The organism is Hymenobacter baengnokdamensis (assembly GCF_008728635.1).
GTDB classification, from domain to species: Bacteria; Bacteroidota; Bacteroidia; order Cytophagales; family Hymenobacteraceae; genus Hymenobacter; species Hymenobacter baengnokdamensis.
In genome coordinates this window covers 3,495,925-3,551,758 of sequence record NZ_CP044285.1, presented here as the reverse complement: position 1 = coordinate 3,551,758, position 55,834 = coordinate 3,495,925, and the positions used below count along the sequence as shown (strand labels likewise).

General features: G+C 60.2%; 53 protein-coding genes (2 of these 53 running past the window's edge). 25 read left to right on the top strand and 28 right to left on the bottom strand.

The annotated features are described in order from the left end of the window. The 8 genes from F6X24_RS15210 to F6X24_RS15175 all read right to left on the bottom strand — a co-directional run. On the bottom strand, positions 1–451 hold the start of the coding sequence (locus F6X24_RS15210) for a beta-ketoacyl-ACP synthase III (RefSeq protein WP_151088832.1). 542 nt of this gene lie to the left of the window's left edge; 451 of the gene's 993 nt are visible here — the first part of the coding sequence; the start codon lies at positions 449–451; its stop codon lies off the left edge, out of view. 58 nt (positions 452–509) lie between these two features. Further along, positions 510–1,451 (bottom strand): phosphate acyltransferase PlsX, encoded by a 942-nt coding sequence (gene plsX, locus F6X24_RS15205; protein ID WP_151088831.1) that lies wholly within the window; start codon positions 1,449–1,451, stop codon positions 510–512. 122 nt (positions 1,452–1,573) lie between these two features. Further along, positions 1,574–1,807 carry a 50S ribosomal protein L32 gene (rpmF, locus tag F6X24_RS15200; protein ID WP_151088830.1) on the bottom strand — a complete coding sequence of 78 codons (234 nt, stop codon included), beginning with the start codon at positions 1,805–1,807 and terminating at the stop codon, positions 1,574–1,576. A gap of 59 nt (positions 1,808–1,866) precedes the next feature. Next, positions 1,867–2,427 carry a YceD family protein gene (locus F6X24_RS15195; RefSeq protein ID WP_229725137.1) on the bottom strand — a complete coding sequence of 187 codons (561 nt, stop codon included), beginning with the start codon at positions 2,425–2,427 and terminating at the stop codon, positions 1,867–1,869. A 54-nt stretch (positions 2,428–2,481) separates the two neighbouring features. Next, a complete protein-coding gene (locus F6X24_RS15190; RefSeq protein ID WP_151088829.1) occupies positions 2,482–2,853 on the bottom strand; it encodes a helix-turn-helix domain-containing protein in 372 nt (123 codons plus the stop codon). Positions 2,854–2,855: 2 nt separating this feature from the next. Continuing rightward, positions 2,856–3,164: a type II toxin-antitoxin system HigB family toxin gene (locus F6X24_RS15185; protein WP_151088828.1), complete on the bottom strand. Its 309-nt coding sequence runs from the start codon at positions 3,162–3,164 to the stop codon at positions 2,856–2,858. Positions 3,165–3,240: 76 nt separating this feature from the next. Next, positions 3,241–4,278, bottom strand: a complete 1,038-nt coding sequence (pdxA, locus tag F6X24_RS15180) for a 4-hydroxythreonine-4-phosphate dehydrogenase PdxA (protein ID WP_151088827.1) — start codon at positions 4,276–4,278, stop codon at positions 3,241–3,243. Between the two features lie 212 nt (positions 4,279–4,490). Next, positions 4,491–5,948 carry a leucyl aminopeptidase family protein gene (locus tag F6X24_RS15175; protein ID WP_151088826.1) on the bottom strand — a complete coding sequence of 486 codons (1,458 nt, stop codon included), beginning with the start codon at positions 5,946–5,948 and terminating at the stop codon, positions 4,491–4,493. Positions 5,949–6,068: 120 nt separating this feature from the next. Here F6X24_RS15175 and F6X24_RS15170 point away from each other — a divergent pair, with 120 nt between their 5' ends. Next, positions 6,069–7,730, top strand: a complete 1,662-nt coding sequence (locus F6X24_RS15170; protein WP_229725135.1) for a M1 family metallopeptidase — start codon at positions 6,069–6,071, stop codon at positions 7,728–7,730. Here F6X24_RS15170 and F6X24_RS15165 read toward each other — a convergent pair. Further along, positions 7,727–8,428 carry a hypothetical protein gene (locus F6X24_RS15165; protein ID WP_151088825.1) on the bottom strand — a complete coding sequence of 234 codons (702 nt, stop codon included), beginning with the start codon at positions 8,426–8,428 and terminating at the stop codon, positions 7,727–7,729. The two genes, F6X24_RS15170 and F6X24_RS15165, sit on opposite strands and share 4 nt — an antisense overlap. Before the next feature lie 301 nt (positions 8,429–8,729). Here F6X24_RS15165 and rsmA point away from each other — a divergent pair, with 301 nt between their 5' ends. The 7 genes from rsmA to F6X24_RS15130 all read left to right on the top strand — a co-directional run bounded on the left by rsmA (position 8,730) and on the right by F6X24_RS15130 (position 15,520). Continuing rightward, a complete protein-coding gene (gene rsmA, locus F6X24_RS15160; RefSeq protein WP_151088824.1) occupies positions 8,730–9,521 on the top strand; it encodes a 16S rRNA (adenine(1518)-N(6)/adenine(1519)-N(6))-dimethyltransferase RsmA in 792 nt (263 codons plus the stop codon). Between the two features lie 27 nt (positions 9,522–9,548). Further along, positions 9,549–10,151 (top strand): hypothetical protein, encoded by a 603-nt coding sequence (locus tag F6X24_RS15155; protein WP_151088823.1) that lies wholly within the window; start codon positions 9,549–9,551, stop codon positions 10,149–10,151. A gap of 12 nt (positions 10,152–10,163) precedes the next feature. Then, positions 10,164–11,099, top strand: a complete 936-nt coding sequence (locus F6X24_RS15150) for an NAD(P)-dependent oxidoreductase (protein ID WP_151088822.1) — start codon at positions 10,164–10,166, stop codon at positions 11,097–11,099. Between the two features lie 147 nt (positions 11,100–11,246). Next, positions 11,247–11,720, top strand: coding sequence for a transcription elongation factor GreA (gene greA, locus F6X24_RS15145; protein ID WP_151088821.1), 474 nt, complete (start codon positions 11,247–11,249; stop codon positions 11,718–11,720). A gap of 312 nt (positions 11,721–12,032) precedes the next feature. Continuing rightward, complete coding sequence (locus F6X24_RS19350; RefSeq protein ID WP_151088820.1) at positions 12,033–12,866, top strand: nuclease A inhibitor family protein; 834 nt, start codon at positions 12,033–12,035, stop codon at positions 12,864–12,866. A 67-nt stretch (positions 12,867–12,933) separates the two neighbouring features. Continuing rightward, entirely contained in the window at positions 12,934–14,577 is a 1,644-nt protein-coding gene (locus F6X24_RS15135) for a M28 family peptidase (protein ID WP_151088819.1), read from the top strand. A 100-nt stretch (positions 14,578–14,677) separates the two neighbouring features. Beyond that, entirely contained in the window at positions 14,678–15,520 is an 843-nt protein-coding gene (locus tag F6X24_RS15130) for an alpha/beta hydrolase (RefSeq protein ID WP_151088818.1), read from the top strand. Here F6X24_RS15130 and F6X24_RS15125 read toward each other — a convergent pair. The 3 genes from F6X24_RS15125 to F6X24_RS15115 form a co-directional block, all read right to left on the bottom strand. Then, the gene (locus F6X24_RS15125) at positions 15,517–16,968 is read right to left on the bottom strand and encodes a DNA/RNA non-specific endonuclease (RefSeq protein ID WP_151088817.1); all 1,452 of its coding nucleotides are present in this window, start codon (positions 16,966–16,968) and stop codon (positions 15,517–15,519) included. The two genes, F6X24_RS15130 and F6X24_RS15125, sit on opposite strands and share 4 nt — an antisense overlap. 153 nt (positions 16,969–17,121) lie before the next feature. Beyond that, positions 17,122–18,141: an aldo/keto reductase gene (locus F6X24_RS15120; protein WP_151088816.1), complete on the bottom strand. Its 1,020-nt coding sequence runs from the start codon at positions 18,139–18,141 to the stop codon at positions 17,122–17,124. Between the two features lie 141 nt (positions 18,142–18,282). Continuing rightward, positions 18,283–19,593 (bottom strand): hypothetical protein, encoded by a 1,311-nt coding sequence (locus tag F6X24_RS15115; RefSeq protein ID WP_151088815.1) that lies wholly within the window; start codon positions 19,591–19,593, stop codon positions 18,283–18,285. 166 nt (positions 19,594–19,759) lie between these two features. On the opposite strand from F6X24_RS15115, the gene F6X24_RS15110 reads away from it, so the two are divergent. Continuing rightward, positions 19,760–21,526, top strand: coding sequence for a DUF885 domain-containing protein (locus F6X24_RS15110; protein ID WP_151088814.1), 1,767 nt, complete (start codon positions 19,760–19,762; stop codon positions 21,524–21,526). A gap of 135 nt (positions 21,527–21,661) precedes the next feature. Beyond that, the gene (locus F6X24_RS15105; RefSeq protein WP_151088813.1) at positions 21,662–22,429 is read left to right on the top strand and encodes a YdcF family protein; all 768 of its coding nucleotides are present in this window, start codon (positions 21,662–21,664) and stop codon (positions 22,427–22,429) included. A gap of 21 nt (positions 22,430–22,450) precedes the next feature. Here F6X24_RS15105 and F6X24_RS15100 read toward each other — a convergent pair whose 3' ends face one another. Then, on the bottom strand, positions 22,451–23,851 hold the full coding sequence (locus F6X24_RS15100) for an NAD-dependent succinate-semialdehyde dehydrogenase (RefSeq protein ID WP_151088812.1): 1,401 nt from the start codon (positions 23,849–23,851) through the stop codon (positions 22,451–22,453). A 238-nt stretch (positions 23,852–24,089) separates the two neighbouring features. Here F6X24_RS15100 and F6X24_RS15095 point away from each other — a divergent pair, with 238 nt between their 5' ends. The 3 genes from F6X24_RS15095 to F6X24_RS15085 all read left to right on the top strand — a co-directional run bounded on the left by F6X24_RS15095 (position 24,090) and on the right by F6X24_RS15085 (position 26,230). Continuing rightward, positions 24,090–24,650, top strand: coding sequence for an RNA polymerase sigma factor (locus F6X24_RS15095; RefSeq protein WP_229725134.1), 561 nt, complete (start codon positions 24,090–24,092; stop codon positions 24,648–24,650). 14 nt (positions 24,651–24,664) lie between these two features. After that, positions 24,665–25,546, top strand: a complete 882-nt coding sequence (locus F6X24_RS15090) for an anti-sigma factor (protein WP_151088811.1) — start codon at positions 24,665–24,667, stop codon at positions 25,544–25,546. A gap of 132 nt (positions 25,547–25,678) precedes the next feature. Then, positions 25,679–26,230 carry a heme NO-binding domain-containing protein gene (locus F6X24_RS15085; protein WP_151088810.1) on the top strand — a complete coding sequence of 184 codons (552 nt, stop codon included), beginning with the start codon at positions 25,679–25,681 and terminating at the stop codon, positions 26,228–26,230. Between the two features lie 127 nt (positions 26,231–26,357). Here the strand turns inward: F6X24_RS15085 and xseB are convergent, their stop codons facing one another. Beyond that, positions 26,358–26,654, bottom strand: coding sequence for an exodeoxyribonuclease VII small subunit (gene xseB / locus F6X24_RS15080; protein ID WP_229725133.1), 297 nt, complete (start codon positions 26,652–26,654; stop codon positions 26,358–26,360). Positions 26,655–26,755: 101 nt separating this feature from the next. Beyond that, positions 26,756–28,153, bottom strand: a complete 1,398-nt coding sequence (xseA, locus tag F6X24_RS15075) for an exodeoxyribonuclease VII large subunit (protein WP_191906344.1) — start codon at positions 28,151–28,153, stop codon at positions 26,756–26,758. Between the two features lie 210 nt (positions 28,154–28,363). On the opposite strand from xseA, the gene F6X24_RS15070 reads away from it, so the two are divergent. From F6X24_RS15070 to F6X24_RS15055, 4 genes are all read left to right on the top strand, one after another. After that, on the top strand, positions 28,364–30,418 hold the full coding sequence (locus tag F6X24_RS15070; protein WP_151088807.1) for a M13 family metallopeptidase: 2,055 nt from the start codon (positions 28,364–28,366) through the stop codon (positions 30,416–30,418). Positions 30,419–30,640: 222 nt separating this feature from the next. After that, a complete protein-coding gene (locus F6X24_RS15065) occupies positions 30,641–32,701 on the top strand; it encodes a M13 family metallopeptidase (RefSeq protein ID WP_151088806.1) in 2,061 nt (686 codons plus the stop codon). A 498-nt stretch (positions 32,702–33,199) separates the two neighbouring features. Then, complete coding sequence (locus F6X24_RS15060; RefSeq protein ID WP_191906343.1) at positions 33,200–34,360, top strand: zinc dependent phospholipase C family protein; 1,161 nt, start codon at positions 33,200–33,202, stop codon at positions 34,358–34,360. 10 nt (positions 34,361–34,370) lie between these two features. Further along, a complete protein-coding gene (locus F6X24_RS15055) occupies positions 34,371–35,114 on the top strand; it encodes a peptidylprolyl isomerase (RefSeq protein WP_151088804.1) in 744 nt (247 codons plus the stop codon). 69 nt (positions 35,115–35,183) lie between these two features. Here the strand turns inward: F6X24_RS15055 and F6X24_RS15050 are convergent, their stop codons facing one another. Both F6X24_RS15050 and F6X24_RS15045 read right to left on the bottom strand, forming a co-directional pair. Next, complete coding sequence (locus tag F6X24_RS15050; RefSeq protein ID WP_151088803.1) at positions 35,184–36,494, bottom strand: metal-dependent hydrolase family protein; 1,311 nt, start codon at positions 36,492–36,494, stop codon at positions 35,184–35,186. Positions 36,495–36,566: 72 nt separating this feature from the next. After that, complete coding sequence (locus tag F6X24_RS15045; RefSeq protein WP_151088802.1) at positions 36,567–37,121, bottom strand: CinA family protein; 555 nt, start codon at positions 37,119–37,121, stop codon at positions 36,567–36,569. A 184-nt stretch (positions 37,122–37,305) separates the two neighbouring features. Between F6X24_RS15045 and F6X24_RS15040 the strand changes: the two genes are divergently transcribed. The 3 genes from F6X24_RS15040 (at position 37,306) to F6X24_RS15030 (ending at position 39,116) form a co-directional block, all read left to right on the top strand. Then, positions 37,306–37,560: an acyl-CoA-binding protein gene (locus F6X24_RS15040; protein WP_151088801.1), complete on the top strand. Its 255-nt coding sequence runs from the start codon at positions 37,306–37,308 to the stop codon at positions 37,558–37,560. Positions 37,561–37,658: 98 nt separating this feature from the next. After that, positions 37,659–38,705, top strand: coding sequence for a hypothetical protein (locus F6X24_RS15035; RefSeq protein WP_151088800.1), 1,047 nt, complete (start codon positions 37,659–37,661; stop codon positions 38,703–38,705). A gap of 48 nt (positions 38,706–38,753) precedes the next feature. After that, entirely contained in the window at positions 38,754–39,116 is a 363-nt protein-coding gene (locus F6X24_RS15030; RefSeq protein WP_151088799.1) for a hypothetical protein, read from the top strand. Between the two features lie 87 nt (positions 39,117–39,203). Here the strand turns inward: F6X24_RS15030 and F6X24_RS15025 are convergent, their stop codons facing one another. Both F6X24_RS15025 and F6X24_RS15020 read right to left on the bottom strand, forming a co-directional pair. Continuing rightward, on the bottom strand, positions 39,204–39,431 hold the full coding sequence (locus F6X24_RS15025) for a CDGSH iron-sulfur domain-containing protein (RefSeq protein WP_151088798.1): 228 nt from the start codon (positions 39,429–39,431) through the stop codon (positions 39,204–39,206). A 141-nt stretch (positions 39,432–39,572) separates the two neighbouring features. Further along, on the bottom strand, positions 39,573–40,097 hold the full coding sequence (locus F6X24_RS15020) for a GNAT family N-acetyltransferase (protein ID WP_151088797.1): 525 nt from the start codon (positions 40,095–40,097) through the stop codon (positions 39,573–39,575). A gap of 144 nt (positions 40,098–40,241) precedes the next feature. Here F6X24_RS15020 and F6X24_RS15015 point away from each other — a divergent pair, with 144 nt between their 5' ends. Then, positions 40,242–40,718 carry a hypothetical protein gene (locus F6X24_RS15015; RefSeq protein ID WP_151088796.1) on the top strand — a complete coding sequence of 159 codons (477 nt, stop codon included), beginning with the start codon at positions 40,242–40,244 and terminating at the stop codon, positions 40,716–40,718. A 14-nt stretch (positions 40,719–40,732) separates the two neighbouring features. Here the strand turns inward: F6X24_RS15015 and F6X24_RS15010 are convergent, their stop codons facing one another. Further along, on the bottom strand, positions 40,733–41,185 hold the full coding sequence (locus F6X24_RS15010; RefSeq protein WP_151088795.1) for a hypothetical protein: 453 nt from the start codon (positions 41,183–41,185) through the stop codon (positions 40,733–40,735). Between the two features lie 77 nt (positions 41,186–41,262). On the opposite strand from F6X24_RS15010, the gene F6X24_RS15005 reads away from it, so the two are divergent. Beyond that, complete coding sequence (locus tag F6X24_RS15005) at positions 41,263–41,886, top strand: deoxynucleoside kinase (RefSeq protein ID WP_151088794.1); 624 nt, start codon at positions 41,263–41,265, stop codon at positions 41,884–41,886. Here F6X24_RS15005 and F6X24_RS15000 read toward each other — a convergent pair. From F6X24_RS15000 to F6X24_RS14975, 6 genes are all read right to left on the bottom strand, one after another. After that, positions 41,883–42,554, bottom strand: a complete 672-nt coding sequence (locus tag F6X24_RS15000; protein ID WP_151088793.1) for a DUF2461 domain-containing protein — start codon at positions 42,552–42,554, stop codon at positions 41,883–41,885. The two genes, F6X24_RS15005 and F6X24_RS15000, sit on opposite strands and share 4 nt — an antisense overlap. A gap of 52 nt (positions 42,555–42,606) precedes the next feature. Beyond that, complete coding sequence (locus tag F6X24_RS14995; protein WP_151088792.1) at positions 42,607–43,431, bottom strand: MOSC domain-containing protein; 825 nt, start codon at positions 43,429–43,431, stop codon at positions 42,607–42,609. 102 nt (positions 43,432–43,533) lie between these two features. Next, positions 43,534–44,523: a YitT family protein gene (locus F6X24_RS14990; protein ID WP_151088791.1), complete on the bottom strand. Its 990-nt coding sequence runs from the start codon at positions 44,521–44,523 to the stop codon at positions 43,534–43,536. A gap of 40 nt (positions 44,524–44,563) precedes the next feature. Continuing rightward, positions 44,564–46,255 carry a S8 family peptidase gene (locus F6X24_RS14985; RefSeq protein WP_229725132.1) on the bottom strand — a complete coding sequence of 564 codons (1,692 nt, stop codon included), beginning with the start codon at positions 46,253–46,255 and terminating at the stop codon, positions 44,564–44,566. 106 nt (positions 46,256–46,361) lie between these two features. Further along, positions 46,362–46,949, bottom strand: coding sequence for a hypothetical protein (locus tag F6X24_RS14980; RefSeq protein ID WP_151088790.1), 588 nt, complete (start codon positions 46,947–46,949; stop codon positions 46,362–46,364). 136 nt (positions 46,950–47,085) lie between these two features. Then, a complete protein-coding gene (locus tag F6X24_RS14975) occupies positions 47,086–50,595 on the bottom strand; it encodes a UvrD-helicase domain-containing protein (protein ID WP_151088789.1) in 3,510 nt (1,169 codons plus the stop codon). Positions 50,596–50,618: 23 nt separating this feature from the next. Here F6X24_RS14975 and F6X24_RS14970 point away from each other — a divergent pair, with 23 nt between their 5' ends. Then, positions 50,619–51,080 carry a hypothetical protein gene (locus tag F6X24_RS14970; protein WP_151088788.1) on the top strand — a complete coding sequence of 154 codons (462 nt, stop codon included), beginning with the start codon at positions 50,619–50,621 and terminating at the stop codon, positions 51,078–51,080. Between the two features lie 3 nt (positions 51,081–51,083). On the opposite strand, the gene F6X24_RS14965 is transcribed toward F6X24_RS14970, so the two are convergent. After that, entirely contained in the window at positions 51,084–51,503 is a 420-nt protein-coding gene (locus F6X24_RS14965; protein WP_151088787.1) for an acyl-CoA thioesterase, read from the bottom strand. 155 nt (positions 51,504–51,658) lie between these two features. Between F6X24_RS14965 and F6X24_RS14960 the strand changes: the two genes are divergently transcribed. Together F6X24_RS14960 and F6X24_RS14955 are read left to right on the top strand one after the other, a co-directional pair. After that, positions 51,659–51,856: a cold-shock protein gene (locus tag F6X24_RS14960; protein WP_151088786.1), complete on the top strand. Its 198-nt coding sequence runs from the start codon at positions 51,659–51,661 to the stop codon at positions 51,854–51,856. Between the two features lie 656 nt (positions 51,857–52,512). After that, complete coding sequence (locus F6X24_RS14955) at positions 52,513–54,537, top strand: DEAD/DEAH box helicase (RefSeq protein ID WP_151088785.1); 2,025 nt, start codon at positions 52,513–52,515, stop codon at positions 54,535–54,537. Positions 54,538–54,681: 144 nt separating this feature from the next. On the opposite strand, the gene lysS is transcribed toward F6X24_RS14955, so the two are convergent. Continuing rightward, on the bottom strand, positions 54,682–55,834 hold the 3' portion of the coding sequence (gene lysS / locus F6X24_RS14950) for a lysine--tRNA ligase (protein WP_151088784.1). 398 nt of this gene lie beyond the right edge of the window; 1,153 of the gene's 1,551 nt are visible here — the last part of the coding sequence; its start codon lies beyond the right edge, outside the window; it ends in the stop codon at positions 54,682–54,684.

Sequence of the window (55,834 nt, the reverse complement as noted above, 5' to 3'; positions counted from 1 at the left end):
AGTCCACGATGGCCGACATTTTATCGGCCCCGACCACGATAACTTTCTTGTACATACCGCCCTGGATAAACTGGGCCCCGGTGGCCAACGCATACAAAAAGCCCGAGCAGGCGGCATTCATATCGTAGCTGAAGGCTTTATTGATGCCTGCCCCGGCCGAAATAATGTTGGCTGTGGCCGGAAACAGCATATCGGGCGTCACGGTGGCGCAGATAAGCAGGTCAATCTCCTCGGGGCGGGTGTTGGTCTTTTCGAGCAGCTGCTTCACCGCCTTAATCCCCATTACCGACGAGCCCTGGTCTTTCCCTTTTAAAAGCCGGCGCTCCTTAATGCCGGTTCGCGAGGTAATCCATTCGTCGGTGGTATCGACCAGTTGCTCGAGCTCCTGGTTGGTGAGCACGTAGTCGGGCACGTAGCCTCCGACTCCGGTAATGGCGGCGGTAATCTTCATGAGCGCAAAGGTGCGGCCCCAACCTCAACTGTCCAGCCCTAAGCCAGACCGGTCAAGGCTAGGATTTGAAATTGTCTTTAATCTTATCGACGATGCCCGACTGCGCCATCTGGTAGCCTTGCATAAGCATATTGCAAATAGCCAACGGCGTGCTCACCCCGTGGCCAATAATGGCATTGTCGTTGATGCCCAGAATGGGCGAGCCGCCAATGGTTTCGTAGTTAACCTTCTCAAAGAACTCATCGTTCAGGTTGCGCGCCACCATAATGTCGTACATCGACTCGGCCATTTTGAGCATCACGTTGCCCACGTAGCCGTCGCACACAATCACGTCGGCCTTGTCGTTGAACAAGTCGCGGCCCTCAATATTGCCGATAAAATGTACGTGGGGGTTTACCTTAAACAGCTGGTGGGCCGCCTGCGTAGTCACGGTGCCCTTGCCTTCTTCCTCGCCCAGGCTCATGAGGCCCACCTTGGGGTGGGCAATGCCCAGCACGTACTGCGCGTACAGCGAACCCAACTCGCCAAACTGCTCCAGCATTTCGGGCTTGCAGTCGGCGTTGGCGCCTACATCGACCAGAATACCGTAGCCGCCGGCCAGCTTGGGTACAAAGTTAGCGATGGCCGGGCGCAGCACGCCGGGCACGGCTTTTACCGTAAACATGGCTCCCACGAGCATCGCTCCGGTATTGCCGGCCGAGCAAAAAGCGTCTACCTGGCCGCTGTGCAGCATCCGGTAGCCCACGGCAATGCTGCTGTCCTGCTTTTGCTGGAAAGCTTTGGTGGGATGCTCGCCCATCTCGATAACCTGGGAGGCGTGCACCACTTCCAGGGCGGCGGCACCGGGGCCATATGTCTGGAGCAGCGGCTGTACTTCCGCATCGGAACCGATGAGTAGTATCTGGGCTTTGCCGGCCAGGCGCTGGGCAGCCAGCACGGCACCGGCCACGGCAACCTGGGGGGCAAAGTCGCCGCCCATAGCGTCGAGGGCAATTTTCATGAACGCGGATAAAGTAGAGAGTCAGCCATAGAGCGCAAAGGCGCGAAACCAAACCGGGCCGGACTGCGCATCTCAAAAGAGCAGTCCGGCCCGATGGTACCGCGAAATAACAACGCTTTCGGCTATTCTTCGTCCGAGCCCGTGTTGCCGGCTGCTGCCGGAGCCGCTACCGAGGTGTAATTCTTGATAGCCAGCTGGCCATTGTGGTACAAATCACCATCTACCACGTAGGCTTTGTGACGCAGGTGCAACTCACCCGTATTTGGGCAGATGGTCACGGCCTTAGGGGTCAGCTTGTAGTGGCTGCGGCGTTTGTCGCGGGTGGCGGTGGAGGTCCGGCGCTTAGGATGTGCCATGGTCTTGGTAAGGGGAAATTAAGAGTTAGGAATTAGGAGTGATGAATTAGTACAGGGTCCTAATTCAGGTTTTTGAGGGCGGCCCAACGGGGGTCGTCGGGCTCGTCGTCAGGATTCTCACCAGCGGGCCGGGTCGAAAAAATAAGCTTGGTGGCGGCATCGGGGTCGTCGTCGGCCTCGTTCTGGAAGCGCGGGTGCAGCTTCTTCATGGGCAACGCCAGCCCGATGTAGTCATATAGGTGTTGCGATATGTTTAGCGTCTGCGTCTCGGGTGTCACTTGCAGCACGTCGTCGTCCAGCTCCTTGGGCTCGTCGCCGTAGCGCACCAGCAGCTGATTCTCAATATCCAGCGGCTGGTCATACTCATCGAGGCTGCGGTCGCAGGTGAGGCGCACGGTGCCGGTGATGTGCGAGTCGATGGTAATTACGCGCTCGGTTTTGTCGAGCGTTACCTCGGCGTGCAGGTTGCCGTCGGCAATAAATTCGCCCTTGGGGTCGAACTCCTCGAAGAAGGCGCGACCGAGCTCAAACGCAAACTGGTGCGTCTTAAGCGAAAGCCTGGCGATAGGCAAATCAAATTGCGGGTCCTTTTTCACAGTAAGCCGAATAACGGGGGGCAAAGGTAAGGCTTTTTCCTGGCTTTATCAAGCTAAAGCGGGGCTATTGCTTCAGCTTCAGGCGGTTTTTAAGATAAACTCGGGGCTGATATCGAGCCGCTCGTAGAGCTTCTTGGCCAGGTCCATGGTTACGCGGCGCTTGCCGCTTAGTATCTGGGAGAGGCGGCCGGCCGGTACTTCGAGCAGTTGAGCCAGGTCTTTCTGCTTGAGCTGACGCTGCTGGCGCTTCAGCTCAATCATGGCGGGCAGGGTGGTGGGCTTAGGAAGAGCAAAGGGAGCACCTTCGACCCTGATTTCGTATGACTGAATAGCTTCTGCTAAAATGCGGGCGGGGCCTTGTAAATCCGGATTAGCGTCAATATCCTGCGCTAATAGCTCGTCGAGTTGACGGAATGCTTCGCGGTATTCCTGAGACGTATTAATTAACATAGCTATAATTTGCTGTAATCGATGGTTGCTGCATTTATCTTGTCATACGCTTGGTGTGTGCCGACGAATTTTACGAACACCGTGCGAGTAGAAAATACAATGGCCGCGATGAGCCGGTAGCGATTGCCCCAAATATTGAAGACGTAGCGAAAGTTACCAACGTAGTCTACCGAATTAGAAAATAGTCGTACGTCTGCCAGATTACGCCACTCGGCTAAGCTAACTTCCTGATACCAATCTTTTAATGCCGAGGCGGCATCAGGATGTTGTTTGCCAAATTCGCGTAAAATGGGCCAACTCAATATTACCATAGGCAACAAGACAGGAACGCGGCCGTTGCCAGCCGAGTTTCAAAAGTAGAAAGAAAATTTCGTTTTTAGAAAAATTCTACCGGATTGAGCGGGGGTCGGCCGCGTTGAGCTGCCGGGCGCGTACTACATCGCAGGCCAGGTATACGGCCGCCCGAAACGATGAGGCATCGGCCACAAACTTGCCGGCGATGCCGTAGGCCGTGCCGTGGTCGGGGGAGGTACGCACGACCGACAAGCCGGCCGTGAAGTTGACGCCCCGCTCGAAGGCCATGAGCTTGAAGGGAATCAGGCCCTGGTCGTGGTAGAGCGAGAGCGTAGCATCGAACTGCCGGAACTGGCCGGTGCCGAAGTAGCCGTCGGCCGGGTAAGGGCCGAACACGAGGTGGCCGTCGTGCTCAAACTGCCGGATGACGGGCGTCACCACGTCGGCTTCCTCGCGGCCCAGCAGGCCGTTTTCGCCGGCGTGCGGGTTGAGGCCCAGCACGGCAATTTTGGGCTTGAGAATACCGAAATCCTGCTGCAGCGACTTCAGCAAAAGCTTGATTTTGGTGCGCAGCAGGTCGCTGGTTAGGCGCGTCGATACATCTCTGAGGGCGATGTGGCCGGTGGCCGTGGCCACGCGCAGCTGCTGGTCCTCATCAACCAAGAACATGAGGTTGTCGGCGGCGCCGAAGTAGCTGGCCAGAAACTCGGTATGGCCGGGAAAGCGAAAGTCGTCGCTTTGGGTATTCTCCTTGCTGATGGGCGCCGTTACGAGGGCGTCGAGCAGGCCGGCCTTGAGGTCGCGGGCGGCGCAGAGCAGGCTTTCGCGGGCGGCCTGGCCGCTGGCGGGCGAAGGCTGGCCGGGCGTGAGGTGAAAGTCCTCGTCCCAGCACGTAACGGCATTGAGGCGGCCGGGCGCAATGTCGGCGGCGTCGCGCAGCTGCCGAAAGGTGAGTGGCTCAGCGTTTTTCTCGACCGGAAAATCGTCGAAAAGCGTGGTGGCGGTACCGTACACCACGGGCGTGCATTGCTGGAGCAGCCGCTCGTCGCGCAGCGTTTTATAAATGACTTCGGGGCCGATGCCGGCGAGGTCGCCCACGGAAAAGCCGAGGCGGGGAAGGTGTTTGGGCATGATGAATAAAGGTGCTCCGAATCGTCTGTCATGCTGAGCTTGCCGAAGCATCTCGCCCGCATCGTCGAACGATTGAGGTTAGTGCTGCACGCGGGATGCTTCGGCAAGCTCGACATGACAGACGGTTTAGTGAACTACCGGCTTATTAAACGGGCTGCTTGGTCAGAGACTGCAAGCCTACACGAAGGAAACCCATTTTTTTGTACGGCTTATTACGCAAGCTGCCTGGTCAGAAACTCATAGAGCAGGCGCACGCCGGTGCCGGTGCCGCCCTTGCCCCGATACGAGTCGGGCGCGGTGAGGAAGGCCGGGCCGGCAATATCGAGGTGCAGCCAGGGCGTGCCTTCGATGAAGCGCTCCAGGAACTTGGCGGCCGAGATGTGGCCGGCTTCAGCTTTGCCGAGGTTACTCAGGTCGGCAATATCGGATTTCATGTGGTCGGCGTAGTCGTCCCAGAGTGGAAACTCGACCAGGCGCTCGTGCACGCGGTGCGCGGCGGCCAGCAGCTGGGCCGTAGTATCGGCCTCAGCGGTGCCCATCACGGCGGCTGCTTCGGTGCCGATGGCGCGCACGGCCGCCCCGGTGAGGGTGGCCAGGTCAATGACTAATTCGGGGTGGTATTTTTTGGCAAAGCTGAGCGCGTCGGCCAGCAGCAGGCGGCCTTCGGCGTCGGTGTTTTTAACCTCCACCGTAAGGCCCGAGTGCATGGTGAGCACGTCGCCGGGCACGTAGGCGAGGCCGCCGGGGCGGTTGTCGGTAGCCGGCACCAGGCCGATAACGTGCAGCGGCACGTTGTTTTTGGCCAGAGCATACAGCACGCCGCCCACGGCCGCGCCGCCGGCCATGTCGCACTTCATCATGTCCATGCTGTTGGGCGTGGGCTTGAGGCTGAGGCCGCCGGTGTCGTACACCACGCCTTTGCCGACGAGCACATAAGGCTTCTCGTTTTGGGCGCCTTCGGGCTTCCATTCGAGAATGCTGAAAGTGGGCGGCTCGGGCGAGCCCAGGTTGACGGCCAGCAGGCCGCCCATGCGCAGGCTCTCGATGCGGGCCATGTCGAGGATGTCGGTGGTGTAGCCAGCCGCATCGCCGGCTTCGGCCAGGCGCTCGGCAAACTGCTGGGCGTTGAGCTTATTGAGCGGGGCGTTGACGAGGTCGCGGGCGAAGGCTACGCCTTCCAGCACGTGCTGCAGCGTGGTTACCTGCGCTTCGGTGGCGGCGTCGCCTACCAGCATAAGCTGCGTGAGTGGGGCGGCCTCACGCGACTTTTCGTCGGTCTTGTACCCTTCGAACTGATAGGCCGAAAGGAAGAGGCCCTCCGCCAGCGTGAGCGCGGCCTCCGGATTTTCACTTAAGTTATGAATAAATACTTCGCTGGTTTTTTCCTTTTTCAGCGCGGCTTGCAGCTGGTGGCCGGCCTTGCGCAGGGCTTCGAGGGTAAGGTCGGGGGTGCGCTTTTTTTCGAGCACTACAAAATAGTGCTGATGCGAAAAATGATTGAGGGCCACGAGCTTCTGCTCGTCGACGAGGGCGGCATCGACGTAGCGCCGGGCTTCGGCGGGCAGGTCGGTGCCGGCCGCCGGGGGGAGGGCAGTAGCGCCGGTAGGCAGTACGAACACCTGAGTAGCGTGGGCCGGCGCGGTGGCGGCGTGGGCAAGCGTGAGGGACATAGTAGGGGTAGGAGAGACGTAACTTTGGCGTGAAGGTATGTAAAACGAGGTGGCACTTCGTTTCGTCAGTAAACCAGCGGCTCGGCCGGAAACGGCGTGCCACGCCGTTTTACATCAGGTATGATTCTTCGCAAAACCCTGCGTCTACTGCTCCCATTGCTCGGCTCGTCGCTGCTGGCCTCGGCCCAGCTCATGCAGCCCAAAACAGCGTTTACCCGCGCCGACTCGCTGCGCGGCGGCCAGCCGGCGGCCCGCACCTGCTACGACATCAACTACTACCACCTCGATGTGAAGCTCGACGTGGCCCGCAGGTTTATCAGCGGCTCCAACCTGTTTCGCTTCACGGCCACGCGCGATTTTACCCGGCTTCAATTCGACCTTTTTGCTAATCTGGAAATCGGCAAAGTGGTGTACAAGGGCCGGTCGGTGCCCTTCACCCGCGAAGCCAATGCGGTGTTTGTGACCTTTCCCGAAGTAATCAGGCAGGGCAGCCGCGACGAGTTTACGGTAGAATATTCGGGTTTTCCTATAATTGCCAAAAAAGCGCCCTGGGACGGCGGCATGGTCTTCACCCAGGATGCCTCCGGCCAGCCCTGGGTGGCCACGGCCTGCCAGGGCGTGGGCGCCAGCATCTGGTGGCCCACCAAAGACCAGCAGGCCGATGAGGTAGATAGCATGCTCATCAGCATATCGGTGCCCAAAGGTCTTAAGGATGTATCGAACGGCCGCCTGCGCGGCACGGCCAGGCTGCCGGGCGGCTACACCCGCTACGACTGGGCCGTAACCAACCCCATCAACAACTACGACGTGGCGCTGAACGTGGGCAACTACGTGCATTTTGGCGACACGTACCAGGGCGAGAATGGCGCGCTGACGCTCGACTATTGGGTGCTGCCCGAAAACCTGGAGAAAGCCAAAGCGCAGTTTACGGCCAACGTAAAGCCCATGCTCAAAAGCATGGAAAGCTGGTTTGGGCCGTATCCCTTCTATAAAGATGGCTATAAGCTAATAGAAGCGCCGCACCTGGGCATGGAGCACCAGAGCGCCGTGGCCTACGGCAACAAGTACCAGAACGGCTACCTCGGCCGCGACCGCTCGGCCACGGGCTGGGGCACGAAGTGGGACTTTATCATCATCCACGAAAGTGGCCACGAGTGGTTTGGCAACAACATCACCAGCAAGGATATCGCCGATATGTGGGTGCACGAGAGCTTTACCACGTACTCGGAGGCGCTGTTTGTGGAAAGCCAGTTTGGCAAGCAGGCGGGGCAGGCGTATTTGCACGGTCAGCGCCGCAATATCTCGAACGATGGCCCCATCATCGGTCCCTACGGCGTGAACAAGGAGGGCTCGGGCGATATGTATGACAAGGGCAGCAACCTGCTCAACATGGTGCGCACGGCTATCAACGACGATGCGAAGTGGCACAGCATTTTACGCGGCATCTCGCGCACGTTTTATCACCAGACCGTGACCGGCCAGCAGATTATCCAGTACATCAACCGCGAGTCGGGCCACGATTTTCGGCCTGTTTTTGCCCAATATCTGCAATACGCTAACCTGCCGATACTCGAAATGCGCGTTGAGAACAACCAGCTGCTGGGGCGCTGGATAGCCAATGTGCCCGGTTTCGACCTGCCGGTGCGCCTGCGGGTGAAGGGCGGCGAGTATCAGTTCGTGACGCCAACTACCAAGTGGCAGCTGCTGGCTCTGCCCGGCGCCACGAGGGAGAATGTAGAGGTCGATACGTTCAACTACTACGTGGGCGTGCTGATGGACTAGCCGGCTTGGCTAAGCTGGCGCTGGGCCTCAGCTACCAGTTGATTGCGCAGCTCAGCTCCGTTGTACAGATGCTCGAACGACAGCTGTTGCTGCTGGCCGTTGGTATAGGAGAATATTGCCAAAGCAGGCCCCACGCCTTGAACTGCGGCCAGATGTGCCCAGCGCCCGGCCTGCTCCTTGCCCAGCAGGCGGGTGCGTACGCTGAAGCCATCGGCATGCAGGTGTAGGTAGCGTCGCTTACCTACGCGCGCCAGCCCAAAGGCCAGCACTACGTAAAGAGCGGCTAGCGCAGCGTATAGCCAGGGCAGAATGTGCGCTCGGTGCGGGGCGCCCGCCAACTCGGCCAGGTGATGGCGGTGCCCGATATGGTAGCCTTCGAGGCCCAGAATGCCCGCCGCGGCCAGCTCCAGCCAGGCTACTGGCTCGGGGTGCCCGTGGCCGTGGCGGAGGTGCAGCAGCTCGCGGGCCATCAGCAGCAGGTAGGCAGCGCCGATAATAAACTCCAGCCCCAGCAGCGGCGTTAACGCTTCCTGAGAGGCCACTGCGGCTGTGGCCCCTCCTACTAACACCAGTGCCGGCACCAGGTGGCTCAGGGCACGGGCGCGTAGCTGCTTGGTATAGCGGCGGTTATAAAGCCAGATAGGGGAGGCAGAAGCAGCGCCAGCCGCATCGGGCCGGACGGTAGCAGAATCAGGCATGAGGTAGGAGTTGAAAAACGCAAACTATGACCGTGATGCTGCAAGCTACTGCCTGGGAAATAACTTTTTCAAGGCGAAATAGAAAGCGCTTTTAACAAGCATAGCAGGGCACATTCGTACCGAGCTGCGGCAACCAGGTCCAGCGGGCCCGGCCTGCGAGCGCTTGTTGCCGCCCGCGTACCGATATTTGGGCCACCTTCCCGCTAGTCGGCCGGAGGCAGTTGCCCACCTGGCGGTGGCCAGAGTAGGGGTGGGGCGTAGCTTCCGGTCCCTGCCGCCGTCGCCGCAGCCTATCGCACCCGTGGCTCAGTATACCGTTCGCCCCAAAAAACACCTCGGTCAGCACTTTCTGGCCGACCCCAATATTGCCCGCCGCATTGTGGAAAGCCTGCGCCAGCCCGAGGGCGTGCATGAGGTGCTCGAAATCGGCCCCGGCATGGGCGTACTCACGCAGTATCTGCTAGAAAACAAGGCCTACCAGACCAGCGTGGTGGAGATTGATACCGAGTCGGTAGCCTACCTCACGGCGCACTATCCGGCGCTGGCCCCGCGCATCTACGCCACCGATTTTTTGCAGCAAAACCTGGCCGAGCTGTTTCCAAACGAGCCGCTGGCCATTATCGGCAACTTTCCTTATAATATCAGTACCCAGATATTCTTTCAGGTGCTGGCCAACCGGCAGCAGGTGCGCGAAGTAGTGGGTATGCTGCAAAAGGAGGTAGCCGAGCGCCTGGCCGAGCCGCCCGGCTCCAAAACCTACGGCATCCTGAGCGTGCTCTTGCAGGCCTATTACGATATCGAATACCTCTTTACGGTGCCCGCTCACGTGTTTGTGCCACCGCCCAAGGTCGAGTCGGCCGTGGTGCGCCTCACCCGCAACCAGACAGAGAAGCTGGATTGCGATGAAAAGCTGTTTTTCCGGGTGGTGAAGCAGGCGTTTTCAACCCGCCGCAAAACGCTGCGCAACGCCCTGAAGCCGCTGGGCATGTCGGCGGAGACAATGGCCGCCGAGATTTTCGACAAGCGCGCCGAGCAATTAGGCGTGGCCGATTTTGTACTGCTGACGAATTTGGTGGCAACGGTTAAGCAATAAATATTGGCTGCTATTCGGTTCTTATCGGTGAATAAAATTCTGCTGGCCATCGTGCCTTTGCTGCTGGGCTGTGTGCCCGTCATAAGTACCCCTTGGTTTAGCGGGCGCATTGTGTACCGCAATGTATTTGTAACGCTAGCCGGCGATACTATTCACTCTAATCTGGGACCAGAAAACCGGTTTTATATTCAAGGAGACAAATACAAAACGTACGGTGCCGATAAGCAGCTACTAGACCTTTATGCTGGTAAAAACAGTGTGTATCAGTTTTTCAAGGATGGTAAGCCTGTAGCGCAACACGATGCGGAGGGGCATAAGCTGCCGGTAGTAATTCGACGATTACCAACTACCAGTACGGTGCTTGGTTACCCCTGCCAGGCAATACAGTTAATACAAGGCGGTGTTTCAACTATAGTGTACTTCTCGGCTGGCTTGCGCGTCAATCCGAAAGGATTTAGTAAAGACACGAATGGTTATTGGTACGCCTTACTAAAAGCCACTAACGGCGCATTGCCACTACGCATTATTAGTGTTAATTCAGCCCAAGGCTTCACTGCTACGAGCGAAGCAACCTCAGTCCAAGCCATGCTGCTGAACAACGAGTTTATTGCTACCGCTCCGGCGCGGTAGATTCTTTACAATATGTCCCTCTGCCTGATAATCGACGACATGCATCCCTCGCTTTTGCCCATGCTCACGAGCATCGGCGTCGAGGGCGACTACCAACCCAAGCTCACCCCGGCCGACGTACCCGCCGCGCTGGCCGCCCGGCCCTACACGGGCCTCATGGTGCGCAGCAAGATGCGCATCACGGCCAACCTGTTGGCGCACGGCCCGCAGCTGCGCTACGTGGCCCGCGCCGGGGCCGGCGTCGATAACATCGACGAAGAAGCCCTGACGGCGGCCGGCGTAGCGCTGGTGAATGCCCCCGAGGGCAACCGCGACGCGGTAGGCGAGTTTGCCACCGGGCAGCTGCTGGCCCTGCTGCGCCACAGCATCACGGCCGATGCCGAAGTGCGCCGCGGCGAGTGGCACCGCGAGGCCAACCGGGGAGATGAGCTGGGTACCAAAACGGTGGGGCTGCTTGGCTATGGCCACATGGGCCGGGCGTTTGCCCGGCGCCTGCGCGGCTTCGGCTGCACGGTGCTGGCGCACGATATTGACCCGGCCGTGGGCAGCGACGGCAATGCCGAGCTGGTGCCGCTGACCGAGCTGCAAGCCCGGGCCGAGGTGCTGAGCCTGCACATTCCCTACTCAGAAGCAAATCATCAGTTTGTGAATGAGACATTCTTGGCCGGGTTTCAGCACCGCATCTGGTTTATGAACACAGCGCGGGGCGAAGTGCTGGACCAGGTGGCATTGGTAGCGCGCCTGCAAAGCGGCCAGGTGCGTGGGGCCGCCCTCGACGTACTAGACAACGAAAAGCTCGCTACGCTCACGCCCGCCCAGCAGGCTACGTTCGACTACCTGCGCACGGCGCCCAACGTGGTGCTCTCGCCTCATATTGGTGGCTGGACGCACCAGAGCTATCAGCGCATCAATGAGGTGCTGGTAGCTAAAATCGCCGCGCTGCGGTAGCGCGGGGTTGCGGGGACAGGCGCCTTGCTTTCCCACTTTTTGCCCTATCTTTGCGTTACCAATAGGGGAGAACGGCTGGCCGATGTGCCAGCCGTTCTCTTTCTTTTTTACCTGACCCACCCGCCACGCGAAAACAGTCCTAAACTTATGGCTACTATTAATTATTACACCGCCGAGGGCCTGCAAAAGCTGAAAGACGAACTCCAGGACCTCAAAGTCCGGGGCCGGGCCAAGGCCGCCGAAGACCTGCGCGAAGCCCGCGACAAAGGCGACCTGAGCGAAAACGCCGAGTACGACGCCGCCAAAGACGCCCAGGGCCTGCTTGAGTTGAAAATAGCGAAGCTCGAAGAAGTGCTGGGCAATGCCCGCATCCTGGACGAAACCAATATGGATTTCAGCAAGGTGCTCATTCAGAGCAAAGTGAAGCTGAAAAATCTTAAAAATAATATGATACTCGACTACCTGCTGGTAGCCGAGGAAGAGGCCAACCTGGCAGCTGGTAAAATCTCGGTAAAATCGCCTATCGGCAAGGGCCTGCTGGGTAAATCGGCCGGCGACCTGGCCGAAATCACGGTGCCTGCCGGCAAGCTCCAGTTTCAGATTCTGGAAGTGGGGCGCTAGTAGTTAATATAGTTTTTTCTAAATAAATAAAAAATCAAAAGAACGTCATGCTGAGCTTGTCGAAGCATCTCTACCGCTTCGGTCGGGTGTCGTTCGGTAGGGATGCTTCGACAAGCTCAGCATGACCAACGTTTTTCTTGATTTTCCTGATTTAGGAACAGGTCTAATGGTTAATTGATTACTGGTCAATGGTTAATTGCCTTTAAAAAGCAGCGCCGCCGGCGCTGCTTTTTTTGTGAACTGCTTCTCGAAATGGTCAGCGCAGTTACTTTGTCATTACCCATTGACCATTGCTTCATTAACCATTAAAAAATGGCCTCTATTTTCTCCCGCATCGTTTCGGGCGAGCTGCCCGCCTACAAGGTCGCCGAAGACGCCGACCACCTGGCCTTTCTTGATATCACGCCGCTGGTAGAAGGCCATACGCTGGTGATTCCGAAAAAAGAAATCGACTATATATTCGATTTATCGCCGCAAGAGCTGGCGGCGCTGCACGTATTTGCGCAGCGCGTGGCCAAGGGCGTGCAGGCGGCCGTGCCCTGCAAGCGCATCGGCGTGGCCGTGATTGGGCTGGAAGTGCCGCACGCGCACATTCACCTCATCCCGCTGAACAAGGTGGCGGATATGAACTTCGCCAACCCGAAAATAAAGGTGGCCGACGACCGGATGCGGGCGCTGGCCGCCGCCATTGCGGCTAAGGTGGACGGCGGCAGTGGACTCGGTGCGGCAGCTACCGGGGCGGCACCGGCCGCCGACGATACCACCCTGGCTCAGCTGCAAAGGCTGACGCAGGGCCTTAATTTCATCAGCGAATCGGATGCGCCGCTGGAGCCCGTGAGCTACGCTGCCCCGGCCGGCAACCTGCCCGTCGATAAGCTGCTGCAAGTAGTGGGCGAGCCAGCCGGCGCGAAAGTGGAGCAAGTGGAGCTAACCGAGTTTCTGCGCAACCATACCGCCGACAACGGCGTGACGGGCGATGTAGCTATAGCCAACCGCTTCAAAGCCTTGCAGCTATACCTGAAACAGGAACTGGACGGCACGCAGGTGTACCGGGTCGGCTCCGGACCGCAGGTGCACGCCTACGCGCTGGGCCGCGATGCGGCCGGCCGCCTGGCCGGCTTCAAAACGGTGCTGACGGAAACCTAGCAGGTAGGGGAAAAAGCCTTTCTGCTCAAGGCCAGACCCGACACTTTAACACCGCAAAAAATTCGATATGCATCAAGCTACTAAACTCCTGGCGGTCGCCAGCCTGCTTGCCAGCCGGCTGGCCGCTGCCCAGGGCATCGACCCTGCTGCCATCGCGGCCCTGCCCACCGTGCAGCCCGCCGCCCTCGAAGCGCACGTGCGCTACCTGGCCGACGACCGCCTGCGAGGCCGCCTGCCCGGCACGCCCGGCTACCAGCTGGCCGTAGACTACGTGGTGAGCCAGCTTAAGCAGAACGGCGTGCTCCCGGCCGGCGATAAAGGCGGCTACACCCAGACCGTGCGCCTGCGCCGGGCCTTCGTAGAGGCGGGCGCAACGCTCAGCTTTCAGCCGGCCACCGGCGCGGCACAGCCACTGGCCTATGGTGCGGCCATGACCCTGTATCCCAATCCGGGCCAGGCCGAAGTAAGCGTAGCCAATGCGCCACTGGTGTTTGCGGGCTACGGTATCTCGGCCCCCGAGCTGAAGTATGATGACTACGCGGGCCTCGATGCGAAGGGCAAAGTGGTGGTTATCACGCGTCAGATGCCCCGGCAATTTGCCGACAACGAGCGCCAGTACTTCACCGACCTGCGTACGGTGCTCGAAACGGCCGCTCGCCACGGCGCGGTGGGCGTGCTGCTGGCCGCCGCCCACGCCGAAGCCCGGCTGCCCGAGTTCCCAAAAGGCCTCGTGAGCGCGCTTTCGCCCGATGGCCAGGTAGGCGTATCGCGTAGCTACGCGCCCGGCTCGGCGCAGCTGGTGGGTAGTATCAGTCCGGCCACCTTGCAGCAGCTATTTGCCGGCGCGGCTCACGACACGGCGCAGACCTTGAGTGCTTTGCGTGGTGGCAAGGTGGCCTCTCTGGTATTGCCCGGCCGCCTGAGCGCCCGCTACCGCAGCCGCTACCAGGACGTAGACAGCTACAACGTGGTGGGTAAAATCCCGGGCTCGGATGCTAAGCTGAAGAACGAGTACGTGGTGCACAGTGCCCACCTCGACCACCTGGGCGTAGGCGCGCCCATCAACGGCGACTCGATTTTCAATGGCGCGCACGACAATGCCACCGGCGTAGCCAGCGTGCTCGAAATCAGCAAGCTCTACGCCAGCCTCAAAACCAAGCCCAGGCGCTCGGTGCTCTTCGTGCTGGTAACGGGCGAGGAGATGGGCCTGATTGGGTCAACGTATTTTGCCAAATTCCCGACGGTGCCAAAATCAGCGCTGGTGGCCGACATCAATACCGACATGCCCACTATTATCGCGCCGCTGCTGAGCGTGGTGCCGCTGGGCGCCGACCATTCGTCGCTGATGCAGCCCGTGCGGGCGGCCGCCGATTACCTGAAGCTGTCCATCGAGCCCGACCCCGAGCCGACGCAAAACCGCTTTATCCGCAGCGACCAGTACAGCTTCGTGGTGCAGGGTATCCCAGCCCTGCACATCAAATACGGCAACCGCACGGCCGATGGCAAAAACAACCTCAGCGAAACCGTGCAGAAGTGGCGCGCCCTGACCTACCACAAGCCCCAGGACAACTTCGAGGGCGGCACCTTCGACTGGGCGGCCGGCGCGCAGTACGCCCGGCTCAACTTCCTCATTGGCCACCAAGTGGCGCAGGCCGATGCGCGGCCAAGCTGGAACAAGGGAGATTTTTTTGGCGCGCGGTTTGGGAGGTAAAGTCTATCTCATTTAGGTTATGCAACGCTTCTGGTAAGCAGAGGTCTATAGAAAAGCCAGTGCATCATGCACTGGCTTTTCGCTTTTTAGCTCCAGTCGTATGGTCCGCGTCTTACTCTTTTGCCTCGCTCTGCTGGCCGCCGGGCCAGCTTTCGCTATCAAGCCTTTTGCTAAGTACTGGGCCCGACCCGACACGCTGGGCTTGAAATACCAGGACCTAACCCTCACTACGCCCGACCAAGTGCATCTGGCCGCCTGGCTGATTGAGCCCACGGCCGGCGTACCCACCCAGCACACCACCGTAGTAGTGGCCGGTGGCGACATGGGTAACATGGCTTCCAATATCTACACGGCGGCCTCGTTGGCCGGGGCCGGCTACCGGGTGCTACTCTTCGACTACCGTGGCTTTGGGCACAGTGACGCCTTCACCATCAACCAAAATTACCTTTATTACCCCGAGTTTGCCACCGACACGCGCGCAGCCCTGACCGAGGCCCGGCGGCGCAGCCCCGGCCAGCGCGTGGGGCTTATGGGCTTCTCGATGGGTTCGCTGGTGGGCTCGGAAGCGGCGGCTACCACTCGCTGCGATTTTTTGGTGACCGTGGCCTACCCGGCTAACCCCCAAAACGTGGTGAGCTACTACCAGCGCATTCGCCCTGAGCGCCCCATTATTCTGCCCGCTGATGCCGCCTACAGCCGCGTAGCGTCAAAGGTGAAGTGCCCCTGGCTGTTCATCACCGGCACCGACGACAAGGCCACGACCCTAGCCGATACCATGACTGTTGCGCAGGCTGCTAGCCGCCGGCAGCGGCGCGAGGTGCTGCCCGTGCCCGGCGACCACCAGCAGTCGATGGGAGCGTTTGTGGAAGATGACACAGCCCCGCGCTGTCTGGAAGCGTTGCGCCGCCTGCTGGCCGCCCAGCCTACCGCTCAAAAAGGCTAGCGCGCCCGGCCGCTGTCCACCACCTTTTGCAGCTGGGCCTGCGTAGCGGCCGGCAGCGCGCTCAGAATATCGAGGCCCGAGGCGGCTTCAATGGCATCGACCGAGGTCAGGTACTGGTTCCACTGCGGGGCAATGCTGTTGTCGTTGGGCGTGTCGATGGCTACCACGCGGGCCTGGCCGGCGATGATGCGTTGGATGTCGTTGCTGCCTTCGGGCAGGAAGACCACCACTTTCCAGATGTGGGCGGGCACGGTTACCCGGCCCTGGTCGAGCGTTTGGGCGGGGCCGTTTTTGCCGGTGCCGCCGCGGCCGTAGCTGCCCATTATCACGTAGGCTTCTTGGCCGTTTTCGACCTGGGCGCGGGTGTATTCTTCCAAGTGCGCCCAGGTTTGCTGGTTGTTTTGCGGGGCCTGGGGCACCATGTTGCTCATCAGGAAGGTGGCCGAGTTATCGTCGAGCGTAGCCGTGCGGTCGCCGCTGGGGCAATTGTGACCCTTGTCGAAGCCCGAGCCGCTGTAGCTCTGCGGCGATACGGCGTAGAATTGCCGGGGCAGGCCGGGGTCGGCCCGGAAGTCGTTCTGGCGCGGGAAGTTTTTGGTAATATCGGTACGCCCCACGTGCCAGCTCGTCCAGATGGGCGTGCCCCGCTGGGCGTTATAGCCCGTTACGTATTGGGGGTGGATATATAGGTAATTGGTGGTATTTGCCGGGTCCGAGGTGGCGCCGCTGGGGTTGCCGAGCAGCAGGTTGTCGTTGTCGGTGGCCGTGCCGGGGATTGGGGACTGGCGTACGGGCCGGGCCGCTGTGGGGTTGGCCGGCGCGGCCGGGTTGTTTCGGTTTTTGAAATAGTCGTCGGCCGGCGAAGCCGGGGCCGGGCGACTGGCCGGGGCGGCCGTCACCGGCCCGCTGGTCGTTTCGAGGCTGATGTCATCCAGGTTGAGCCGGCTCTTGCCCGCGTCGGTCTTGCGGATTTCCAGCCGCAGCGGCTCGTTGGCCAGGCCGGCGAAGGTAGCCGCCAGCAGCGTGGGGCCGACGGCCGTCTGGGGCAGGCCGTTGCGCTGCCAGGTGCGGCCGTGGTCGCGGCTCACCCACAGCTCCCAGGTGCTGGGGCCATCCTGGCCGTAGGCGGCCGACAGGATGGTGATTTTACGGATGCCGGCCGGAGCGTCGAACTGCATCGTCAGCTTACCACCGGCGCGCAGGCGGGCCGCATGGGCGCCCGTCTTATGGTCTTGCTCGGTGCTGCCAATCAGGGCGTTGGTAAACAGCCAGGGGCCGGTGCTCAGCGCCACGTCCGCAGTTTCGTAGGCGCCTTTGCTGCCGGTTTCGAAGGTTTCGGGGAAGGCGCCGGCCGGCACCTGGCGGCTGGTAGAAGGAGTGGAAGTGACGGCCGCCGGCTGGGTGCCCGCCAACAGGGCCGGCAGCACCAATAAAGTGTAAAAACGCATAGCACGAAAGTAGCAGGCGCCAGCGCAAGAAAACGAGAAAGGGCCCGCAGCGGTGCCACGAGCCCTTTTGCGTAGCGTGGACGCTGCGAGTCCGCGCGTGGTATCATTGAAAACGTTCTAACGCGCGGACTCGCAGCGTCCACGCTACGCGGCTTACGCTTGCCGGTCGCCCTTAGTGAACTCCAGCATCCAGCCGGGGTACTCGGCGGGCAGCTTGCTTACTTCGTCCAGCTCCTTCAACTCTTCGGGGGTAAACTGCACGTCGACGGCCGTGAGATTGTCGTCGAGCTGCTCCATTTTCTTGGCGCCGATGATGGCGGTGCTTACCACCGGCTGGTGCAGCAGCCAGGCCAGGGCCAGCGCGGCCACGGTGCTGCCCTTGGCCTCGGCCATCGGCCGGAGCTTGTCGAGGATGTCGAAGGCCCGGTCTTTGTTGACGGGCGGGAAGTCGAAGTTGCTGCGGCGCCCTTCGCCTTTCTCGTTTTCGCGGGTGTATTTGCCCGACAGGAAGCCGCCGGCCAGCGGGCTCCACACCATCAGACCCACTTTTTCGGCCAGCAGCAGCGGCACCAGCTCGCGCTCCAACTCGCGGCCGGCCAGGGTATAGTAGCCTTGCAGCGACGCATATTTTTCGAGGTGCTGGTAGTGCGAGGTGTCAAGGGCTTTCTGGAGCTGCCAGGCGGCCACGTTGCTGGCCCCGATATAGCGCACCTTGCCCTGGCGCACGAGGTCGTCGAGGGCGCGCAGGGTTTCTTCCCAGGGCGTAAGCGGGTCGAAGCTGTGGGTTTGGTAGAGGTCGATGTAATCAGTTTTCAGGCGCTTGAGGCTGGCTTCGGCCTGGGCCATGATGTGCTTGCGCGTCAGGCCGGCGTCGTTGGGGCCGTCACCCATCTTGCCGCGCACTTTGGTAGCGAGCACCACGTCGTCGCGCCGGATGCCGAGGTTGTGCAGCGCCTGGCCGGTAATTTCTTCCGACTGGCCTTCGGTGTACACGTTGGCCGTATCAATAAAATTGATGCCCGCGTCGAGCGAGCGTTTCACCAGGGCGTCGGCCCCGGCCTGGTCGACGCCGCTGATGGCGCCGAAGCGGCCGCCGCGCGTGCCAAACGTCATAGTGCCCAGGCACAACTCAGAAACTTTCAGGCCGGTATTGCCCAGCAGATTGTATTTCATGGGAAAAGGAAAAATGGAGTGCGGGGGTATAAGCATGCCCGCAGGCAGATTGTTTGGCGTAGCGTGGACTCTGTGAGTCCGCACGTGAGAACGTTAGTCAATAGATACCACGCGCGGACTCGCAGAGTCCACGCTACTGTCCTAATACAGCTTAAACAGCGGCTTCACGTTGGCCAGCGCCTCGCCAAACCGCTCCGAGGCCCGTGCCTGCTGGTAGGTTTCGGCGGCTTCCTTGGCGCGGCGGGTCTCGTCGGCGATAACCCGGGTGGCGCGGTCGGCCTTGATAAGCCCATCCTGCTGGCCCTGCGCGATGGCCGCCCGGATGGCGGCGCTGTACTGGCTGGTAATGACGGGCAGGCGGTCGGTGAGGCTTTGCAGCTGGGCGGCAAGCTGCACGGCGGCCTCGGCCGAGTTGTTGGCCGGCGTGAGGTAGCCGTCGGGGTTCAGAATATCGCTCTGGTTCTGGGCCCGGGCAAAGGCCTGGTCGAGCGAGGCGAAGCGGGCCCCCAGGTTGGCAGCCACGTAGTTGCTCATGTGGCTGATGTTGCTCACGTCGAGGGTGTTGGTGGCGGGCTGGCCGGGCGGCGGGGCCGTGTAGTAGGCCGAAATATCTTCCTGGTATGCTACCAGCTGCGCGTAGGGCCGGTACAGCTGGCTGAGCTGGTGCTGCAACACGCTCAGCTCGTTGTCGAGGGTAAGCAGCGAGGCCTGGTTATCGGCCCGCGCCGCGTCGAGCGCCGAAAAAAAGTTGAGCGTCGGCCGCAGGCCGTTTTCGATGATTTTCACCTGCTCGGCCGTGAAGCCGTCGCTGCTCAGGCTACTGGCGCGCACGCTGGTCAGCAGCTCGCCCACGGCGTTCAGCATGGGGCCCACCGTGGGCATAGCCGTTACATACGAGCTTTGGCTGAGGTGAGCAGCCAGGTCGACGAGGCGGCGGCCTTTGCTCTTGTCCACGGCCTTGTTGGCCACAAGGGTTTTGGTATATTCCACCAGCGAGATACCGAGCGGGTTGCTGTCGGTGGGCGAGCTGAGCGCCGCCTGCTCGTTGGCATTGCGCAGGGCCTGGGTAAGCGCCCGCAGCTGGGTAAGGCGGCTGTGGCACACCAGCAGCAGGTTGGCAGTGGCCTGCACGTTGCTCTTGGCCAGCGTGAAGCGGGTGGTCTGGCTCAGCTTCTGGCCGGCCAGGAAGCTCGTAAACTTGCCACCCAGGTCGCTGTAGAGCCGCTGCTGCTGGCGGTAGGCCTGGCGCAGGCTATCGACGCGGTGCGTGAGCAGCAGCACCGTGGCCTGCGCCTGGGCGGTAGCGTCGTCGGGGGCGGGGCGGGCGGCAGGAGTAGCGGGTGCTACGGGCGGCGTAAGCGCGGTAGGGACCGGAGCGGTAGCCTGCGCCCAGGCAGCGCCGGGTAGCAGGAGCAGCCCAACGAGTAATAGCTTGAATTCGGCAGTAGTCATACAAAAAGCAGGCAGGCACAGGGTGCCCGCCACAGAATGGAAAATAGCCCAGGCCGGTAATCAAAACTACAAACCGGCTGTGTAGGCCAGATTAAGTGGCAATTTTCAGGCCGGATACCAAGGCAGTGGTCGGATAAAGCTCCACTGGCTGCTAACTTGCCCCTGCATGAAACTTCGCTACCTCCCCTTGCTGGCGCTGGCCCTGCCGGCCTGCACCAGCCCATCCACCAACTCTACCGCCGGCCAGCCGGCCGCCACGCCCGCCGATGCGCGCTTCGACCGCTTCAAAAATCAGTTTATTCTGGATTTATGGAAGCAAAATCCCGATTACGCCTCGTCGCAGGGCTATCATAAATACGATTCGCTGCTCGTTATTCCCAGCGAGGAGCAGCGCAAGCGCGATGCGGCCTTCGTGGCTCAAAACCTGGGGGCGCTCGCGGGCTTTACCCTCGATAGCTTGTCGCCGAATAACCAGATTGACCTGCACCTGCTCACCAATGAGCTGCGCTCGCAGCGCTGGTACGCCGACACGCTCAAAAACTGGCAGTGGAACCCGGCAACCTATAACCTGGGTGCCAGCGTGGGCGATTTGCTTAATGGCCGGCACTACCGGCTGGACCGCCGCCTGCGCAATATCTCTGATAAAATATCCCAGGCCGGGGCGTACTACGCCGCCGCCAAGGCCAATATCAGCCATCCTACCCGCGAGCACGCCGAGCTGGCCGTGGCTCAGAACCAGGGTGGCCTGGCCGTATTCGGCTCGGCCCTGGCCGACTCGGTGCGCAAATCGGGCCTGAACGCCGCCGAAAAGCAGCTGCTAAATCAGCGGATTGCCGGGGCGCAACGGGCTGTGCAAGGCTACATCGACTTCTTGAAAAAGGATGTGCTGACGGGAAGCGGCTTTCGCTCGTTTCGCATCGGGAAAGACCTGTTTGCCCGCAAGTTTGCCCTCGATATTCAGTCGCGCTACTCGGCCGCTGAGGTGCTGCAGCTGGCTCAGCAGCACAAGGCCGACCTGCTGCACGATATGGGCCGGCGCGCCGCGCGGCTCTTCCCCAAGTACTGCGCCGGCCAGCCCATGCCCAAGGATACGCTGCAGCTGATTCGTAAAGTGATTGACCAGCTTACGCTTAAGCACGCGCCCCGCGAAGGTTTTGTAGACGCCGTGAAGCGCCAGATTCCGACCCTCATCAAGTTTGTCAACGACCATCAGCTGCTGACCCAGGACCCCACCAAGCCGCTGGTAGTGCGCGAAACGCCGCTCTACATGCGCGGCAGTGGGGCAGGAGCCAGCGTTTCGGCCCCCGGCCCCTACGATACCAAGGCCAATACCTACTACAATGTGGAGCCGCTGCCCGCCAGCTGGACGCCCGCCCAGGCCGAAAGCTACCTGCGGGAGTACAATGATTATACATTGCAAATATTGAATATTCATGAAGCCATCCCCGGTCACTACACCCAGCTCGTGTACGCCAACCGCTCGCCCTCGCTGGTGAAAAGTATTTTTGGCAACGGGGCCATGATTGAAGGCTGGGCCGTGTATTCGGAGCGCATGATGCTGGAAAGCGGCTACGGCGGCAACTCCGACGAAATCTGGCTGCTGTGGGATAAGTGGAACATGCGCTCGACCCTGAACGCCGTGGTCGATAACCTTATTCAGACCCAGAATGCCAGCGAAAAAGACGTGGTGGCGCTGCTTACCGGCGCGGGCTTTCAGGAAGAAGCCGAAGCCCGCAACAAGTGGCACCGCGCCACCCTGAGCCAGGTGCAGCTCAGCTCGTACTTCACCGGCTACACCGAGATTGTGGCCCTGCGCGACGAGATGAAGAAGAAGGAAGGCAGCCACTTCAACCTCAAGAACTTCAATGAGCAGTTTTTGAGCTACGGCAGCGCCCCAGTCAAATATATTGGTCAGCTAATGCTTCGCCGCTAGCCGGAATTCCAAGGCATTGCTTAGCGCGGTTTACGAGTAGACGTGCTGAGCCTACAAAGCACCTTGTTGCCGCGGGGCTCGTGGGTTCGAGCCAGCTAAGGTGCTTTGTGGGCCCGGTATGTTTTTTTGCAGCTCATGTTCTTTCTGCTTTCTAAGCTTCTTGATTTTTTACTATTACCCACAGTATGGCTGGCGGCGGCGCTGCTGGGCGCGCTGGTAGCCCGGTCAGGTGGCCGGGCTCAGCGGCGCTGGCTGGTGGCCGCGGCCGTCGTGCTGGCAGTAGGTACCAGCAATGCCTTGGTCAATGAGGCGTTGCTGGCCTGGGAAAAGCCGGCGGTAGGGCTGGCCGCCGTGGCCCCGGCCGATGCGGCGGTGCTGCTCACCGGCATTGCCACCGGCAACAAGTCGCCCCACGACCGGGTTTACCTGAGCCGTGGGGCCGACCGCTTTACCAACGCACTGTGGCTGTACCGGGCCGGGCGAGTACGGTATATTATTATTTCGGGCGGCTCGGGGGCCGTGCTGAAAACCGTTGGTACGGAGGCGGCTGGCCTGCGCACGCTGCTGCGCCTGGCCGGGGTGCCCGACTCGGTGCTGCTGCTGGAAGAGCGTAGCCGCAATACCCGCGAAAACGCGCTCTTCACCAAAGAGCTGCTGGCCCGGCACCCCGCTATCAAGTCCCTGGTACTGATAACCTCGGCCTTTCATGAGCGGCGGGCGTTGGGCTGTTTTGCCAAAGTAGGCCTGTACCCCCAGGCCTTCCCGGCAGATTTTCGCACCACCGACCGCAGCTGGACGCCCGATTACTGGCTGCTGCCCGATGCCGATGCTCTCACCCGCTGGAGCCTGCTGCTGCACGAGCTGGCCGGCTGGCTCGTGTATAAGGCCGCTGGCTATTGCTAGCGAGCAAGCTGCCAGTTTTCGTTATTCGGTTTTTGTGGCGGCCGGCTCAGCTGTTTTGGCAATCCAGATGGATTTCTGATTGACAAACTCCCGGATGCCCAGATAGGAAAGCTCGCGGCCGTAGCCCGATTTCTTTACGCCGCCAAAGGGTAGCTCCGGCATCGATTTTACCATGCCATTCACGAAAACGGCCCCGTTTTCAAGCTGGCGGGCAATGGCTTCGCCCTGCGCCGGGTTGCGCGTCCAGACGGCGGCCCCAAGGCCGAACTCCGAATCATTGGCCAGGTCCACGGCGTGGGCCGCGTCGCGGGCCGTAAGGACCAGCGCCACCGGGCCAAAAAACTCCTCGGCATAGGCCCGCTGGCCTTTTTTAACATTAGTCAGGATAACGGGCGCAAACTGCGCGGTGCCGGGCCGGGGCTGTCCGCCGGCCAGCGCCATCCGCGCGCCCTGCCGCACCGAGTCGGCCACTTGCCGGCTGAGCTCATCGGCCAGGTCGGGGCGGGCCAGCGGGCCATAGTCGGTAGTTTCTTCATTGAGGGGGTCGCCGTAGCGCAGCTGTTCGAGGTGGCTTTTAAGCAGCTTGACGAAGGCCGGCTGCACGGCTTTTTCCACGATGAAGCGCTTGGCGGCAATGCAGCTCTGGCCGGCGTTTATCAGACGAGCCTGGGCGGCAGTCTTAGCCGCGAGTTCCAAGTCGGCATCGGCCAGCACAATAAAGGGGTCGGAGCCGCCCAGCTCCAGCACGGTTTTTTTGATAGCCCGGCCCGCTGCCGCTGCTACGGCCGCGCCGGCCCGCTCCGAGCCAGTGAGCGTGACGGCCCGCAGGCGGTCGTCGGCAATGAGCTTTTCTACCAGCTCGGTTTCGATAAGCAGAGTACGAAACGCGGCCGGCGGCAGGCCCGCGTCATGAAAAATATTTTCCAGTGCCAGCGCGCACTGTGGCACGTTGGAGGCGTGCTTGAGCAGGCCCACGTTGCCAGCCATGAGTGCGGGCGCGGCAAAGCGCACTACCTGCCAAAAGGGAAAATTCCAGGGCATCACGGCCAGCACCACGCCCAGCGGCGCATGGCTGATAAAACTGTGCCCGGCATCGGTTTTTACTTCCTCATCGGCCAGGAAGCCCTCGGCGTGCTCGGCGTAGTAGTCGCAGCAGGCGGCGCACTTCTGGGCTTCGGCCCGGCCGTCGCGCAGGGGCTTGCCCATTTCCACGGCCATGAGATAGGCTAATTCGTCCTGGCGCTCGCGCAGCAGCGCAGCAACCCGGCGCAGCACGCTGGCCCGCTCGGCAAACGCGGTAGTGCGCCATTGGCTGGCGGCCTGATGCGCCTGGGCCAGTATTCGCTCAGTTTTAGACCACGAAAAAGCCGCGAAGCGGCGCAGCCGCCGACCCGTATAAGGGTTAATAGATTCGATAGCCATACCTGGGGGGAGAAAGCCAGTGGGTTTTACTGTAAACTAGTCACCGCTCTGCTTTACAAACCGTACAGTGCGGTATTGGGTTACGTCGGCGCAGTCGGGCCAGTTTACCAGGTGCTGGCTCACCGGTTAACCTCAACCACAAGCTGCCCAGTAGCGCTAAACCTAAAAATATCCTACATTCGCCGTGAGTTACCGAGTGCTTCGGCTGGCTCCGTCGGTTTTGCCTTTCGTTTTTTCCGTGTCCGACCTCCCTCTCATTTCTACCCCTACTGCCGCCGAAGCGGCACTGGTCGAACGCCTCAGGGGCGGCGACCAGTCGGCCATGACCGAGTTTTACGACCGCTACTCGGCGGCGCTCTACGGCGTTATCAACCGCATCGTCAAGGATGAGGAAGAAGCCGCCGACGTGCTCCAGGAGGCGCTGGTCAAAATCTGGCACTCGATGGCCAGCTACGATAACGGCAAGGGCCGGCTGTTTACGTGGGTCGTGAATATTAGTCGAAATTTAGCGATTGATAAAATCCGCTCGCGTCAGCACCGCGTAGGTTCTCGCACTCAGGGCCTCGACGATAGCCTGGCAGCACAGCGCCAGGCCGCCCCGGAAACATTTCGCCCCGAGCACGTGGGCTTGCAGGAAATAACCCGCAAGCTGGTGCCCGAGCAGCGTCAGGTTATCGACTTACTCTATTTCGGCGGCTTCACGCAAAGTGAGGCAGCCGAAGAGCTGAACCTCCCGCTGGGCACCGTGAAAACCCGGGCCCGCACCGCTCTGAAAATACTAGCCAAACTTATCCGCTAATTCCAGTTACATCCGTGGAAGATTATCAGTCTTATATCGAATCAGGCCGCCTGGAGCAATACGTGCTGGGCGAGCTAGACCCAGCGGCGCAGGCCGAGGTGGAGCAGTGGGCCGCCCGCTCGCCGCAGGTGCGCCAGGAGCTCGACGAACTCCTGGCTGGCCTGGGAGTGTATGCCGAAGCTCACGCTCAGGTAGTTCCTGCGGGCCTGCGCGACAAGGTGCTCGGCCGGGTACTGGCCGAAATAGGCCGCCCCGACGCCCAGGTAACCGCCGCTCCCGTTGCCGCTCCGGCACCTGCCATGCGGGTGTCGGCCTCTAATCCTCAGGTAGTTGCTGCCGCTTCCACTCCCGTTGCGCAGGCGCCCCGTCGCAGCGTCTGGGCTATGGCCGCCTCGGTGGCGCTGCTGCTCAGCCTGGGGGCTAACGCTTTGCTTTACAGCCGCTGGCAGCAAGCCAATACCGACCTGGTAGCGGCCCAGAACAGCCAGGCCCGTTTTGCCCAGACCTCGCAGGTAATGGAGCGCCGCCTGGCTACTACGCAGGAGCAGCTGCACCTGCTGCGCTCACCCGTGGGCTACAAAATGGTGGCGCTGGCTGGCACGCCGGCCCACCCTACGGCCCGCGCAAGGGTGATGTACAACGCGACAGCCCACCGGGTTTACGTTGACGTGCAGCAGCTGCCGCCCCTGCCGCCCGGCAAGCAGTACCAGCTCTGGGCGCTCGACAAAGGCAAGCCGGTTGATGCCGGCGTGCTGGCCGCCAATACGGCCTCCGGTGATAGCATTCAGCAGATGAAGGATATTGCCAGCGCCCAGGCATTTGCGATGACGGTAGAGCCGGCCGGTGGCAGCGCCGGGCCTACACTCGCTACGATGACGGTTATTGGTAATATATAATTAAAATTGAATATAATGCACCCGCTCTGCCAATAGTGGTGGGGCGGGTGCTTTGTACTTTTAGGGCTTAGGGCGCAGTTAACTTTTGCGCTGACCGGCGCGTTATACCCGCTCGAAGTCTTTATTCAGTATATGCACGGCACCATTTTTACCCTCCTCAAGCGCTACGTCCAAACGCAGTACGACCACAGCACCTGGCTGAAGCTGGTGGAGCTGGCCGGCCTCGATTCGGGCGATTTTGACCACAAGGAAGTGTATCCCGACGAGCATATATATGCCCTGGTAGGGCAGGCGGCTGAGCTGACTGGTATTCCGGCCGGGGAGCTACACGAAAAATTCGGCGAGTACCTCGTGCCCGATTTAATGTACATGTACCAGAAATACGTAAACCCGGACTGGCGCACTCTCGAAATGCTGGAAAATACGGAGCAGCATATGCACGGTCAGGTGCGCCGCGAGCATCCCGAAAATTCACCGCCTGTGCTTCAGGTAAAGCGGATTGACAAAAACGAATTATTAATTAATTATGTGTCGCCGCGCCGCATGGGGGGCCTGGCTGTGGGCATTGTGCGGGGCCTGGCCGCTTATTACGACGAAGCCGATGCCATTGACGTGATGCCAACCACGAGCGAAGATGGCGAGCGCGTACAGATTCACGTCCGGAGAAATTCCGCTCAGGAATAATTATTTTTGGACGTTGCAGCCAGCACTCAGCAGTCCTGGCATGGCTACTACTTTCGCCAACAAATACGGCACCGGTCTTGCTTTCGTCCGCAGGACCGGTGCCGTATTTAGTGGCGAAGGTAATTTATTAAAATAATCTTGGCGAAGCGGGGCGGCCGGGTCCGCCCGGCTCATAATCGTCGGCATCGTCGCTATCATCCTCGGCAAGCTCGGTTTCCTGCTCCTCATCCGGGTCTTCTTCCTCATCGAGCGAGTCAAAAATGCGGTCGAGCGAAGCTTCGGCATGGCGTAGCTTATGGCGGCAAAGGCGAATTAATTCGGCCGAGCGCTCGGCGCGGGCCGTCAGGTCGTCTACCTCCACCTGGTCGGTTTCGAGGCTGCGAAGGATAGTTTCTAGCTCCTGAATGGCTTCGTTGTAAGTCACGGGAAGTGAGAGATTAAAAAGGATGAGTTAGAGCAGCAAACACAGCGAATGTGCCGGAATAAACGGGTGTGGCAAACAGAGCGGCTACCAGGTTTAAGGCATTATTTTTTGGGAAGAGTAACAGCTGATAATTGCCTGTTGGTAAAATGCTTGCGAATAAGTAAATTTTCACGCTTCAGGCCGGCCAGCTCATAGCCCATGATTTTTAGTTCATGATTCTTACTTAGCCTTATAAATTCCTGCTGCATTAAATAGCGCTGCCGCATCAGCTGCTCGCGGCGGCGCTGGTGGTGGCGGGCAAAGCGGCGCAGTACCGTGCGCGAGCGGCGGCGCAGGCGCTGCTCTTCGTGCGCAAGCGAGTGGCGGGCAGCCCGGGGCAGCGTGTAGCGATAGCTTACGAGCTGCTGACCAAGCTGGCGCAGGTGCTGGCGTGGCCCCAGCGTAGCCTGGCGGCTGCGCTGGGTAAGGGCGTCCTGGGCCTGGCGTAGCTGCTGGTGAGCTGCCTCGCGCAGCTGGCCGGCCCGGCGCTGAAGATGTATCTGATGGCGGGCCAGGTGCTGGTGGCTGCGGTCGGCAATACGGTCGGCCAGCTCGGCTACGAGGGCTTCGAGCCGACCCAGGCGCTCAACCAGAAATGCGGCTACGGCAGTAGGGGTTTTCAGGGCGCGGTGGGCCACCAGGTCTACCACGGCCTCGTCGCGCTCGTGGCCGATACCCGTTAGTACGGGCAACGGAAACGATGCCACGGCCGCCGCCAGCCCGTACTCGTCGAACGCCAGCAGGTCGGTTTTGGCTCCGCCGCCCCGAATGAGCACGACCACCTCAAACTGCCCCTGTCGGGCCCGGATAGCATCGAGTGCCGCCCGAATGCTGGCCGGCGCGTCTTCTCCCTGCATCAGGGCCGGAAACAGCGTGAGGGCAAAGTCGTAGGGCGCCTCTTCGAGCTGGCGCACAAAGTCCTGAAAGCCAGCCGCAGTAGGGGAGGAGATAACGGCCAGCCGCTGCGGCCCCAGCGGTAGCTGCAGCTCCTGCTGGCGTTCGAGCAGGTCTTTTTCCTGGAGGCGGCGGAGCGTAGCCAGGCGCTGGCGGGCCAGCTCGCCCACGGTATAGCTGGGGTCGAGGGCCAGCACATCGAGCGAAAAGCCATATTGCTCGTGAAACGTCACTTTTACCCGCAGCAGCAGGCGCAGGCCGGGCCGCAGCTCCTGGCCGGTAGCCTCGGCGAAGGCCGGTGCCAGCTGCTGGTAGCGGCTGCCCCAAAGGGTGGCGCGGGCCTGCGCCGTAAAGCCCAGCGCCTCGGCTCCGGCCGCCGGCTCGGTAAGGGTGAGGTAGCAGTGGCCGCCCAGCTGGCGGGGGCGGCTCATCTCGGCTACCTCGGCTACTACCCAGTAGCTGTCGGGAAAGCGGTGGTGCAGGGCAGCCCGCACCTGCGCAAGCAGGGCGCCCAGGGTGAGCGGACCGGCAGGCTCGGCAGCGGCACGGCGCGGATACAGAGGCATAAGAAGGGTAGGCGTTAGCGGGCCGGAAGTCGGCGAGCCGCAAAAGTACCGCGCCGGCCCGCCAGCCGGGGCAATGAGTGTGCTGGTAAGCATTTAGGGGCCATTTCAGTTTCTGGCAGCTTAGTTGAAGAAAGGCATCGCGCAAATGCTACCAAGCCCTTAACTTGCGGGCCACATTCCCTACTCAACCCCATCCACATTCTCTTTTTCATGTCAACAATCTCCCGTTACCAGCGGAGCGCGGCGCTGGCCGTGGCAGCGCTGGGCCTGGCTGCGGCTACCCCGACGCTGGCGCAAACTGCCGCCCCCAAAGGCGTAGGTATCAATCCGGCCAATATTGACACCTCGGTGAGCCCCTGCGACGACTTTTACCGCTATGCCTCGGGCAACTGGCTCAAAAACAACCCCGTGCCGGCCGCCGAAAGCCGCTGGGGTAGCTTCAACGAGCTGGCCGACCACAACAATGCCACGCAGAAAGCCATTCTGGAAGAGCTGGCCCGCAACGCTGCCTCGGCAAAACCCGGCACGAATGCCCAGAAAGTAGGCGACTTTTACGCCGCCGCGATGGACACGGCCGCCATTGAGGCCGCCGGCCTCAAATACCTGAAGCCTTACCTCGACCGCATTGCCGCAATTAAGACCCTGCCCGAAATGCAGAAGTTTCTGGCCGACCCCAAGGCCCAGGCTGGCAGCGTGTGGTTTAACTCGGGCGTGGGACAGGATGAAAAAATCAGCACCCAGTACGCCGTGCAGTTTTATCAGGGCGGCCTGACTCTGCCCGACCGCGACTACTACCTGAAGGAAGATGGCCGCTCGAAAGGTATCCGGGCGGCTTACCAGACCTACCTGGTAAGCACCTTTAAGCGCCTGGGCGACAGTGAGGCCGCTGCCACAGCCAATGCCGCCACGGTAATGCGCATCGAAACGCGCCTGGCCAAAGCCAGCAAAAGCCGCGTGGACCTGCGCGACCCGCAGGCCAACTACCACAAAATGACCGTGGCCCAGGCCACCAAGGAATTCCCGAACATCGACCTGCCCCTGATGCTGAAGGAAAGCCACCTGGCGGCTAAGGAGGTTATTGTGGCGCAGCCCGAGTTTCTGAAGGAAGTAAGCACCATGCTGGCCGCCGAGCCCATCGCCGACCAGCGCGAGTACCTGCGCTTTCACCTCGTGAGCAGCGTGGCCTCGGCCCTGCCTAAGGCATTTGGCGACGATGCTTTCCGCTTCTCGCAGGTGCTGACGGGCGCCAAGCTGCAGCAGCCGCGCTGGAAGCGCATGCTGCGTGCTACCGATGGCGCGCTGGGCGAAGCATTCGGCCAGCTCTATGTTGACAAGGCCTTCTCGCCCGCCGCGAAGGCCAAGGCCAAGGAAATGATTGAGAACCTGCGCAAGGCCTATGCCGAGCGCATTATGGCCACCGACTGGATGAGCGCCGCCACCAAAAAAGAGGCACTCGTAAAGCTGAATGCCTTCACGGTGAAAATCGGCTACCCCGACAAGTGGAAAGATTATTCCAAGCTGACCATTAATCGCCAGAGCTACCTGCAGGATGTGCTGGCCGCCCGCACCTGGGCTGCCGAAGACAACCTGAGCAAGTTTGGCAAGCCGATTGACCGCACCGAGTGGGGCATGACGCCGCCCACGGTGAACGCCTACTACAACCCGCCGATGAACGAGATTGTGTTCCCGGCCGGTATTTTGCAGCCGCCGTTCTACGACCCCAAAGCCGATGATGCCGTCAACTACGGCGGTATTGGCGCAGTAATTGGCCACGAAATGACCCACGGCTTCGACGACCAGGGCCGGCAGTACGATGCCAAAGGCAACCTGCGCGACTGGTGGACCAAGGAAGACGGCGATAAGTTTAACGCCAAGGCTGCCATGGTGGGCAAGCAGTACGACGCGTTCTCGCCCCTCGACTCGGTGCACGTCAACGGCAAGCTAACGATGGGCGAAAACCTGGCCGACATCGGCGGGCTGACCATCGCCTACCAGGCGTTCCAGAAAACGGCCGAAGCTAAGAGCGGCCAGAAAATCGACGGGTTCACCCCCAACCAGCGCTTCTTCCTGGCCTGGGGCCAGATTTGGCGCACCAATATCCGGCCCGAAGCGGCCCGCCAGCAGGTGCAGACCGACCCGCACTCGCCGGCGCAGTTCCGTACCAACGGCCCGCTCATGAACATGCCCGAGTTTTATCAGGCCTTTGGCTGCAAGCCCAGCGACAAGATGGCGCGCCCCACTGCCGAGCAGGCGCGCATCTGGTAAGTAAAGCAGCGTAGCCCTGGCAGTTCTCGTCTAAAAACCAGTCCGAATCCCAGTGTTTGCGCAACAAAAACCCCGCTCCCGAAAGGAAGCGGGGTTTTTGTTGCAAATTTTTTTAGGTGTGCGTGCCTTTACTTCGTTGTGATGCAACTGTGAAGCTGTTGCTGCATCTATTTACGCTAAGTAACTTTCGCCTTCTCTCTTTTCTCCTAACCAATCCTCTTCATGTCCTCCACTACCATCTCGCGGTTTGCGCTGGCTACGCTGGGCCTCGGCACGCTGGCCGCCACCACCGCCTTTGGGCCGCCTGCCAGAAAAACTTCGCCGCCCCAGCAGGGCGTCGGCATCAGCCTTGCCAACATCGACCAGTCGGTGAGCCCCTGCGAGGATTTTTACCACTATGCCAACGGCAACTGGATAAAAAATAACCCCGTGCCGGCCGCTGAAACCCGCTGGGGGGCCTTCAACGAGCTGCAGGACCGCAACATTGCCGTGGAGAAGCGCATCCTGGTAAAGGCTGCTGCCGACCGTAGCGCCAAGCCGGGCTCTAACCTCCAAAAGGTGGGCGACTTCTACGCCGCCGCTATGGACTCGGCCGCCATTGAGGCCGCGGGCCTGAAGTATTTGCAGCCACGCCTCAATCAGATTGCCGGCCTCAAAAACCTGGGCGATATTCAGAAGTACATGGCCGACCCCAAGTCGTTTGGTACGGGCTGGTACAGCTTTGGGGTGCGTCAGGACAGCAAGAACAGCACGCAATATGCCGTGGCGATGGGCCAGGGCGGCCTCGGCCTCGGCGACCGCGACTACTACCTGAAAGATGATGGTCGCTCAAAAGCTATCCGGATGGCTTACAAGGCCTACATGACCAGCGTGTTTCAGCTGCTGGGCGATGCACCCAGCCTGGCCGCCACCAACGCCGACGCGGTACTGGCCCTCGAAACCAAAATGGCCCAGGCCAGCCGCAGCCGCGTCGAGCTGCGTGACCGCCTCAAGAACTACAACAAAGTGACGGTAGCGCAGGCCACCAAGGATTATCCGAGCCTGGACATTCCGCTGGTGCTCAAAGAAAACGGCCTCAGCAGCGCGCAGGACCTTATTATTGGGCAGCCCGAATACCTGGCGGCGGCCAATACGCTGATGGCCAACACGCCCATTGCCGACCAGCAGCAGTACCTGCGCTGGCACCTGGTGAGCGGCGTTACGTCGGCGCTGCCTAAAGCTTATGGCGATGCCAGCTTCCGCTTTCAGCAGGTGCTGACGGGTGCCAAGCTGCAGCAGCCGCGCTGGAAGCGGGCGCTGCGCGCCACCGATGGCGCGCTGGGCGAAGCATTCGGCCAGCTCTATGTTGATGAGGCCTTCTCGCCCGCCGCCAAGGCCCGGGCCAAGGAGATGGTCGAAAACCTGCGCCGCGCCTACGCCGAGCGCATTATGGCCACCGACTGGATGAGTGCCGACACCAAGAAGGAAGCTATTCAGAAGCTGAACGCCTTCGCGGTGAAAATCGGCTATCCCGATAAGTGGAAAGATTATTCCAAGCTGAAAATCACCCGCCAGAGTGCCCTGGAAAACCTGTTTGCCACGGCCGAGTGGGCTGGAAAAGACAACACCAGCAAGTTTGGCAAGCCGATTGACCGGGGCGAGTGGGGCATGACGCCGCCCACGGTAAACGCCTACTACAATTCGAGCATGAATGAAATCGTGTTCCCGGCCGGTATTTTGCAGCCGCCCTTCTACGACCCTAAAGCCGACGACGCAGTAAACTACGGCGGTATTGGCGCAGTAATCGGCCACGAAATGACCCACGGCTTCGACGACCAGGGCCGCCGCTCCGATGCCAAAGGCAACCTGCGCGACTGGTGGACCAAGGAGGATAACGAGAAATTCTCGGCCAAAGCCGCGATGGTGGGCAAGCAGTACAGCGCCTTCTCGCCCCTCGACTCGGTGCACGTAAACGGCGACCTGACGATGGGCGAAAACCTGGCCGACATCGGCGGCCTGACCATTGCCTACCAGGCGTTCCAGAAAACCCAGCAGGCCAAAGGTGGGCAGAAGATTGACGGCTTTACGCCCAATCAGCGCTTCTTCCTGGGCTTTGCTCAAATCTGGCGCGCCAATCAGCGCCCGGAGGCGCTGCGCCAGCAAATCCAGACCGACCCGCACTCGCCGGGCCAGTACCGCACCAATGGCCCGCTCATGAACATGCCCGAGTTCTACGAGGCCTTTGGCTGCAAAGAAGGCAATAAGATGGTGCGCGCCACCCAGGACCGCTCACGCATTTGGTAAGGTCTTTGCAAATTGACTAAACGACGAAAAGCCTGGCCGTATTGGTCAGGCTTTTTTTGTGGGCTATTCTTCGAGATGGTACAAAAAGCGGTGGAGTCTGGCCGTAATCCACGAAAAAGCCCGGCTTCCTTGCGGGAACCGGGCTTTATAGTCGCTACAGCCAGAAGCCTTGCGGCTTCATTAACCTAACTCGCAGCTGTGTAGAAAAGTTTAGGTGCTGCCGTGGCCGGTAGCCGGGCGGTGATAGTCGCTGGTTCAGCCTTTTTTAACCAGCCTGTTTATGAGTAGAAGTAGCTGGGTAGGTTAAAGCTGTTGGGTGCGGGCGGCGGGCGAAAGGGCAGGGCAGCTGCTGCTGCAATTCGGCTGCGCCGCCGGCTGGCCTCAGCAAGCAAACCAGGATGCCGCTTCCCGAGCGGACTGGAGGTGGAAATGTGGCCGCCCGGCCCGAACTTCGGCCCGCCAGCAAGCAGCGGCAAAAGCAGCCGGCGCATTCCTCCTATGAAAAAATTAGTTCTTAGCCTGGGCCTGGCGGCCCTGCTGCTGGGCCCGGCCGCCCCGGCTGCCCGCGCCTGGGGCTTCGTAGGGCATCGCGTTATCACGCAGGTGGCCGTGTACGAGCTGCCGGCCGCCATGCAGGTATTTTATTTCCGGCACATGGCCGAGCTGGTGCGCCTGAGCACCGTGCCCGACGAGCGTCGTGCCCAGGACCCCGCCGAAGCCCCCCGGCACTTTATCGACATGGACCACTATTCCGAGGACAGCCCTTTTGCCAAGGTGCCCCGGGCTTATGACGACGCCGCTGCCAAGTTCTCGGCCGATACGCTCAACAAGTACGGTACTGTGCCCTGGACCGTGCTCGATACCAAGCAGAAGCTGGTGGAGGCCTTCCGGCAGCGCGACACTACGGCCATTATCAAGTACTCGGCCGAGCTGAGCCACTACACGGCCGACGCCTTTGTGCCGCTGCACACTACCGTGAACTACGACGGCCAGCTTACCGGCCAGGCCGGCCTGCATTCACTCTGGGAAAGCCAGCTGCCCGAGCGATTTCTGTCGGTGTATAAGCTGGATGGTGAAGCCGGCAAGGAGCTGAAAGACCCGTTGGCGGCCATCTGGGGCGTTATTCAGAACAGCTACGGCTTCCTGACGGCCACTTACGACATTGAAACCAAGCTGAGCAAAAGCTTTACGCCCCAGACCAAATACACCTTCTCGCACCGTTTTGGCCGTACCCAGCGCCGCTATTCCGATGCCTTTGCCGATGCCTATGAGAAGGAAGTGGGCGGTATGGTGGGCTTTCGGCTCAAGGGTGCTTCGCCCATGGTAGCCTCAATGTGGCTGACGGCCTGGCAGGAGGCAGGCCGCCCCGACCTGGCCACCCTGATGGCGTCGGCCAAGCTGGGCAAGGAGGAAAAGGACCAGCTTGCCACGCAGCTTAAGGCCTGGAAGGCCAATACGCTCTTCCAGGACCATTTGCTGCTGGCCCAGCCCGAGAAGAAAGCGCAGGCTGCCGATGAGATAAAAGCGGCGGAGGGCGAGGCTGTGCCGCCGCCCCCGCCCGAGCCTGGTACCCCGGCCCCGGCCGCCGCACCGGCCAGTAAGGTAAAGGTAAAAGCCAAAGGCCCAGCCGGTACCGACAAGAAAAAAACCAAGCCTTAAGGTCGCGCGCATGATGTTTCGTTGTTTGCCCTGGCTGGCTGCGGGGTTGGGATTGCTGGCCGCCTGCGGCCCCGCCGACAAGCCGGCTGCGGTGGCCCCGCCGCCCAAACCCAAGCCCCCCGGCCCCGACATTGCTACGCTTACCGATAGCACCGCCCCGGCGGCCCTGCTGGCCTATGGCCGCCAGTACCCCGGCTCGGAAGTGCTGCTGAAAACCCGGCTGGGGAATATTAGGGTAAGGCTATATGACGACACGCCCATTCACAAGGCTAATTTTCTGCTGCTTACCCGGCGGGGCGTGTTCGACGAAACGGTGTTCAACCGCGTGGTGAAGGACTTTGCCGTGCAGGGCGGGCAAACGAGCGGCCCGCGCACTATCCAGCTGCACCGCTACCGGCTGCCGCCCGAAATCCGGCCCCGGCACTTCCATGTGAAAGGAGCACTGGGCATGGCCCGCTACGACGACGCGCAAAACCCCGGGCACCTGTCTTCCAATACTGACTTTTACTTCGTAGTAGGCCAGAAGCTAACGCCTTTTCAGGCCCGCGCCGCCGCGGGCCGGCCGCTCACCCCCGCTCAGGTCAAAGCCTATGGCACCCTGGGCGGCGTGCCCTCGCTCGATGGCAAGTACACCGTATTTGGCGAAGTACTAGAAGGCCTCGACGTAGTCGATAAAATCGCCCGCGAGCCGGTTGACCCCCAGGATAAATGGCCGATAAACGACGTAGCCATGAAGGTAGAAGTGGTGAAATAACGGGCTAAGAAGCTGAGCAGGAGGAAGTAAGAATTGTTATTTCTACTTCCTCCTGCTCAGCTTTCCTGCTTAATTTCCTTCTCCCACGTACACCTGGCCGCCCTTCATCACGAACTTAGGCCGGGTGAGCGTCGAGATATCCTGTAAGGGGTCGCCGTCTACGGCCACCACGTCAGCATACTTGCCGGCTTCGAGCGCGCCCAGGTTCTGCGCATCGCCCAGTAGCTCGGCGGCATTGACCGTAGCCGTACGAATGGCCTCAATGGGCGACATGCCGGCCTCGGTCATATAGCCAAATTCCAGCGCGTTTTTGCCGTGCCGATACACCCCCGCGTCGGTGCCGAAGGCCACCCGCACATTCTGCTTGATGGCCCGCCCGAAGGTGGCCTGTATCTGCGAGCCGATGTTGAGGGCCTTCGCGGCAATAACGGGCGGAAAGTAATCCGGATGCCGCCGCGTAGTATCGGCTACCGACTTGCCGGCAATAATGGTGGGCACGTACCAGGTACGGTTTTTAGCCATCAATTGAATAGCCTCGGCATCCATCAGCGAGCCATGCTCGATGCTGGTGACGCCCGCCCTGATGGCCCGCTTGATGCCCTCGGCGCCGTGGGCGTGGCAGGCCACCGGCATACCCAGGTCGTGGGCGGTCTGCACAATGGCCCTGATTTCCTCCTCCGTGTACTGCGCGCCGCTGCCGTCCTTGCTCAGGTCGAGCACGCCGCCGGTACTGGCAATTTTGATAAGGTCGGCCCCGCGCCGAAACTGTTCCCGCACGGCCTGCCGGCACTGGTCGGGGCCGTTGGCCACGCCCTCGGCCGGGCCGGGGTTGAGCTTCTCCATCATATTCTCGCTGAGGCCGTCGGTCGGGTCCATGTGCCCGCCCGTGGAGGAGATGGCCGTCCCCGCCGAGTAGATGCGCGGCCCCGGTACGAGCCCCCGCGCCACGGCCTTGCGCAAGGCCGTGTTTACGCCCGAGCCGCCGCAGTCGCGCACCGTGGTAAAGCCCGCCCGCAGGGTAGTAAGCGCATTCGCTTCGGCCCGGTACGCAACATCGGCCGGGTTGAGGGTAAACTGTTCAGCAAAGGAGCCGCGGCTCGGCACCGTTTCGAGGTGCACGTGGCAGTCGATAAGGCCCGGCAGCACCGTGCGGTTTTCGAGGTTGATAACGTGGTCCTGGGAGCTGCCGGCGGCCGTGTAGCCGGCCTGCACGGCGGTTATCCGGTCTTTCTCTATCACCAGGGTCTGCTGGCTGAGCAGGCGGCCGCTGCGCACATCGAGCAGGTGGCCACAGTGCAGCAGGGTTTTTTGGGCGAAAGCAGCCGGGCCGGCCAGGCCCAGTGAGGTAAGCAGCAGCAGCGTACGGGTAGCGTTGGGCATAAGTAAAGAGCGTGCGTGGCGGTGGGTAAATGTTCCGCAAGCTACGCGTCGCGCTGCTTTCGCCGGCTGCTATTATTTATGGGCGGCGCTGCCCACGCGCTGCTGGGCCGCGCTTTGCCTGGCCATGGGCTGCAAGCGATTGAGCAGCTCCGTGAGCTGCTGGTAGATATACTCGGCGGCCTGCTGGCGCATGCTGTTAGCATCGCCTTTTAGCAGTACCCGGTACTCGTGGGCGTGCCCGTCGATAAGAATGGTTACGAACACCGTGCCCACCGGCTTGTCGGGGGTAGCCGAAGGGCCGGGGCCGCACAGGCCGGTTACGGCTACGCACACATCGGCCTGCGGCAGGCGCTGATGCAGGCCCAGCGCCATCTCATTGGTCGTCTGCTGGCTTTCGGCCGAGTAGAGCTCAATCGTCTTCGGGCTCACGCCCAGCAATTTCTGCTTGGCAATAGCGTGGTAAGTAACCACCGAGCCCAGCAGCACGTCGCTTACCCCTTCGGCGGGAGCCAGCTGGGCGGCTACCAGGCCGCAGGTACAGCTTTCGGCCAGGGCCAGGGTGAGCTTGTATTGCAGAAAAAGCTTGACCAGCGGCGTGCAGTCGGCGACAAAAGGCGTGGGTTTCATAACTAGCGTTCGGGCAAAAGCGGCAAGGCAACTCTAGGCACTACGTGAATATATTGTCCCGATGTTTCGGCTGGCTGCTGCGCTAGGGCCAACTGCCGGCCGCACTTTCGCAGCCCATCCCCTACGTTTGTGGCAGTAAGCTCCGGCTTATTCTCCGGTTTAGTTATTCATAAATTTTTTAGTCATGACTACGCAGCAAGATTTTGAGGCCGCTTCGCAGCGCGCCCAGCAACTGCCCGCCAAGCCTTCTAATACCGTACTGCTTCAGCTTTATGCGCTCTATAAGCAGGCTACCGAAGGCGACGTAACCGGCTCGCGCCCTGGCGGCTTCGACTTCAAGGCCATTGCCAAATACGATGCCTGGCAGCAGCTTGCCGGCCTCAGCAAAGACGCTGCCCGTCAGCAATACGTAGAGCTGGTGAATGAGCTCAATGGCTAATAACCGCTAGTGGCCAGTTGGTTAGCTGGTTGCTGCTTCCCAAAACGCCCGTCAGAGCGGCATTACGCAGTAGCCACTAAAAATTAACCGTTAAAAAAGTGGATATTTCCCGAAAGAAGCCCAGCTACCCGCTTACGCCGGCCCTGCGCCAGTATCTGCGCGACTACGACCGCGAGGCGCCGCTGCCCGTGAGCTACGCCGACCTGCTGCGCTTCAGCAACTCGTTTGCGCTGCTCGACCGCGTCGGGAAGGATACGCTCTGGCAAACGGTTTTTTATGAGCCCCAAAACCTGGTGGAGCTGAGCCAGGGGCTGGTGCAGGTGTATGCGCTGCTCAAAACGGCCGGCGACCTCTCATTTGCCGATAACCTGCTGGCCGACCGCATCGACTACTGCCGGTTTGGCAATTCGCACCCGTTTCGGGTGCGCATTCTCAACCAGCTCAACGACAACTACGACTACTTCTACGTGAAGCAGGCCGATGCCTCGCGGCTTTATGGCCTGGAGCTGGAGCACCTGCTGTCACCCAACTCCATGAATTTTCTGGTGGATACCGGCAATACGCTCATTGAGGAGCATATTGCCGGCATTCCGGGCGATGACTTTATCCGGCTCCGGCTCAACCAGCCGCACCTCAACCAGGTGCGCATCGCCAAGGAGTTTGTGAAGTTCAATGAGCGCTGCTTTGCCCGGCTGCTCGGCGATATGCGGGCCTACAATTACGTCATCGACGTAACGCCCGACTTTGAGGATGAGCAATATAGGGTTCGGGCTATAGACTTCGACCAGCAGAGCTACGAGGGCCGCCGGGCCATGTATGTGCCCCAGGCCTTCAAAGACAACCAGCCCGTGGTAGAGATGTGCGCCCGCCTGCTCAAGCCCGAAAACCTGCGCCAGTACCAGGCCGAGGAGCGCACGCTGATGGCCCGCCGCGCCAGGGCCGAGCGCCACCGCCTCAAGGCCCTGCTCGACGTAATGCGCCGCCAGGAGCTGGCCCCGCCCGATAAGGTAGAGGAGCTGAAGGGAGCACTCAATCGCTACCATCATACCCAGCTCTTCGCGCGATGCGACTCCATGGGCGATATTGTACGCCTGAACCTCTGGCTGATGCTGGGACCCAAAACCCTGGGCAATAGTGTCGCCTGATGAGGAATGTAGTCCTATTTTAGTAATCTAATTTTCTTAATCTGCCTAATGGTTGCTGTTCATCTACAAGACGATAGCGTGGTGTTTACCGTTGAGGGCTGGCACAAGCTCTGGTCGTTTCGCAGCGAGCTGCGCGTGCCCCGCAGCCATATCAAAGGCGTGCGCCGCGACCCGGCCGCAACCGCTCACCTGGCGGGTATTCGGGCGGCGGGCACGTATGTGCCGGGGCTGATTACGGCCGGCACGTTTTTTCTCGACAATATGCCCGACCACAAGCCCACTTTCCTGGATGTGCAGCACCCCGATAACACCCTGGTGGTAGACCTGGAGGCCGAAGAGTTTAACCGCCTCATTATTGAAGTAGCCGACCCCGGGGCGGTGATAGCCCTGCTGGGTGAGGAGGGAAGTTAATATAATGAAAGGACTATATAAAGAAAAAGGCGCCGCCGGCCCGTAGCTAATGCTGGCCGGCGGCGCCTTTTTAGGCAACCGGGATTTTTAGACTGCTTTAGGCGCCGGCAAATCGAACGCCGTGGCATCGTGCTCGAAATGCCCTTTGTGCGAGCCGTCGCAGAAGGGCTTTTGCTTGCTCAGGCCGCAGCGGCAGATGCTGATGCGCTCGCGGCCACCGAGGCCGTAAGCATTGCCTTGTGCATCTACGAGTTGAATATCTTCGCCTTCCACGCGCAGCGAGCCGTTGGAAAGTACGGTGAGTTTAGTGGCCATTTTTTGAGGGTTGAGTTAGGAATGATAAGTAAGGAATGGTGGGTTGAAAGCTCTGAGCTAGAAAGTACGAGCTGGCAGCGGGTGCAGGCCCCGGGTTAAGTTTGCCAACCCATAAGTCCTGATTTCTAACTCAGCACGCTGTTAAAGGTCTTTGCGCAGCACGTAATCGTTCATCCAGTACGGGCCGATGGGAATATCTTCCTCGCGGTGCTGCACAAAGCCCAGCCGCTCGTAAAAGGCCAGCGCCGGGTTGTGGCGGTTCACGTTCAGCTCCAGGGCCAGGCCCCTGGCCTCGCGCACGGCGCTGATGACGGCCTGTACCAGGTGCTGGCCCAGGCCCTGGCCCTGGTGGGAGGGAAGCACGTATATCTTGTTCAGGTGATAGATGCTGTCTGGCTTTTCGGAATACGAGGCGAAGCCGGCGGCGTGCCCATCCACGTAAGCCAGCAAAAAGGTGTGGTGCTGCTCGCGCATCTGGCGGCGCAGCGAAGCCGGGGTGTAGATGACCCGGTACATGTAGTCTATCTGCTCCTTCGAGATGATGAAGCGATAGGTGGGCTCCCAGGTGGCCTCAGCCAGCCCGATAATGGTAGGAATATCCTGCTCGGTGGCGGGCTGAATATGCAGGGGCAAGGCCGAGGCGGCCGGGACAGAACGGGTAGGCATAAGCGACAAAGAATCGGGCGAAGGTCGGCTAAAAAACCGACTTGCGGGCTGGGCTGGCATACGTAGCCGGGCCGCCATGCGTTAAGCTGCGCAGATTGGCCCGCATTTGGCAAGGCAGTGGCTGTCCAATTTCGTATTCTTCCCATGATAAAACCTGTTTTTAATATCCGCTGCGCCGCGGCGGCTATGCTGCTGGCGGCCCTGCCCCTGGTGGCGAGCGCCCAAAAATCTGCCCAGGACAGCCTGTTGCGCGCCGGCGACCTGGTGGGCGGCCGGCCCCATGCCTCGGTACCCCGCCCGGCGGCCAGCGGCCGCCTCGTCGCCACCGGCGACCCTACCCTGGCCCGCCTGCTGCACGAGAGCATCGACGTAAATAAAGTGCCTGCCAGCCAACTGGTAGACCTGTACAGTCGCTTTATGGAAGTTACCCGCGAGCAGCGCCGCCAGTGGACCGCCAAAGACTGGGATGAGGCCAGCGATGCCCTTACCCGCCTCAACGCCCGCTACGAAACGGTGCGCCTGGAGCTGCCGCTCGACGACCGCCTCACGGTGCGCAGCTGCCAGGGCGAGTTTCGGACCCTGCAGGGTGCCCGCCGCATCAAAGACCGCGTGAATGAGTAGCTGCCCGCCCAGCTTCAGCGGTGCGTGAGCCACTGCCAGGCCGGCGCCAGGTGCCGAAATGACATGGCGCTCAACTCCTGCGTAACGGCCGCGATGAATTCGTGGCTGCCTGAGTAGTTACTGAGCTGGCTCTCCGTATTGTGAGCCAGAATATGGGCCACTACCTGCAAGCCGTTACGGGTGACTTCGGGCAGCCACTCATAGTGCAGCCACGGCAGGGCGTCGGCCCATTCGCCGGTTACGTGCTGATGGTCGCTAAGCAGGCGGCGGGGCAGGCGATGGCCCTTAAATAGCTGCATACCGGCCATTGCTCCCCGCACCAGCGCGTCGGTCGTGAGGTGCCCATGCCAGTGAATGTAAAGCAGCTCCTGCCCAGGGTAAAAGTCAATGTCGGCCAGCCGCGCCCCATGCACGTCGGGCACGCTGAGCAAGCGCTGAGCAGGCACAGAGGAGAGGAACTCAGCCATAACAAGGTAGTAGGAAGAGCAATGATACAACGCTTACCTTTGGCGTCCTCATTTCGTCCGATTTAGTAGTTTATTGCATGCATATTGCTATCGTTGGCAACATAGGAGCTGGCAAAACCACGCTGGCTCATAAGCTGGCCCAGCACTTTCGCTGGGAAGTTTTTCTGGAAGAAGTGGATGATAATCCCTATCTTAAAGATTTCTACGCAGATATGCACCGCTGGGCTTTCCATTTGCAGGTTTATTTTTTAAATGGCCGCTTTCGCCAGACGCGCCGCATCAAGGAGCTGGTGCAGCTGGGCAAAAGCGTTATCCAGGACCGCACCATCTACGAGGATGCGCACATCTTTGCGGCCAACCTGCACCAGTCGGGCCTGCTGGCCGAGCGCGACTACAACAACTACTACGAGTTGTTCGAGAGCATGATAAGTCTCGTTGACCCGCCCGATTTACTGCTCTATCTGCGGGCCGACCTGCCCAAGCTCATTGGCCAGATTGAAAAGCGGGGCCGCGAATACGAGAACTCCATCAGCATCGAGTACCTCAAAAACCTGAATGAGCACTACGATAAATGGATTGCCAGCTATACTTATGGCAAGCTGCTCATCATCGACGTGAATGAGCTGGACTACGTACGCCGGCCCGAAGACCTGGGTACGATTATAGAGCGGATTGATAATAAGCTATTCGGCCTGTTTTAGTTGTCCAGGGCCTCGTTTAGCCAGCTTACCCAAGGCCGGGCAGCCTGCATACCCACCACCACGCGGTCGATAAAGTCGGGCGCCAGTACTTCGGCATCCCGAAAAAGCTGCACTACGCCGAAGCTTTTCAGCTTAAGCCAGGGCAGGTCGGGGTCGGTGGTGAGGTAGCCTCTGGGCGGGCGGGTGAGCCGCGGAACACCCATATCCAGGCCGCCTGGAAAATGCTGCAGCAATAGCGGGCTGGCCAGCTGCTGGTGAAAGCTGGCCCCATTGTAATGAATCTCCTGGCGGATGGCCGTCAGCTCGGCGGGGGTAGGCGTGAAGCGCCCGGCCCGCAGCCACGAGCCGCCTCCCGGCATTAAAGCCAGGAAATAGCCCGCCCGCGGGGCGTGCCGCCCGCCGGGCACCAGGCCGGCACCCAGGCGCCGCTTATAGGGCTCGGGGTCGGTCTGGCTCCGGTCGTTTTTATGCAGCCGAAACATAACCTGCGCCGGCGTAAGGCCGGCCAGCTCAGGGATGCCCGGCGTGGCCCGGCGCAATACTTCCGTTACGAGTGCGGCAAAGGTGTCGCGGGCCTGCCGGTAATCGACGCGGTTTTCCTGCATCCAGGCCGTGTTATTGTTTGCCGCCAGGCGGCGCAGAAAATCGAGCGCAAAAGCTATATCCATCTGCTTGAAATAAAAGTGCAGTGTGCGGCCTGCACGAGCAAAGCAGGCGTTCTTAGCTTACCACCACGGCATCGCCTACTTGCAGGCGGCCGCTGGCCGGGCCCGTTACGTTCTGGCCAAACAGCACTTTGTTGGCTGGCTTGCGGTAAGTGGCCAGGGTACGAAGCGGCTCGCCGGCGGGGCTCTTCTGCGCGGTGTCCTGGTTTATGGTCGTGACGATACAGCGCCCGCAGCCGCGCACCGAGCGAAAGGGCTGGCCGCCAATGCTGAAATCAGCCCAATCAAGCTCCGCGTCGGCGGGGGCACCGCTTACCAGCAGGTTGGGGCGAAACCGGTTCATGGGCACCGGCTCAGCAAGCTGGGCATTGAGCTTGGCCAACGATTCTTCGGTAGCCAGCAGGTAAGGGTAGCCATCGGCAAAGCTGACGAGCAGCCCGGCCGGGTTCAGCTCAGGCTCCACCTCGCGGCGAACCATATCCGACATATAGACCAGCTTGCAGGGCTGGCCCAGGGCCTCGCTCAGCCAGTCGTCGGCTTCCCGGGTGCCGCGCCAGGCCCACACCATATCATCCCAGATGCTGATAAACAGGGTCTTATCGGGCGTAGCTTCAAAGGGAATATAGAGTGGTAGTAGCTCGGGCCGCTGGCGGTGGCGCAGCAAAAAGCCGTTGTAGGCCGGCTCCACCGCCAGCAGCGCCATTTGGGCGTGCTCGCGCTGCGTCAGGAAGCGGTTGCGCTCGTCTACTATCAGCCAGCGGCGGTCGTGGCGCAGGCCCTGGGGCGTTAGCTCGGCCGCTGGTAAGCTGATGCCTCCCAATGATTTAACCGGGTAAATAAAAAGGCCAGTAAGCGTAAGCTGAGTAGTAGGGGCTGACATATCGACAAAAGTAAGCCACGCCTCAGCTAAGAAGCGGCTATTCGGAGTGAAGAATCCTTAATCGAAAATTATATACTAAAAATACTATGTTAAGCCCTTCGTTTAGTGCAGGGCCCGTTTCTTGACCATGCCGCCTTTGGCGTCGTTTACGCTGTGCATAATGATGAAGGCGTGCGGGTCGAGGTTGTTAACCTCAGTTGTTACCTGGCTCACTTCCAGGCGGGTGACTACCGTAAAAACGATGTCGATGGGGCTGGGCTGCTCGCCGTGCGAGCCGTAGCCCCGCTTGCCCCCGTATACGGTTACGCCCCGCCCCAGGCGCTCGGTAATAATGCGGCGGATAGCGTCGCTGTGCTCAGATATTATAGTGACGCCGGTATATTCTTCAATGCCATTGACCACAAACTCAATGGTTTTGGCAGCCGCCAGGTAAGTGAGAATGGAGTAGAGGGCAGTCTGCACGGATAGTACCCAGGCGACAATGCAGAAAATTAGAATATTGAGTACCAACACGAAGTCGCCCACGCTTAGGCTGGCCTTGCGGCTCAGGTAAACGGCCAGAATTTCGGTGCCATCGAGCACGCCGCCCCCGCGCATAGCCAGCCCGATGCCCGCACCCAGAAAAAAGCCGCCGAATACGGCAATCAGCATTTTATCCTGGGTAATAACGGGGAAGGGCACCACCACCAGCACCAGGGCCAGCGTCAGGATAGCCGTCAGGGCCCGCGCCGCGAAGCCCTTGCCCAGCTGCTCGTAGCCCAGCCAGATAAACGGCAGGTTGAGCACCACCAGAAAAACCGACAGCGGCAGGTGAATGAGCCGCGCCGCCAGCAGCGACAGCCCCGTAACGCCCCCATCGAAGAGGCCGTTGGGAAGAATAAACGACTCCAACCCCAGCGCCGCCGAGAACACCCCGGCCGCCAGGTAGGCAGCGTTGGTCAGGTGCCGCCGCCAGCCCGACTTTACCGGTGCCGGGCGGGCGGCCTGCGCATCGGCCAGCAGCGGGTGAGTGGAGGGAGTAGCTTTTGGGGGCGAGGTGCCCTGCGCCCGCAGGCGGCGCAGCCGCTCTAAGATGAAGAATTGAGGAAGCATGCCTCAACTTACGCAAAAAGCGGCTGCCCGCCGGGGCTTTTTACTTATGCGACGCGTCCTGCTGAGCTGCCAGGCGCACGGCTTCGTAGAGGTCTACAATGCCGCCAGTGGCCGAAAGCGTCGAGAAATCAGCCTTTTTACCGTTTTCGCCGGGTATCAGCACCTGCGTATGGTGCACCTGCGCCGATTGACGAATAATTCGCTTCAGGTCGGCGGCGGTGAGGTTAGGAAAATACGATTTTAGCACCGCCGCCACGCCGGCCGTAACCGGCGAAGCCATGCTGGTGCCACTCTCCGAGCCGTACTTATTGCCCGGCAGCGTCGAGTAAATACCCACGCCGGGCGCAAACACATCGACCTGCCGCTTGGAGTAGTTGCTGAAGCTGGCCGTCAGGTTCTCGTCGTCAGTCGGGCCCGAAGCCCCGACCGTCAGCAGGTTGGGCGGCGTCGAGCCATCGAGGTAAAACGAGGCGGGGTAATGCTGCGTCACGTCGAGGTTGTCGTCTTCATTGCCGGCGGCGTGTACGAGCAGCACGTTCTTGCTGGCGGCGTACTTGTAGGCCGCCTCCACGGCCGGGCGCTGGGGCGAGAACTCCTTGCCAAAGCTCATATTGATAATCTGCGCGCCGTTATCCACGGCGTAGCGGATGGCATTCGCCACGTCTTTGTCACGCTCGTCGCCGTTGGGCACGGTACGCACGCTCATTATCTTCACCGGCGCGGCTGCAATACCTTGTACACCAAGGTTATTGTCGCGCACGGCTGCAATAATGCCGGCCACGTGGGTGCCGTGCAGCGCATCAGGGCCCATCACGTCGTTGTTGCCGTAGTTGCGCTGGGCTACATCGTCGGGGTTGTCCTTCACAATCTCGGCGCGGGCATTGAACTTGGTATTCAGGCTATAGTCGAGCTGTTCGCGCTGTTCCTTGAGCTCGCTCGTCAGCTCCGCAATGAGCGCATCGGTATCGCCGATGCCGCCCTGCTTCATATTCTGGTAGAGCGATGTAAGTAAGCCCTTGAACTCGGGGTCCGAAATCTGCGCTGCTGCGCGGCGCATAGTCGTGGTGTCGAGCTTTTCGACGCCCAGCTTCTCCTTGAGCGCGGCCGTCATCTGCGTGAGCGGGCCGGTCATCTGGTCGGCCTGGGCCAGCTCGGTGGTCAGCTCCTTGCGCTTAGCGTCGTAGGCCTTTTTGGCTTTGAGGTACAGCGCGTAGTCGGCGCGGTCGGCGGCCTTAATCTGGGTGCTGGTTTTACCCGCAAAGCGCGGCCCGTATTTGGCCACAATGCGCGTCGATTCGAGGGTTTCGACCGAGATGTTACGGCCGTCCTTACCCCCCAGAAAATTCCAGCCGTGCACGTCGTCGATGTAGCCGTTGTGGTCGTCGTCGATGCCGTTGCCCGGAATTTCGCGGGGATTACGCCAGAGCACGGGCTTCAAATCAACGTGCGCCGTATCGATGCCCGAGTCAATCACGGCAACTACTACCGCAGTCGGCACGCGGCCCTTCAGCAGCTCGGCATAGGTGCGGGTGGTGCCGGTGCCGGGCGTTTTGTCCAGCTGCGGGTCGCGCAGGTGCCATTGGGCCTTAGCAGCTTCCGCTACGGTAGGGCCGGCGGGCGTGGTGGTCGGGGCCGGCATATCGGGGGCAGTCTGTGCCCCGGCGGCAGCAGGAAGCAGGAGAGAAGCAGCCAGCGCCAGGCGCGGCCAGGTAGCAATTCGGTTGGAAAGCATTGGAAGAGGTAGAAACGGCGGTGACAATAGCCGTTTAGGTATAGACGGGAGCGGAGCGATGGGTGTTGCGCCTGGGCTGCTATTTGCTAAGTGGTTGCCGGTGGTTCTACGCCATCTCTTCCGCTGGTTTCAAGTCAGTTTGTTGCAGAATTAAGAGAAAACCACCCAAGCCAGCAACTAATATCAGGCATAGCCATACTGGTTTGCCGTCGTTACGCTGGGCAAATGGACCGTATTTAGGATATAGTATAAGTGGCTCAAGCCGCGTATTTCCCGGACTACGGTAAACCGAACTATGTTCAGCAGCCCTTATGTAAGGTAGCGCTTTAGCTGATAAGCCCGCGCGCTCAAGGTACTGGAAATTTACAAGGGTATCCAATTTGGCATACTTGAATTTCTCGTGCCATTGCTGCCCCAAAATGTTTAACTTATCATACGTAGCATCTTCGGTTAGGCCAGGGGGCACTGCCGTGGAGTAGCGCAAGGCCAGCCAGGCTACAGCAGAGTAAAAATGTTCTTTATCAGTTTCACTTTTAATTATGGGGACGCTTATGTCAAAAATAGCAGCAGGCGGGGTATTTTTTTGGTGTGCTATTGCTGAGTCACAACCGATGGCCGAGGTGTCTAAATAGCGTTGTTTTAATAAATAAAATCTGGTAGGCGGATACTTTTCAATTTCTTCAATTGTATTCAACGTTGTTATTCCGGCTAATTTATTGAAGCTGTTTAGGAAGTTGAGTTAGGTTTTTCCGCCGACTATCCGCTCGTCGTGCGCCTAAAATCGTTCGGTTGACGAGCCCATAGCCGGCGAAAAAGCCGGCAGCCCGCTTTTATACCTCAACTACCTCACCTGAGCCGAAATAATAGATTATTCCGCGCACGTCTTCGTAGCCTAATTCCCGGAATAGTTTCCCGTAGTCGCGCAGCCTGATTTTATGGATATCCTGCGGGGGCGGTAATTTAAAATCGAGCATGGTCACCGTTTGCTCGGCGCGGCTGGGCCCTTCGCCAAACACGATGCGGTCGGGCTTGTAAGCGCGGTGGGTGTGGCCGCCGATGAGGATTTCACGCTCAGTTTCCACGGCCAGGCCGGGGGCGAAGTAGGGGGCCAGGCGCGGGTGGTGCAGCACCTGGCGCAGGCCGGCTTCCAGTGCCGGCCGCTCCTTCGCGTTCACAATGCCCTCGGCCACGAGCTGGCGCAGCGTACGCTCCAGGTCCTGTACCGACAGCAGGCGGCGCAATGCGTAGTGCAGCTTGCGGTTTAGCTCGCCCTGCTTTTCCTGCTCATCAAAATCGAAGACCGTAGTGGCGTGGCGGCGCAGCTGCAGGCGCTCGTCCCAGGCCGTAGAAGCCAGGTTAGTAAGCGAGAAGCCGGTGGCGGGCGGCTGGTGGCTGGTTTTGAGGTCGGCCGCTGCCCCCTGGCTGAGCACGAAGCTCGTCGCCTCTGCCTGCCAGCGGCCGAGGTGGCGCAGGTAGCCGGCCAGCAGGTCGGCCACGTCGCGGGCCGGGCCCTGGGCGGCGGCCGGCTCGGCAGCGGCAGTCAGCGGCAGCTCGCCGGAAGTCTTTTTAGGCTCAGCGGGCGTTTTGCTGATGATGTAGAGCCGGTGTCGGGGCCGGGTAAAGGCCACGTACAGGGTATTGAGCCCATCGAGCAGCGTTTTCTCGCGCTCCTCAGCGTCCTGGGTTGCCAGGGGGGTGTAGCTGAGCGTTTTGTTGAGGCGCACCACGGCTACGTCGGGCAGGTCGGGTAGGGGCTTTTCGGCGGCTTCGAGGCGGCCCCAGAGCAGGGTGTCGGTGCGGGGCACCAGCGTCCAATCGGCAAACGGCACGATAACGACGCCATAGGCCAGGCCCTTGGCCTTGTGCACGGTGGTAATGGTAATGGCATCCGCCCCACCCGGCGCATTAATGCTGAGCGAGCCCTTACGCTCGTCCCAGTGCGTCAGAAAATTACCCAGGTTATTGCCGTATTTCAAGCTGAATTCCAGCGTCAAATCCAGGAAGCGAAATAAATAGTCGCTTTCTGCATTGGCCCCAAGCAACCCGAAAACACCAATTAATTTCTCGGTTAATTCGTACAAGCCCAGGTTGCCGGTTTGGTGCTCGTCGACGTCGAAGCCCAGGCGACGCAGCTCGTCGAAAAATGGCCGGCCGCTTTCAGTATTATTTGCCACGTCGGCAATGTGGCGGGCCCGCTCCGGGGTAGGCGGCCGGCGGCACACCACTTTATCGAGTAATAATAACGCCTCGGCCCGCGCCAGGGTATCGCCGCTTTGGTGCAGCACGCGCATCACGGCCACCAGCAGGTTCACTACTTCGGCAAACTGCAACGCCAGTGAATCGGCCGAAATAATGGGAAAACCCCGCTCTTTCAGAAACTTAGCCAGCAGCCGGCTCTGCCAGCGGGTGCGGCACAGCACGGCCACGTCGCGCAGGTAATAACCATCGGCCAGCGCCTGCTCTACCAGCTGCAAGGCCAGGAAACAGGTGCTTTCGGAATAGTCGAGCACGGCGCCGGGCGCGTAGCCGGGCAGCGAGGCTTCGAGGTACTGACCAGTCGCCGGGTCGTAGCGCTGGGCGGGCGCGTCGTCTTTGGTGAATAATAATTCAACGTGGCCGGCCAGCGAATCAAATTCGCCGTCGAATAATTCACCCTTGCTCCCCGGTGCTTCCTGTCGAAAGCCCGGCTCAAAAATGCCCTGCACGACGTCGTGCTCGCTGCTGCGCTCACGTATGTAGGTGAAAAAATTATTCGTAAACCCGATAATGGCCGGCTCGCTGCGGTAATTAACTGCCAGCGAGTGCGGCTCCAGATTTTGCTGCAAGGTGTAGTAGCGCTCCGTGAGTAGGCGCTGCATATCCGCCTCGCGGGCGCGGGCTACCAGCGCGCCGGTATCGCCCTGGTAGAGCCGCAAAATCTGCTCCAGCTCGCCGCCGCGCCAGCGGTAAATGGCCTGTTTGGCATCACCCACGGCCAGCGAGAGACCACCGTTGGCTACCGCATTTTCCACCAGCGGCAATAAATTATTCCACTGCAACACCGACGTGTCCTGAAACTCATCTATTAGCAAATGTCTATATTTTTCGCCCAGCCGCTCGTAAATAAACGGCACCGGCTCGGTGAGCACGATGGCCGCAATACGCCGGTTGAATTCCGAAATCAACACCACGTTGCGCTCGCGGCTGATTTCTTCGACTAATTTATTTAATTCGCTCAATAGCGAGGCGTGAAATAAAAACGGCTGCAACGCACCCAGCAGCACGTAGCCCGGCAGGTATTTTTCGCGCAGCGCCAGGAGTTCACTAAATGCCTCCACCAAGTCGGGCTGCGCGGCTTCAATGTCGGGCACCAGCCCGGCCTTTTTGCCCTTTTCGCTCCACCATTTGCCGCTCTCAATCGTTTTGCGGGCCGTGGCAGTAGGGAAAATGTTGTCCTTCTCGGGCAGACTCAGCCAGCGCTCCCACTTGGTAAAGTGCCCGTAGATGCCGCTGCTGCCGCTGGCCAGGTGCTCAGCCTCGATGCCGGCCGCCGCCAGCACAGCCACGGCGCGGTTGGCCTGGGCCTGCACGGCGTCTTCGGCCTCCCGCTGGCGGGTGCGGATTTCCTGGTCGAGCGTCCGGAAATCGGCCATCGTTTTCTGGCCCAGCTGGGCCACGGCCTCGTGTACGCTCTCGTTGAAAAGCGCCCGGCCGAAGTCCAGCAGCTCATCGGGCAGCTTGTTCCAGTTGCGGCCCTGCTCGGCCTGGCCCAGCGCGTAGTCGGCCAGGGTCTGGCTCAGCAGCTTGCTCTGCGGGTCGCGGTTCACCTTGTCAATCAGCGCCGCCACTGCCGAGCGCAGCACGCTGTCGGTATCCAGCTCCACTTCAAACGTGGCGGGTAGCCCCAACTCGCGCGTAAAAGCCGTGACGATGCGCTGCACAAACGAGTCAATCGTGCTTACCGCAAAGTCGGCGTAGTGGTAGAGCACCAGCCGAAACGTGGCCGCCGCCCGCCGCTGCACTTCCTGCTGCCACTCGGCCGGCGTGCGCAGGTGCGGCGGCAGCTGTTTTTCCTGGGCCAGCTCGGCGGCTACTTCCACCAACAAAGCATTGGGCTTGCCTGCATCTGCCTGCGCGAAGCGCCGCAGCGCGCCCACAATGCGCTCCTTCATCTCGCCCGCCGCGTCGTTGGTGAAGGTTATTGCCAGAATACCCTTGAAATAATCAGGCTTGTAGATGCGCTCGCCCGTGGGGTCGGCCGGCTGCGGGTAGCCCAGCGCCAGCTTCAGGTATTCTTTCGTTAATTGGTACGTCTTGCCGGAGCCGGCAGACGCGGAATAGATGCGGAAGGGGGCTGGCATTAAATAAGTTTACCCAAAAAATAATGAGAATATTCGCTAATGTACTTTCACTTACAGTAGCTGTCAGCGTGGTAGTAACTGCTCCAATACAAAAGCTAGCGGCCACTCACACAGTAAGCAATACATGTATTAACGGTAAGAGGAAGCCCGACTACTACAAATTGCCTTCCGATGCGAAGCTTAATTCTAAAGAATTAGTTGTCATGAAGGCTATCTTGTGTAAAGCCATAGCTGATTACAACCGGCAGGCTGATACGCAGAAAATAAATTTAAATGAATACGGAATTCAATACGAAACCTCCTTTGATAAAGAAGGTAGAAAAATAGTGTGGATAAACGGTTTCTGTAAAGAAGCGGGACTCGACTATAAAAATTTAAATCTCCAGGTGGTCAGCGTATTTGATGGTGGAAGTTGCTTTTTTAATACTACAATCAATATTAAATCTGGTAAAACAACACCAATAAAAGTTAACGGTCTTGCTTAGTCGCTAAACGATGCCAAGCCGTTCTGCCACTTCCCCCGGCACGCGCACCGGCCGCCCGCTAGCCGCATCCAGCAGCACCCACTGCGTCTCAGCGGCGCAAAGTAGCTGCCCATCGGCCACGCGCTCGATGCGGGTGAGGCGCTTCGAGCTGGCCCCCTTCACATCAGCCACCCAGGTGCTGACGCGCAGCTCGTCGCCGGCGTAGGCCGAGCGCAGGTAGCGCACGCGGTGCTCCTGCACCACCCATATCTGGGGAGGCAGCTCGGCGGTGGGGGGGTAGAGGTGGTGCCAGTGGGCGGCAGCCACGTTCTGCACCCAGCGCACGTAGGCTACGTTGTTGGCGTGGCCGAGCTGGTCGATGTCGGAAGCCTCGACGGTAAAGGTGTGACTGTAAGCATACGTAGGGGCGGCGGGCGTGTCCATAAGTTTTTTTAAAGCATGGCGAAGTTCGGGAATTTTGTTTATCTTTGGCGCAACTCAAGGCCCTGTGGTGCTGTTCCGGTCCGCTCCGGTGTGTTCGCATCTTAGGTCCCCAGCTTTCCGCCGGGCTTTGACGACACCCCCAAATTTTTTTTATTATGCCGACCGGAACGGTAAAATTCTTCAATGAGACCAAAGGCTTTGGTTTCATCAAAAACGACGAAACGGGCCAAGATATCTTCGTGCACGTGACCGACCTCGTAGACGCTAAGTCGCTACAAGAAAAAGACAAAGTTCAGTACGAAGAAGCCCAAGGCCGTAAAGGCCCGAACGCGGTAAAGGTGTCGCTGCTCTAAGCAACCCACACTCTCGTGCTGCCGAAAAGCGCCTTCCCACGCGGGAAGGCGCTTTTTTGTGGCCCTGCCTGTAGCTTTACCTTTACCTGCTGGTCGTGCTGACCAAGCAAGCAGCTTAGGTAAGCACTGGCGCGAGTTTAGGCGAAGCCGTAACTCGTGCCTTGTTAGTTGTGGAGGTTGTACCTCCACTGCCGCGCCAGCGGCAAGCCGGAGCTGGGCCGCTAGTGCCGTTCGGCCAGCTCGTTCTGTGGGAGGCACAGCCTCCCCCGAAAAATAGGCGCGAGTTGCGGCTTCGCCTAAACTCGCGCCAGTGCTTGCGCCGGTCGTATAGGATGCGTCTCTACATGTGCCCTAGCCTGGCCAAAAGGATTTATGGCATCTCCATTAGCTTTTTTCAAATAAAATACGTACCTTTGCACCCGCATTTGAGAACGGTCCCATTGAGTGGCCGGGGTGGCCCGAAGTAAGAAGTTGGCTGCCGAGTAGTTTCCCGTTTTATCGGTCGTATTTTTTCCGCCTTGTCGTTAGTAGGAAGGTTGAGGGGGAAGAAGCGCCGCCGCTGTTGAGCCGGCTGTTTTCAGAGCGTAGTCTCATTCCCCCTTAGGCCACCCCGGTTTGGAAAACCAGGTGGCCTTGCAAACCTATTCCGTTCCGACATGGATACCGAGCAAGTAGAAAAAACCCCCGCAAAAACTACCGACAAGCCTAAGATTCGTTTTGACGAGCTGAATCTCTCGCCCGAAGTGCAGCGCGCCATCACCGAAATGGGCTACGAGGAAGCCTCGCCCATTCAGTCGGCCGCTATCCCTGTGCTGCTGGCTGGCAAAGACGTTATTGGCCAGGCCCAGACCGGCACCGGCAAGACGGCTGCCTTTGCCATTCCGGCTATTGAAGGCATTGACGGCGAAAGCCGTGACGTACAAGTAATTGTGCTGTGCCCAACGCGTGAGCTTGCGGTGCAGGTTTCGGGCGAAATCCAGAAGCTGGGCAAGTATAAGAAAGGCCTGGCCGTAGTGCCGATTTACGGCGGCTCGTCGTACGACCGGCAGTTCCGCGCCCTGGAGCGTGGCGTGCAGATTGTCATCGGCACGCCCGGCCGCGTGATGGACCACATCGAGCGCGGTACGCTGAAGCTCGACAAGGCCACTAAAATCATCCTCGACGAAGCCGACGAGATGCTCGACATGGGCTTCCGCGAGGATATCGAGTTTGTGCTCAGCAAGATGCCCGAGAATCGCCAGACGGTGTTCTTCTCGGCTACCATGAGCAAGCCGATTATGGACATGACCAAGAAGTACCAGCGCGACCCGCAGGTAGTGAAGGTCAACCATCAGCAAATGACGGTGACCAACATCGAGCAGAGCTACTTCGAGGTGCGCGGCCCGCAGAAGAAGGATGTGCTGACCCGCGTGATGGACATGTACAACCTGAAGTCGACTATCATCTTCGCCAATACGAAGCGGATGGTGGACGAGATTGTGGCCGACCTGCAAGCTAAAGGTTACTTTGCTGATGGCCTGCACGGCGATATGAGCCAGGCGCAGCGCCAGAATACCCTCGATAAATTCCGCAAAAACACGCTCGAAATCCTGGTAGCTACCGACGTAGCTGCCCGTGGTATCGACGTCGACAACGTGGAGGCCGTCTTCAACTACGACCTGCCGGCCGACGAGGAATACTACGTACACCGCATCGGCCGCACCGGCCGCGCCGGCAAGAATGGCCGCGCCTTCACCTTTGTGAGTGGCCGCGACATTTACAAGCTGCGCGACATCATGCGCTTCACCAAGGCGGATATTAAGCTAGCCCAGGTGCCCTCGTTTGCCGATGTATCGGAAGTAAAAACCACGCTTTTCCTGAACCAAATCAAGGAAGTGGTGGAGAAGGGAAACCTGGATAAGTACATCGGCCGCGTGCAGCGCCTGCTCGACCAGAGTGAGGAAATTACGTCGCTCGACATCGCTGCTGCGCTGCTCAAGATGAACATGAAGGAGGACAAGCGCAACGAGCAAAGCCTTGATGCCAGCCGCGAAAAAGGAGCAAGCCGCCTCGGCTACACGCGCCTCTTTATCAGCATGGGCAAGAAGGACCGCCTGCACCCCCGCGACGTAGTGGAGTTGATTGCGGAAGGCACTAACCTGCCCGGCAACAAAGTAGGCGACATCGCGCTCTACGACAAGTTCAGCTTTGTAGAAGTACCGAACGAGTTTGCTGAGGAGATTGTGGGCCAGCTGGGTCGTAGCAGTATTCAGGGCCAGCCCGTTACGTTCAGCATCGCCACGCCGGTACAGGATGCCGCTGCCAAAGAAGAGGGCCTGAACCGCCCCGAGCGCCGCGAAGGTGGCTTCGGCGGTGAGCGTCGGGGCGGCTTCGGCGGCGGCGACCGCCGCGAAGGTGGCCGCCCGCCCTACGGTGGTGGCAACCGCGGCGGTAGCAGCTATGGCGGTGGCGAGCGTCGCGAAGGCGGCAGCAGCTACGGCGGTGGCTACAAAGGTGGTCAGGGGGGCAGTAGCTCCTACGGCGGCAACAAAGGTGGCAGCAGCTACGGCGGCGACCGTGGTGGCAGCAGCCAGGGCGGTGGCTACCAGCGTGGTGGCTACAAAGGCGGCCAGGGCGGCGGTAGCTCCTACGGCGGCAACAAGGGCGGCTACGGTGGCAAGCGTGAGAGCTTCGACGAATAAGGCCCACTGACCACTACGCGACGACCAAAAACGTGGGTCGTCGTGTAGTGGTCAGTTAAATAAGAAAGCCTCACCGGATTATTCCGGTGAGGCTTTCTTATTTAACTGACTCTAACTTCAGCGTAGCGCAGCCCCTGTACGCTGCTACTTAGGCTCCTGCTTGGACTGGTCGGTTACTTCGGGGCGCATCTGCGGGAAGAACAGCACGTCCTGAATTGAGTGTGAGTTGGTCATAATCATGCTCAGGCGGTCGATGCCGATGCCCAGGCCCGCCGTGGGCGGCATCCCGTACTCAAGGGCCCGCAGGAAGTCCTCGTCGAGCACCATGGCCTCGGTGTCGCCGCGCTTGCCCAGCTCCAGCTGGTCTTCGAAGCGCTTGCGCTGGTCGATGGGGTCGTTGAGCTCCGAGAAGGCGTTGCAGATTTCCTTGCCGTTGCAAATCGCCTCGAAGCGCTCCACCAGGCCGGGGTGGTCGCGGTGCTTTTTAGCCAGCGGCGACATCTCCACCGGGTAGTCGGTGATAAAGGTGGGCTGGATAAGCTTGGGCTCGACGTGCTCGCCAAAAATCTCGTCGATAATTTTTGATTTACCCATGCTGGGGTCAAGGCCCACTTTGAGCCTGGCGGCAGTTTCGCGCAGGGCGGCTTCGTCCATCTCGCCGATGGCCGCGCCGGTAAACTTCTCGATGGCCTCAAACATGGTGTAGCGCTGCCAGGGCCGCTGAAAGTTGATGAGGTTGTCGCCTACCTGCACCTCCGTTTTGCCGTGCAGGGCCAGGGCCACGCGCTCCACCATTTCCTCCACCAGGTCCATCATCCAGGCGTAGTCCTTGTAGGCCACGTACAGCTCCATCTGGGTGAACTCGGGGTTGTGAAACCGGCTCATGCCCTCGTTGCGGAAGTCCTTCGAGAACTCGTACACGCCGTCGAAGCCGCCAACTATTAGTCTTTTTAAATATAGTTCATTTGCTATACGAAGGTACAGCGTCATGTCCAGCGTATTGTGGTGGGTGGTGAACGGACGAGCCGCCGCACCGCCATACAAAGGCTGCAAAATCGGGGTTTCTACTTCCAGGTAGCCTTTGTCGTTCAGGTAGTTGCGCATGGCCTGCACCAACTGCGTGCGCTTGATGAACGTGTCGCGCACCTGGGGGTTCACCACCATATCCACGTAGCGCTGGCGGTAGCGCTGCTCGGGGTCGGTGAAGGCGTCGTAGGTTGTTTCGATGCCCGTTTCCTCATCTTTCACGCGGCGAACCACGGGCAGCGGGCGCAGGGCTTTAGCCAGCAGGGTCAGC

Bases quoted from the DNA above. Each gene is read 5' to 3' on its own strand.
- plsX (WP_151088831.1), bottom strand. From the start codon at position 1,451: ATGAAAATTGCCCTCGACGCTATGGGCGGCGACTTTGCCCCCCAGGTT.
- rpmF (WP_151088830.1), bottom strand. From the start codon at position 1,807: ATGGCACATCCTAAGCGCCGGACCTCCACCGCCACCCGCGACAAACGC.
- F6X24_RS15190 (WP_151088829.1), bottom strand. From the start codon at position 2,853: ATGTTAATTAATACGTCTCAGGAATACCGCGAAGCATTCCGTCAACTC.
- F6X24_RS15185 (WP_151088828.1), bottom strand. From the start codon at position 3,164: ATGGTAATATTGAGTTGGCCCATTTTACGCGAATTTGGCAAACAACAT.
- pdxA (WP_151088827.1), bottom strand. From the start codon at position 4,278: ATGCCCAAACACCTTCCCCGCCTCGGCTTTTCCGTGGGCGACCTCGCC.
- F6X24_RS15175 (WP_151088826.1), bottom strand. From the start codon at position 5,948: ATGTCCCTCACGCTTGCCCACGCCGCCACCGCGCCGGCCCACGCTACT.
- F6X24_RS15170 (WP_229725135.1), top strand. From the start codon at position 6,069: ATGATTCTTCGCAAAACCCTGCGTCTACTGCTCCCATTGCTCGGCTCG.
- F6X24_RS15165 (WP_151088825.1), bottom strand. From the start codon at position 8,428: ATGCCTGATTCTGCTACCGTCCGGCCCGATGCGGCTGGCGCTGCTTCT.
- F6X24_RS15150 (WP_151088822.1), top strand. From the start codon at position 10,164: ATGTCCCTCTGCCTGATAATCGACGACATGCATCCCTCGCTTTTGCCC.
- greA (WP_151088821.1), top strand. From the start codon at position 11,247: ATGGCTACTATTAATTATTACACCGCCGAGGGCCTGCAAAAGCTGAAA.
- F6X24_RS19350 (WP_151088820.1), top strand. From the start codon at position 12,033: ATGGCCTCTATTTTCTCCCGCATCGTTTCGGGCGAGCTGCCCGCCTAC.
- F6X24_RS15135 (WP_151088819.1), top strand. From the start codon at position 12,934: ATGCATCAAGCTACTAAACTCCTGGCGGTCGCCAGCCTGCTTGCCAGC.
- F6X24_RS15130 (WP_151088818.1), top strand. From the start codon at position 14,678: ATGGTCCGCGTCTTACTCTTTTGCCTCGCTCTGCTGGCCGCCGGGCCA.
- F6X24_RS15125 (WP_151088817.1), bottom strand. From the start codon at position 16,968: ATGCGTTTTTACACTTTATTGGTGCTGCCGGCCCTGTTGGCGGGCACC.
- F6X24_RS15120 (WP_151088816.1), bottom strand. From the start codon at position 18,141: ATGAAATACAATCTGCTGGGCAATACCGGCCTGAAAGTTTCTGAGTTG.
- F6X24_RS15115 (WP_151088815.1), bottom strand. From the start codon at position 19,593: ATGACTACTGCCGAATTCAAGCTATTACTCGTTGGGCTGCTCCTGCTA.
- F6X24_RS15110 (WP_151088814.1), top strand. From the start codon at position 19,760: ATGAAACTTCGCTACCTCCCCTTGCTGGCGCTGGCCCTGCCGGCCTGC.
- F6X24_RS15105 (WP_151088813.1), top strand. From the start codon at position 21,662: ATGTTCTTTCTGCTTTCTAAGCTTCTTGATTTTTTACTATTACCCACA.
- F6X24_RS15100 (WP_151088812.1), bottom strand. From the start codon at position 23,851: ATGGCTATCGAATCTATTAACCCTTATACGGGTCGGCGGCTGCGCCGC.
- F6X24_RS15085 (WP_151088810.1), top strand. From the start codon at position 25,679: ATGCACGGCACCATTTTTACCCTCCTCAAGCGCTACGTCCAAACGCAG.
- xseA (WP_191906344.1), bottom strand. From the start codon at position 28,153: ATGCCTCTGTATCCGCGCCGTGCCGCTGCCGAGCCTGCCGGTCCGCTC.
- F6X24_RS15070 (WP_151088807.1), top strand. From the start codon at position 28,364: ATGTCAACAATCTCCCGTTACCAGCGGAGCGCGGCGCTGGCCGTGGCA.
- F6X24_RS15065 (WP_151088806.1), top strand. From the start codon at position 30,641: ATGTCCTCCACTACCATCTCGCGGTTTGCGCTGGCTACGCTGGGCCTC.
- F6X24_RS15060 (WP_191906343.1), top strand. From the start codon at position 33,200: ATGAAAAAATTAGTTCTTAGCCTGGGCCTGGCGGCCCTGCTGCTGGGC.
- F6X24_RS15055 (WP_151088804.1), top strand. From the start codon at position 34,371: ATGATGTTTCGTTGTTTGCCCTGGCTGGCTGCGGGGTTGGGATTGCTG.
- F6X24_RS15050 (WP_151088803.1), bottom strand. From the start codon at position 36,494: ATGCCCAACGCTACCCGTACGCTGCTGCTGCTTACCTCACTGGGCCTG.
- F6X24_RS15045 (WP_151088802.1), bottom strand. From the start codon at position 37,121: ATGAAACCCACGCCTTTTGTCGCCGACTGCACGCCGCTGGTCAAGCTT.
- F6X24_RS15040 (WP_151088801.1), top strand. From the start codon at position 37,306: ATGACTACGCAGCAAGATTTTGAGGCCGCTTCGCAGCGCGCCCAGCAA.
- F6X24_RS15030 (WP_151088799.1), top strand. From the start codon at position 38,754: ATGGTTGCTGTTCATCTACAAGACGATAGCGTGGTGTTTACCGTTGAG.
- F6X24_RS15025 (WP_151088798.1), bottom strand. From the start codon at position 39,431: ATGGCCACTAAACTCACCGTACTTTCCAACGGCTCGCTGCGCGTGGAA.
- F6X24_RS15020 (WP_151088797.1), bottom strand. From the start codon at position 40,097: ATGCCTACCCGTTCTGTCCCGGCCGCCTCGGCCTTGCCCCTGCATATT.
- F6X24_RS15015 (WP_151088796.1), top strand. From the start codon at position 40,242: ATGATAAAACCTGTTTTTAATATCCGCTGCGCCGCGGCGGCTATGCTG.
- F6X24_RS15010 (WP_151088795.1), bottom strand. From the start codon at position 41,185: ATGGCTGAGTTCCTCTCCTCTGTGCCTGCTCAGCGCTTGCTCAGCGTG.
- F6X24_RS15005 (WP_151088794.1), top strand. From the start codon at position 41,263: ATGCATATTGCTATCGTTGGCAACATAGGAGCTGGCAAAACCACGCTG.
- F6X24_RS15000 (WP_151088793.1), bottom strand. From the start codon at position 42,554: ATGGATATAGCTTTTGCGCTCGATTTTCTGCGCCGCCTGGCGGCAAAC.
- F6X24_RS14995 (WP_151088792.1), bottom strand. From the start codon at position 43,431: ATGTCAGCCCCTACTACTCAGCTTACGCTTACTGGCCTTTTTATTTAC.
- F6X24_RS14990 (WP_151088791.1), bottom strand. From the start codon at position 44,523: ATGCTTCCTCAATTCTTCATCTTAGAGCGGCTGCGCCGCCTGCGGGCG.
- F6X24_RS14985 (WP_229725132.1), bottom strand. From the start codon at position 46,255: ATGCTTTCCAACCGAATTGCTACCTGGCCGCGCCTGGCGCTGGCTGCT.
- F6X24_RS14975 (WP_151088789.1), bottom strand. From the start codon at position 50,595: ATGCCAGCCCCCTTCCGCATCTATTCCGCGTCTGCCGGCTCCGGCAAG.
- F6X24_RS14970 (WP_151088788.1), top strand. From the start codon at position 50,619: ATGAGAATATTCGCTAATGTACTTTCACTTACAGTAGCTGTCAGCGTG.
- F6X24_RS14965 (WP_151088787.1), bottom strand. From the start codon at position 51,503: ATGGACACGCCCGCCGCCCCTACGTATGCTTACAGTCACACCTTTACC.
- F6X24_RS14960 (WP_151088786.1), top strand. From the start codon at position 51,659: ATGCCGACCGGAACGGTAAAATTCTTCAATGAGACCAAAGGCTTTGGT.
- F6X24_RS14955 (WP_151088785.1), top strand. From the start codon at position 52,513: ATGGATACCGAGCAAGTAGAAAAAACCCCCGCAAAAACTACCGACAAG.